Genomic DNA, 52,894 nt, shown 5'->3' with positions numbered 1-52,894 from the left:
TCGCCGCCGTTTTCCGACGCACTCGAAATCACGGCCGTTCGGCCAATCGTCAAGACCTCGATGGCGGACTACGAGGGCGCAGACACCATCAAAGAGCGCCTGCTCGAACGCCAGCGCGGCGTGCTCATCTCCGGGTCCCCCGGCGCCGGGAAGTCCACCTTCGGCCAGGCCGTCGCCGAGTTCCTGAACGACGCCGGATTCTCCGTCAAGACGATGGAGAAACCCCGCGACTTGCAGGTCGGCCCCGAGATTACCCAGTACACGGAACTCGCCGGGTCGATGGAGAAGACCGCAGACTCCCTGCTGATGGTCCGGCCTGACTACACCATCTACGACGAGGTGCGAAAGACGAGCGACTTCTCCGTGTTCGCAGACATGCGCCTCGCCGGTGTCGGGATGGTCGGCGTCGTCCACGCGACCCGCGCCATCGACGCCCTCCAGCGCCTCATCGGACGGGTCGAACTCGGCTTGATTCCGCAGGTCGCAGACACCGTCGTCTACATCGAGGCCGGACAAATCGCCAAGATCTACGACGTGACGACCGAGGTCAAGGTCCCCGAGGGCCTCATGGAAGAGGACCTCGCCCGCCCTGTCATCATGATTCGCGACTACGAGACCGGCCAGCCCGAGTACGAAATTTACACCTTCAACCGGCAGGTCGTCACCGTCCCCGTCGGCGCGACCGGCAGCCGCGACAAGGGCGTGAACAAACTCGCAAAGAAGGAAATCGAACGCGAGATTCGCTCCATCGCCCGCGGCCACGTGGACGTCGAAATCAAGAGCCAATCGAGCGCCGTCGTGTACGTCGAGGACAAGGACATCTCCTACGTCATCGGCAAGGGCGGCGGCCGGATTCAGGACGTCGAAGAACGCCTCGGCATGAGCATCGACGTGCGAACCCTGGACGAACGTCCCGAGGAACGCAAAGAGTCGAAACCGGTGAAGGGGTCGAAATCGTCGGGTGAGGTCGTGACACCAGAGATTTCCTCACGCCACGTCGTCATCTCCATCGGCACCGACCGCGCCGGTAAGACCGTCGAAGTGCAGGCTGACGGCGAGTACCTGTTCACCGCCACCGTCTCGCGGGGTGGCGACATTCAGGTTTCCCGCGGCAGCGCGATTGCCGAGGAACTGGAACGAGCCGTCGACCACGGCAAGCAGATTTCGGTCATCTCGTCCTAGGCCGGTTCTGTCGGTTTCCGAACGCGTTTTCACCCGGTTCGTGTCGCTTCGACCACAACGTTCAGCATCGTCGTTCGCGAGCAACTGGGACGTAGCGAACTGAGCCGTCGCTCACAGCGGGGAGAGAGAAAAAACCGGGGTGCCTCGTTGTGTTCAGTCGTCGCAGACAGCAGGGTCCGCGCCGCCGTCTGCCGCCATCAGCTCGGCCGGAATCTCGTAGAGGTTCTGTCGGGCGTCTGCAAAGTAGACGTCCTCGCTCACTGCGCCAATCTCTTCGAGTCGTTCGAGGGCGTATCGAACGGTGCGCGCGGAGAGCATCGACTCTTGTACGATTCCTTTCTGCGTGAGCGGCCCGTTGTACTCGAGCACTTTGAACACCAGTTTCGCGCTCGGTGGAAGGTCGGAGAGTCCCTCCCCATTAGTTTCAGCCATTACTGTAAATGACTGTGGCGCTGGAAGCATAAAGATTGAGGGCACGCGAACGAACGGCTTTTTACGTTCCATAGCCCAACACACCCGTATGGCAACCGAAACGCTCGACCGCCGTAAGGCCCATATGCGCGGGGTCACGGTCACGTCAATCTCGGCCCTCGCGGGGGTCGCCGGTGCGGTCGTCTCCGCGATGGTAGCGACGGGGCCCCAGGACACCACGGCGGTGTTCGCCCTCGTTGGTGCGATACTGGTGCAGCTGCCGCTGTTGCGCCTGCTCGGCATCGACGTACAGGACTTCTCGACGAAGGACTACCTGTACGTGGGCTTCATGACCTTCTCGCTCTGGTTCGTTTCCTGGACGCTCTTGCTGCAGGGTAGCGTCTTCTAAACATGGCCGAAGACAGTATCGCCGTCGTCGATTTAGACCGGTGTTCACCCGACCGCTGTAACTACGAGTGTGCGAACTACTGCCCACCGAACCGGACGGGCAAAGAGTGCATCACACAGCGCGGTGAGGACACCGTTCAGGGCAAACCCGACCAGATTCGCATCTCTGAAGAGATCTGTCTCGGCGAGACCTGTGGCATCTGCGTCAACAAGTGTCCGTTCGACGCTATCGAAATCATCAACCTCCCACAGGAACTCAATCAGGAGCCGACCCATCGCTACGGTGAGAACGCCTTCGCGCTGTACGGCCTGCCGGTTCCGGAGGAGGGACGCGTCACGGGCATCCTCGGACCGAACGGTATCGGTAAATCGACCGCCGTGAAGATTCTCTCCGGCGAAATCGAACCGAACCTCGGCGACTACGGCAACGCCCCCGGCTGGGACGCCGTCATCGACGAGTACCGCGGGACCGAACTCCAGGACTTCCTCGAAGCCCTGCAGGACGGTGACCTCACGGTGGCCCGCAAGCCCCAGTACGTCGACCAGATTCCGAAGACGTTCGACGGCAACACCCGCGAACTGCTCGAACGAACCGACGAGCGTGGCGTCCTGGACGACCTCGTCGACCGCCTCTCGATTCGCCCGGTGATGGACCAGGACATCGACTCCATCTCCGGCGGCGAACTCCAGCGCGTGGCCCTCGCGGCGACGCTCGCCCGGGACGCCGACTTCTACTTCCTCGACGAAATCACGCCGTATCTGGACATCGGCCAGCGCATGACCGCGGCGCGACTCGTCCGCGAACTCGCAGAGGAGGAAAACCGTTCGATGCTCGTGGTCGAACACGACCTCGCGATTCTCGACATGCTCGCAGACACCCTCCACATCGCCTACGGTGAACCCGGGGCGTTCGGTGTCATCACGAGCAACAAGTCCACTCGGAATGGCATCAACGAGTACCTCCAAGGCTACCTGAACAACGAGAACATGCGGATTCGCCCGAACGCCATCAAGTTCGAAGAACACGCCCCTCGCGAGACGGCGAAGGGCGACCTGCTCGTCGAGTACCCGAACCTCAAGAAGTCCTACGGCGACGGCGAGTTCAGCCTCGAAGTCGAGGCGGGCAGCATCTACAAGAGCGAAGTGCTCGGCATCGTCGGGCCAAACGGGATTGGGAAGTCCACGCTCGCGAAGATTCTCACGGGCGACCTCCAGCCAGACGAGGGCGAACTCGACTGGCGGCTGGACATCTCCTACAAGCCACAGTACATCGAAATCGACCAGCCGATGCGCGTCGACGTGTTCCTCTCCTCGATTACCGACGACTTCGGCTCGTCGTACTGGCAGACGGAGGTCGCCGGACCGCTCCAACTCGACCGCATCATGGAGCAGAACCTCACCGACCTCTCCGGCGGTGAGCGCCAGCGTGTCGCCATCGCCGCCTGTCTGTCGAAGGACGCAGACCTCTACCTGCTCGACGAACCGTCTGCTCACCTCGACGTCGAGCAGCGCGTTCGGGCAACGACGGCGATTCGCCGCTACGCCGAGAACCACGACGCGACGGTCATGGTCATCGACCACGACATCTACATGATCGACCTGCTCGCAGACCGCCTGATGGTGTTCGACGGTGAACCCGCGGTCCACGGGCACGCCGCCCCGCCGATGGAGATGCGCGAGGGGATGAACGAGTTCCTCTCGAATCTCAACATCACCTTCCGGCGCGACGAGCGCGTCGGCCGTCCACGCATCAACAAACTCGACAGCCAACTCGACCGCGAACAGAAAAAAGCAGGCGAGTACTACTACGCGCCCTGAACCTGCGGACTCGTTTTTCGCCAGTGGTCGATGATGAGCATGCCAACCCTGACGAGGGTGTAGAGCGCAACGGTCGCGGTTGCGGCTTGGAGGACGAGCCAGAAGCCGAGGATGCCGCCGATGATGGCTCCCTCGCGGATGGCCCAGCGTGCGCTTGACCGGGCAGATTGTTCAGACATTACAAAGGTCAGGACTTCTCGCAAGGAGATAACCGTCTCGAAAATGTATGCTACGTTACAGTACTTGCCGATTACACGTTCCACAGAGGTTCTGCTCTTTCAAGTCAACCTCGCGCACGGTGGGTGAGAAGTTCATCACACACCGGCTGTTGTCGCAGTGTTCGAGGCCGAGTGTGTGGCCGATTTCGTGGACGACCTCCTTGCGGACGCGGTCTGCGAACACGTCCTCGGAGGAGCGATTCGAGAACCCGCCGTCGGAGGAGGTTTGGAGGCGGTAGGTCGAGATGACGCTGCCGTTGCCCGAGAGGTAGGCGAGTCCGAAGACGTAGTTTCGCCGACGGTAGTAGAGGTCCTGGGCGGTGATGGCGATGTTCTTGTCCCCCGACCCCACCCGGCTGGCGAGTTCGATGAAGTCCTCTGCCCGGTACTGGTTGCGACTCTGGTCGAACGCATCGTCTGGGATGTCGAGTGCGTCGTGGAGGGTGACGTCACAGCCGTAGACTGCCCGAAGTCCGGCCGACGCTTCCCGTTTTACCAGCGCCGGCACCTCGCCCACCGGCACGATGTCGACGTGCATGGCAACACATTTGTCTGCGTCAATGATAAACACACCGACGTGGACAACTCCACCGAGGCACTCGTCTCTCGATTAGCGCGGTACGACCGGTTGGTCGAGGTGGGCATCGGCCGGCGGACCGACGTCGCCGCGGGCCTCGTCGCCGCGGGCAAGGACGTGACAGCGGTCGATATCTACGACGTGCCAGTTCCAGACGGCGTGACGTTCGTGATAGACGACGTCACCGAACCGGGCCTCGGTGTGTACGACCTCGCCGACTGCATCTACGCGCTCAATTGCCCACCGGATTTGCAGGGTGCAGTCGCGGACATCGCCCGCCGCGTGGGCGCTGAGTTCTACTTCACGACGCTCGGGACGGACCCCGCGGTCATTCCCGCGACGCCGGAGATGTTGCCGGGGGACACCCTGTTTCACGCACTCGAACGCGGACGAACCCGTTATCACTGACCGCCCAAACTGTGAGATATGCGCGTAGACACGGTCGTCCTCGACATCGACGGCGTGCTCGTCGACGTGGCCGACTCCTACCGGAGAGCCATCATAGAGAGTGTCGAGTCGGTGTATGGCAACACCATCGAGAAGGCCGACATCCAACTGTTCAAGGACGCGGGCGGGTTCAACAACGACTGGCAACTCACCTACGCGGCGGCGCTCTACATCCTTGCCCGCCGCGAAGGAATCGACCTCACGCTCGAAGAATTTACAGACGCCATCCACCGCGAGGGCGGTGGCCTTGGCGCGGCGAAGCAAGTCGTTCGCGCACTCCTCGACGAACCCGACACTGTGTTCGACGAGTGGGAGCCAGAACGCCTCCACGACGTGTTCCAGCATCTCTACCTCGGAAGTGACCTGTACGAGGAACTCGAAGGTCAGGAGCCGACGATGGAGACCCGCGGGTTCATCCACGACGAACCGGTGATTCTCGAAGCAGAGACCATCGACCGCCTGACCGAGCGATTCGACGTGGCCGTCCTCACCGGGCGACCCGAGGGCGAGGCGAAGATTGCCTTAGAGCGGGTGGGACTGGACATCCCCGACGACCTGCGCTGGACGATGGACGATTGGGAGGAGGGCAAGCCCGACCCACGCGCCCTCATCCGGTTGGCCGACCGGACGCGGGCGGCCCACGTCGCCTTCGTCGGCGACACCTTAGACGACGTGAAGACCGCCCTGAATGCAGACCGCGGCGACGGCGCACGGGTGTACTACGGCATCGGCGTGCTGACCGGCGGCTTGACCGGCGATTCGGGCCGCAAGAAGTTCGCCGACGTGGGTGCGGCGGCAGTGCTCGAATCGGTCAACGACGTGGTCGACTTGCTGGACTAGCAATCACCGCCCCTCTCCAAACGTTTAATCGCCCATCACCCGAGGGTCACGTATGCGAATCGCACTCCTCGGCGGCACCGGCGATATCGGCGAAGGACTGGCCCTGCGGTGGGCGTACGACACGAACCACGAGGTCGTCATCGGGTCGCGCGACCCAGAACGCGCTCGTGGGAAAGCAGAAGAGTACATGACCGAACTCGACAGCCGTGGCCGCGACGTGAAGGTGACGGGCTTCACCAACGAGATGGCCGCAGACCGCGCCGACGTAGTCGTCCTCGCGGTTCCGGCCTACCACCTCGTGGACACCATCGAATCGGTCGCAGACGGGTTAGACGAGAACACCGTCCTCGTCAGCCCCGCCGTGGGCATGAAACGCGACGACAGCGGCTTTCACTACAACGCACCGAGCGCAGGGAGCGTGACCCAACTCGCCGTAAACGCGGCCCCCGAGGGCACGCCCGTCGTCGGTGCATTCCACAACCTTCCGGCGGCTCGTCTCGCAAATCTCGACGCCGACCTCGACATCGACACGCTTCTCGTCGGCGACGACGCGGACGCGAAAGAGACGGTTCGAATGCTCGCGGCGGGTATCGAGGGCCTGCGGCCGCTCGACGCGGGCGGCCTCGGAGCTGCCGCGGAAGTCGAGAGCGTGACGCCGTTGCTCATCAACGTCGCGATGAACAACGACGACATGCACGACCTCGGCGTCACGTTCCACTAATCGGGGGTGAAAACGGAGAAAAACGGGTCGCGCTTACGCGCTCGCTTTTTCGAGGGCCGCTTCGATGTCCTCGCGCTGGGTGACACCGACGAAGCGTTCGACGACGCCGTCGTCGTTCTCGATGATGAGTGTCGGGAGCGAGCGAACCTGGTACTCGTTTGCGATGTCCTGTTCTTCGTCTACGTTCACCTTCTCGAAGCTGACGTCGCCCCAGTCCTCCTCGAGTTCGTCGAGGATTGGGTCCTGCGTCTTGCACGGGCCACACCAGTCTGCGTAGAAATCCTTCAGCGTGACGGTCATGGATATGTCTGCTCAATGCTTACTCAGCCTCGCGCATAAGGGTTTCCACTACGGGCATTTCCGGTGCACAGACGGCTGTCGAAACGTTTAGGGTACTCCTTGCGAGTAGTGACTGTATGAGCAAAGGCCAGAATTCCGGCGGTCTCATGTCAAGCGCCGGTCTCGTGCGCTATTTCGACGCAGAGGACCGCAACGCCATCCGCCTCGACCCGAAGACGGTCGTCGCCTTCGGCATCTTCTTTGGCATCCTGATTCAGGTGCTGAACGCACTGTAGCGCGCCCCGACGCAGAAACCGGGTCTTTTTCGCCGTCTCTTTCCTACCGTCAGTTATGAGTCTGAAAGCCGGCGTCATCGCCGTTCAGGGTGACGTAAGCGAGCACGCGGAGGCCATCGAAAAGGCCGCCGAGTCGCTCGGCGAGCGCGTCACCGCAGTCGAGATTCGCAAATCTGGCATCGTCCCCGACTGCGACATGCTCCTCCTCCCCGGCGGCGAATCGACCGCCATCTCCCGATTGCTCGAAAAGGAGGGCATCGACGAGGAAATCAAAGCCCACGTCGCGGCCGGAAAGCCGATTCTCGCGACCTGTGCGGGCCTCATCGTCGCGTCCGAGGATGCCCACGACGAGCGCGTCCAGACCCTCGACATCATCGACGTGACCGTCGAGCGCAACGCCTTCGGCCGACAGAAAGACAGTTTCGAGGCCCCCCTCGACGTGACTGGTCTCGACGAACCGTTCCCGGCCGTATTCATCCGCGCGCCGCTCATCGGCGAGGTCGGCGACGACGTGGAAGTGCTCGCCGAATGGGACGGGCGCCCCGTCGCCATCAAGGACGGAAACGTCATCGCGACCTCGTTCCACCCCGAACTGACCGCCGACGCCCGCATCCACCGCCTCGCCTTTTTCGACCGGCAGTGACACCCTTTTTACTCGTCCCCCCATGGGGATGGGTATGAACGCCAGTATCGAGGCCGTCCGGGTCGCCAACACGCCCGACGGCCCCGTGCCCGTGGTCTTACTCGCCGTGGAGGACGAGACGGACGTCCTCCCCATCTTCATCGGGTTCGAGGAAGCCGCGAGCATCGCCCGCGGCATGGACGCCATCGACATCGGACGCCCCCTCACCCACGACCTGATGTTGGACCTCGTAGAGGAACTCGGCGGCCGCATCGACCACGTCGAAATTAGCACGCTCGAAGACGAAACGTACATCGCAGACCTCTATCTGAACACGCCCCGCGAGACGACCGTCATCGACGCCCGTCCGAGCGACACCCTCGCCCTCGTCTCCCGCACGAACGCCCCAATCCACATCTCTGAGGACGTGTTCGAAGACGGTCGTCGCCCGCTCGAAGACTTCGACGAACTCAGAGACATCCGGGAGGTCGGGCAACTGTGAGCGACGACGTCATCGACGAGCTGTTCGCCCTCATCGAATCGCGAAAGGAAGAGCTTCCGGAAGGCTCCTACACGACGTCGCTGTTCACCCACGAGAAGGGCGAGAACGCGGTCCTCGAAAAGCTGGGCGAAGAGGTGACCGAACTCATCCTCGCCGCCAAGGACGACGACCACGACGAACTGGCTCACGAAGCAGCAGACATCGTCTACCACATGCTCGTCCTCCTCTCGATGAAAGACATGGACGTCGCGGACCTGCGGGCCGAACTCAACGCTCGACGCTAACCTTTTTACCGGAAGCCGGGGCCAGCCCCGGTATGTCCTGACCCACCGCCGCGACGGGGTTGCAGTCGCACGGTTCGACCCGTCGCGCGTTCGCAGAACCGTCTGTTCGCCAACCCACAGCGTCACACACCTGAGACGGCAACGAACGGGCTTTTATGTCCCCATTGCATAGCGAGGGACATGATTTTCGAGGACCTTCCGACCACACCCCGGTCGGACGAACTCATCGATAAAGCCTTCTCGCGGGCAGCGCGAGCGGGCCGCGCCAAGAAGGGCCTCGACGCCCAGCAGTCGATGCTGATGACGGCCGCCAACATCCTCTCTGACAATCTCCAGAACGTCGGCACGTCGTGGCCCGACTTCGACGAAGTCGACCCCTTCTACTACGAACTCGCAGACGCGCTCGTCGACGTAGACGAGCTTCGAAAGAGCCTCTCCGAGGTGATGTGGGCCGGTCGCAAGTGCGCCGACATCCGCCAAGAGTACCAGCGCCGCGTCAGTGGCGACGTCGACACCGCCCGGAAGGTGCGAAAACAGGCGTTCGCCCGCCTCGCAGACGTCACCGAGGAGGTCGACGACGACCTGAAACGCCTGAACGAGGCGCGCGACATCCTCCGTAAACTGCCGGACATTCGCCCGGAGGAGCCGACCATCGTCGTCGCCGGCTACCCGAACGTCGGCAAATCGTCGTTCGTGAACGCCGTCACGAACGCGCGCAACGCGACGGCGACCTACCCATTCACGACGACGCAGGTCCACGTCGGCCACATCGAGCGTGACCGCATCCGCTATCAAATCGTGGACACCCCGGGCCTGCTCGACCGCCCGGCAGACGAGCGAAACGACATCGAAGCCCAGGCCGTGAGCGCACTGGAACACCTCGCCGACGTCGTTCTCGTCTTCGTGGACGCGAGCGAGTCGTGTGGTTACCCGCTCGCCGACCAACTCGCCCTCCGCGACGCACTCCGCGAGCAGTTCACCGAACAGCCCGTCATCACCGTCGCCAACAAAATCGACCGCTCTGACGACGTCGAAGCCGACTGCTACATGAGCGTCACCGAAAACGAAGGCATCGAAGAGACGCTCGACGCCGCCGTCGAAGCAATCGGCTACGAACACGACTTCACCGTCTAACCGGTCGCGTTGTAAACCACCTGGACCTGTGCGGTGATCATAACCGGACCCGGTCCGATACTCGTCGAACCATCTCCGCCGCGTTCGAACGCGGGGAAGAAGCTCTGTTCTACGGTTTCGACGGAGTGAACGTCCACGATAGTTAGCGCCCCAGCGTCAGCGAGCGTCTCGCCTTGCTCCCGAGCGTTTTCCATGGCAGCGGTAAGCGCGGCTGCCCGCACCTCGCGCTCACGGTCGTCCGAGAGTGTAAACTGAACATTCTGGACGTCCGTCGCACCGTTTTGGATAGCGACGTCGATAATTTCACCCACAGAATCGACGTCAGTGAGCGTAATCCGGAACAGGTGCGTCGCACGGAACCCTCGCACATCGGTTTCGTCGCTCTGTGGATCCTCTCCGATGAAGAACGCCGTCGTTTGAATTTGGTCGTCTGTAACGCCGGCATCACGGAGTGCAGCCCGCATCGACGACACGTTCGTCGCGACGCGGTTTCGCGCGGCATCTGCCGATTGTGCGACAGCGGTCACGCCGATGGTAAGCACCGCTTCGTCGGGTTCGCCGCTCGCCGTACCGATGGCGGTAACCTGAATCGTTCGTGGTCCGACGCCGTCTGCCGACCCTGGAGTGTCGATACTACCCAGACAGCCAGCGAGAACGACCAATGCGGCGAGGACAAGTGCTCGCGTCATGAATCGCGACTCCATAGCGTGACTACGGCTTGATTGGAGAAAGCGCGAGCGTCTATCAGGCAGATTGGAGTTCGACGAATCGAACCTGCAAATCGACGTCGTATCCGAAATTCTCTGTGATAGCCGCATCGAGTTCAGCCGCGAGCGGCGGCTTCTCCACGTCCGGCGGTAAACCCACCGTGACGACGACTTCGGAGGGAGAGCGTGTGAGTGCGCTTTCGGTGAATTCTACCTCCACGTCCAACAGGGTCACCTCGTCGTACGCCGGTCGGTCGAGCGTGGTCTCGATTTGGGTCTGGATGTTCTCTTCTGCGTTGGCACTCGAGAACGACGCGAGCGTTACGCCCCCGAGGAAAAGCGAGAGTACGAGGATGGCGGCGATGAGGACGCCAGCCCGCTTGAGCGTTCGCGACCGCGCGGAGTCGAGTTTGAACCAGCGGTCGGGACGGTAGCCGGTGTACCAGAGCGTCGTGATTGCGGCGAGATTGATAGAGAGGGCGTTGACGAGCGCGAGCACTCCCGAACCGAGTACGACCATCGGGAGTCCCCAGGCGATGCCGATGCCTACGGCAGCCGCCGGCGGGACGAGCGCCACGGCAATCATGACGCCGACGAGCGAGGCAGAAACGCCGGCAGAGAGGCTGAACGCGCCGGCAACGCCAGCACCGAGAGCGACCATCAGCGAGAGGAAGTCGGGTGAGAGTCGCTCTCTCACCTGCCCGATTTCGGTTGGGTCGATGCCCGGCGGAATTAAGTGAATCGTCTTGACGAGCCACGAAAAGAGCGCGGCCGCAGCGATCGCAGCCGCGAAGCCGATGAGCTGGAGCTTGACGCCCCGGAGGAACAGGTCACGGTCGTCGATGACCGTGCCGACGCTCGCCGCCATCGCCGGACCGATGAGCGGCGCGATGACCATCGACCCGACGACGACGGCCGGCGAGTCGAGGAGGAGCCCTGCCGTGGCGATGACGCCGCTCACGACCGTCATGGTGAGGTAGGTCACCATCGACGGGGCGAGGTTCGTCGCCGTCGTCACCAACTCTTCGCGAGCGATGCGTTCGTCGCTTTGGTCGCTCTCGTCGTACTTCTCCTGTAATGCCTCGAAGCGCCGCGAGATGACGGTCTCTGCGTCGATGACGACGGTGTAGGCCTCGTCTTCGACGCCGACCTCGCGGAGGCGTCCGAGTACGTGTTCGACGGCGTTCGTCGGGAGCGGGAACGACACGACGCCCGTAAACTCGCGTCCGCTCGTCTCGTCGGTGAGGACGTAGTCGATACCCTCGTCGTCTAAGGTATCGAGAATCGCCTCCCGTTTGCCCGCTGGAATGGTAACCTGTACGAGTCGCACACCGGAACCGATGCAGGCGGGCGAAAAATAACCCGCGGTGGTTTTGAGGGCGGAGCGAAAAGGAAGGGTATGTTCGAAAATCGCCCCGACCGGGACACGGAAATCGTACTCGTCGGGCGGTCAAACGTCGGCAAATCCACGCTCATGCGCCTGCTCACCGGCCACAAGAAGTTCAACACGGGCAAGAAACCCGGCGTCACCCGCCAGCCGAACCACTTCGACTGGGCACCAGAGAGTTTCATGCTAACCGACCTCCCCGGGTTCGGGTTCATGTCCGGCGTCGAGGAGGACCACCGTGAGGCAATCAAGACCAACATCGTCCAGTACATCGAGGAGTACGCCGACAACATCACGCTCGGCATCCTCGTGGTCGACGGAAAGAGCGTCATCGACATCATCGACCGTCACACGACGGAGGATTCTATTCCCCACGACGTGGAGATGTTCTACTTCCTCCAGGAACTCGACATTCCCGTCATCGTCGCGGTCAACAAGATGGACAAGGTGGACGACAAAGACGAACGGCTCAACGACCTCTGTGACCGCCTCGGCCTCGCCCCGCCGTGGCAGCAGTGGCAAGACGTCATTTGCCCCATCATCGCCAAGCGCGGGAATATCGACACGCTGAACGAGGCAATCCGAGAGCACTTGCACGCCGAGAAACGGGACGATTTGCTCAAATTCTTCTAGAGCAACTTTTTACGCTTCGGGTGCGCTCCGCGCACCGCTCAGCGCAAAAACTTTCATGAAAAAGGCCGGATGCTCGCTTCGCTCGCATCCGGGTGCCGACAGTACCGCACAGCACCGCTATTAAATACTTGTCAGGAAATAGTTCAATAATGACTGTCAATTTGCTCGATTCGGAGATTTTCTTCAATGCCGGCTGGGCACTGGTTCTCGTCGGCTTCGTCGCCCTCTTTTGTGCGCTTGGGTTCCTCGTCTTTCGCACGTATGGCATCCTCCTCGGTGCGGCAGTAGGATTCGTTGTCTTCGCCTCAATGCACGCCCGGGGCGAGCGTGCGTCACTCAACTAACGTCGAATACGGCGGCGGCAACAGCACGTCGGTGTCGGGGTAGCGCGCTTTCCAGTCACCCCACGTCGTGACTTCTGATGGGCGAATGGTGAGGCGTTCGCCTTCGAGCGGGCCGCAGATGGCACGGCCGAGAATCTGACTCCAGTACGAGCGCGTCGCTTCGTCGTACATCACGAGGTTCGCGTTGTTTCGGACCTGCTCTGAGACGGCGGAACTGTTCTCGTAGGCGACAAACGTTCGGTTGTCGAGTTCGCTCGCGGCGGCGTACACGCCCGGCGCTTGCCAGAGTAGCCCCGAGACGAAGAATCGAGTCGGTTCGCCCGCTACGACGCTGCCACAGAGCGGGCAGTAGGTCACCATCACCGGGCCGCCGAAGTCGTCGTTCACGATTTCGTGCCACCAGAGACTCGTCAGGGGGTAGGCCCGTGCCCGGTTGCCGTCGCGGAGGTCAACGAAGGTCTGGTGGTCGGTAAGGGTCTGCTGGTTTCGACGCAGGTACTTGCGTTCGACAGTGAGGCCGTCCCAGTTCGTGTCGAATCGTGGTTCGATGACGGCGCGAATGGTTTGCTCTTTGATTTCCTCTGTGCAAATCGTGTTTGGGAAGCCCTGTTCTGCGAGCGTCAGTGGTTCGACGGGCGTCCCGGTCGTCGGTTCTGCGTCGCCACTCGTCCTGGCGAGACAGCCGGCGAAACCGCTCACACCAGCGGCTGTCGCGGCGAGAAACCGACGACGGTCCATGCGAGTGGGAGGCACGAGGAGATGTAACTGATTCGCGCGTGGGTGGCCGTCGCTCACAACTGGTCTGAGAGTGGGCGGCTCAGGAATTGAGCGTCGTCACAAGGGGCTCAGTGGGGGTAACTGTCGTCACCGCCGCCCATCGGGACGTACCCGACGGAGGGATTTGACGCTTACCAATCGGCGAGTCCACCGAGTTCGAGCGCGACGGTGGCCACGTCCTGGGTGTCGAACGGGCCGGCTTCGGTGACGATGTACCGCACGAGTTGGGGTGGCGTCCGGTCGAACGTCGGGTTCGACACGTCGATAGCTTTCTCGCCGTCGTACAGTTCAGTGGCGGCTCTCGGTTCCGGGTCGTACTGGTTTCGCGGACTCACCTTGTCGAGCGAGCACACCGCGTAGAAGGGGATACCGAGGGAGACGGCGGTGCTCGCGGCGGTTCGCGTCCCCACCTTGTTCACGATGCTGCCGTCGGGGAGCACTGTGTCCGCTCCGACGAGGACGGCGGAGGCGTCGAACTCCGCGAGTGCCTGGGCGATTCCAGCATCGGAAACGAGCGTGACCGCCGTTTCGTCGGCCAGTTTTTCGGCCACTCCAACGCCCTCGCGTCCGGGCCGCGACTCGGCGACGACGACTCGCTCGGGAGCCGTCTGTTCCAGCGTCCGGGCGACCGTGCTGGACCGCGAGAGGGTGCATATCGTCCCGCCATCGAGGAGCGTCGCGGCTTCGGCGGCGGCCTGTACGTCGGCGGCCGTGGCCCGGTCACGAACCTGCTTGGCGTGGTCTGCGACGGAGTCCGGGGTGTGGTCGGCGGCGTGCATCACGCGGTTTACGCGGTTTTCGATGACCACCATGCTCGGGCGGGCGGCGACGAGTTCGCGTGCGGTTTCGGCCACCGAGTCCCACGCGGTGGCGTGCGCTGCGGCGTCTCGCAGAACGTCGAGCGCCCACAGCGAGAGCTGCGCAGAACCGTGGTCGCGGTCCTCGCGAATGGTTTCGACCGTCAGGTCGGGAGCCATACCTGTCTCTTCGACCGGCGAACATTTAGATGGGCGGGCGGCGAACCACCGCCCATGCCACGTGTGGCACTCATCAGCGACACGCACATTCCCTCCCGAAAAGAGACCATCCCGGGGTGGGTGGTCGAAGCCGTCGAAGCCGCCGACTACACCATCCACGCCGGCGACTTCGACTCCGACGCGGCGTTCGAGCGCGTTCGGGAAATTGCCGGCGAGACGCTAACCGCCTGTGCCGGCAACACGGACCCGCCCACGCTCGGACTGCCTGACGTTGCGACCCTCGACGTGGAGGGCGTCCGCTTCGTCGTCACCCACGGGACGGGCGACCCGGACACCTACAAGGAGCGCGTCGCGGGAATCGCCGCAGAACACGGGGAGGAGACCGTCATCGGCGTCTCGGGACATACCCACCACGTCCACGACGAGGTGGTGGACGGCGTGCGGTTGCTGAACCCCGGCAGCGCGACGGGGGCCGCACCCGCCCTCACGACGACGATGCTGGTCGTCGATGTCGAAGGCGACTACATCGCGGTCTCTCGGGTCGAAGGCTAGTTTGCACCTATCGGGTCGCTTTTTACGGGACGCGGGCGAGCAACAGGTATGGAACTGTTCGCGGTGCCCGACATCCCCGAGGTGCGTCCGGGCGACGACATCGCCGCGCTCGTAGCCGAGCGCGTCTCGCTCGAACCGGACGACGTCGTGGTGGTCGCGAGCACCATCGTCTCGAAAGCTGAGGGGAGGCAGGCGAACCTGTCTGACTTCCCCGCCGGGCCGCGTGCCCGGGAAATCGCGGCGAATCTGGCGTCGATTACGGGCGACGAGAAGGACCCACGGTTCGCCCAGGCCGTCCTCGAAGAATCGACGGACATCGTGATGGACGCCCCGTTTTTGCTCACCGAAACGCGCTGTGGACACGTCGGCGTGAACGCCGGCATCGACCGGTCGAACGTCCCCGACGCGGACCTGCTCTTGCTCCCAAAGCGGCCGAGCGAGAGCGCCGCGCGAATCCACGACGAACTCGGCGTTCCCGTCGTCGTGACAGATACCTGCGGACGACCGTTCCGCCATGGCCAGCGTGCCGTCGCCATCGGATGGGCCGGCATGCCCGCGAGTCGAGACTGGCGCGGCGAGACCGACCGAGACGGCCGGGAACTCGGCGTCACGGTGCAGTGTGTCGTGGACGAACTGGCCGGCGCGGCGAACCTCGTCTCCGGCGAGGGCGACGACGGCACGCCCGTGACCGTCGTCCAGGGCTGGGAGTTCGGCGACCACGGCGGTAGCGACAACCTCTTTCGGTCGGTAGAGTCGGATTTCGTCCGCCAGGCACTGCGGGGGTGGTCGTATGAAGGGCATTGAACTGACGCCAGAACATTCGGTTTCGACCCTCGCCGAATACGGCGAACGCGCCGAAGTCGCCGGGTTCGACACCATCTTCGCCTCCGCACACTACAACAATCGCGACCCCTTCGTCGCCCTCGACCGAATTGGGCGGGCGACCGAGGAGATTCGCGTCGGGCCGGGCGTCGTCAACCCGTACGAAACCCATCCCGTGTCGCTCGCCTCCCGCGTCGCGACGCTCGACGAAGCGACCGGCGGCCGGGCGGTATTCGGCCTCGGCGCGGGCGACCGTTCGACGCTCACGAATCTGGGGTACGACCGCGACCGCCCACTCCGGCGAGTGCTCGAAGCGATGAAGGTCTCCAAGCAGCTGTGGGCCGGCGAGCGAGTGACCCACGACGGGACGTTCGTTGCACGGGACGCGGGTCTCAACTACGACGTGGGTGAGATTCCGGTGTACGTCGGCGCACAGGGACCCCACATGCTCAAGATGAGCGCGAAACACGCAGATGGCGTGCTCATCAACGCGTCACATCCGGCGGACATCGAGTGGGCGGCAGGGCAGATTGCAGAGGGGTTGGAAGCGCGCCCCGACGACCGCGGAGCGTTCGACGCCGCGGCCTACGCCAGCGTGAGTGTAGCCGAAGACCGTGAGGCGGCACGAGAGGCGGCGCGGCCACCGGTCGCGTTCATCGCCGGGGGCGCAGCGCCGCCGGTGCTCGAACGCCACGGCATCGACCCCGAAGCTGCTGAACGAATCGGGGAGCGAATCGGTGCGGGCGCGTTCAGCGAGGCGTTCGGCGCGGTCACCGAGGAGATGATAGATGCCTTCTGTATCGCCGGAACGCCGGACGAGGTCGAGAAGAAGGTCGCGGCGGTCCTCACGCACGTCGACAGCATCGTGTTGGGGTCGCCGCTCGGGCCAGACGTGGAGACGGCTATCGACCTTGCTGGGGCGGTCCCTGCGTGAGGTCGCCAACGAGCGCGTCGCCGACGGCACCGAGGGCGAGATAGCCTATCACGAGGACCGAAAAGCCCGTCAGAAGCGCGCCCATCGTGAGCAGGAGTGCAGAGAGTGGGTCACTCAGCGCGACGTCGGTGAACCGCATCGTGAGTTCGACGACGTTGTTCAGCAGTTCGAGAGCGATGTTTGCCATACCCGAGGGATTGTACTGCGGGTATTTGATTGCTACTGTCCGCCACGGCTAAGACCGGGCGGAGGCAATCGGACATTATGGAGAAGGATTCGACGCTCGATTCGTTTCTCGGTGGGTCGGCGGAAGCTGACGAGACGGACGAGGAGACGTCGTCCCCGGCATCGGTTTCGCCGCAGGCCGAGGGGACCCCCACCTCAGCGTCGGTCTCACCGGCCACGTCCACCTACGCGTGGTCGCCCGAAGGCGTCGCCTGCGCCGTCTGCGGCGACGTAGTCACCCGCCGCTGGCGAGACGGTGACGAGTTAGTCTGTGAATCCTGTAAGTCCTGGTAGCGTACGTGTCGAACCAGCCAGTAAGGTTAGATGCGTCGGGCCGCTATAAGGGGCGAAGAGGAACGATTCGGGTTGGCCACATGACAGAAAGCATTTGTAAGCGGCCTCCCGAGTGTCAGACAACCTCATTGTAGAGTTTGAGCACCCCTCCCATGACTGACGCCGAAATCACTAGCGCCGAACCGAGTACCCCCGAAACAGCCCTCTCTATCGAGGAAGCGGGGAATCTCGCACAGGACATCATCGACAACGTAGAACAGGTAATCGTCGGGAACCACGGCACCGTAGAGCAGATCGTGACGGCCATCCTGGCCCGTGGGCACGTCCTGCTCGAAGACGTTCCCGGCGTCGGGAAGACGATGCTCTCTCGCGCCGTCGCCCGCTCTGTAGACTGTTCGTTCAAGCGCGTCCAATTCACCCCCGACCTGTTGCCCTCCGACGTGACCGGCGTCAACGTCTTCAACCAACAGACCCGGGAGTTCGAATTCCGTCCCGGCCCGATTTTCGCGAACTTCGTCCTCGGCGACGAGATAAACCGCGCCCCGCCGAAGACCCAGAGTTCGCTGCTCGAAGCGATGGAAGAAGAGCAGGTGACCGTAGACGGCGAAACCCACCGCGTCCCCCGCCCGTTCACCATCATCGCGACGCAGAACTCCGTCGAGCGAAATCGCACCTACGAACTGCCGATGGCAGAGATCGACCGGTTCATGAAGAAACTCCACCTCGGCTACCCCGACGAGGACGCAGAGAGCGAGATGCTCCACCGGGTTGTCGGCCACCACCCAATCGAGAAACTCGAACCTGTGGCGACGGGCGAGGACCTCCAGTCGGCCCGCGAAACCGTCGCAGGCGTGTCCATCGAGGAGCCGATTCGCCGCTACGTCACGCAAATCGCGGGCTACACCCGCGACAACGCCGTCCTCGGCGTGAGTCCCCGTGGTTCGATTTCCCTCCTGCGGGCCGCCCAGGCCCGGGCGGTCATCGACGGGCGTGACTACGTCATCCCCGACGACGTGCAGTCAGAAGCTGTCTCCGTGCTCGCCCACCGTATCCAACTCGGGGCGGACGCTGCGGGCACGACCCGGCGCGAGCTCGTCGAGGCGGCCCTTGAGCACGTCTCCGTGCCATGAGCCTGACGCGTCGGGGCTACGTGGTGGTGGGCGTGTGCGCCCTGTCGCTCGCGATGGCGTTCATGTTCGGGAGTCGGGCGCTCAACGCCGTCGTCGTCCCGGCAGCCGTCGCGCTGGTCGCCGGTGCGATTCAGAGTATGCGACTGCCGAAACCGGACGTCACCCGCAGCCAGCCCGCCCCGGGGTTTCCGGGCGAAACGCGCTCGGTGACCCTCTCGTTCGAGGGAACCCACACCGCGAGCGCGAGCGTCGAGGAAGGCGTCGGCGAGGGCCTCGCCACCGACCACACTCGATTCGAAACCTCGGTTCCCGGCACGCTCACCTACGACGTCGAATACACCCGGCGCGGGGAGCATGAACTCGGACCCGTCACCGTGGCCGTCCGAGATATGTTCGGCCTTTTCGAGCGAACGTTCGAGTATCCACTCACGACGAAGGCGCTCGTCTACCCGCGCTTAGAGGACCTCTCCGACGACGCCCGCCACGCGCTCAACCTCCTGTTCGACGAGATGGCGGTCGTCACCCGCCAGGAGTTCGACAACCTGCGTGAGTACGTCCCCGGCGACCCGCTTCGTGACATCCACTGGAAGACGAGCGCCAAGCGCGACGGCGACCTGCTGGTCGCAGAATTCATCGGCGAAGCGGAAGAAGACGGGCTCTCTATCGTCGCGGAGGGCGACGCCGGCAAGGCAGACGAGATGGCCTGCGCCGCCGCGAGCGTGGCCACCTACATCATCGACGCGGGCCTCGCCTGCGACGTGACCGCACCCGGGGGTCGAGTTTCCCGCGCTCGTGGCGACACACAGCGAAACCGCGTGCTCACCCTGTTCGCCCAGACCCCCGCCGGTCGGGTCGCGACGACGCGCCGCGAGATGGCAGACGTACACATTTTCGTCCCGAGTGAGGGTGAAACGACCGTTCGGCTTCGTGACCGCGAGGTCACATTTACCGACCTGACTCGTGGGACTGCCGTCGCCGCAGACGGCGGGCGGGTGGAGCCATGAGCACCCAGACCCGAACCATCGTCGAGCGCACGGAACTCGGCCTGCGCGACCCGCTGCGCCTGCTCTCGTTGGTCACCGCCGCGCTCCTCACGATTTCCTACGTGAGCGTCCTGCTTTCGGTGACGAACGTGGTCGGCGGGTCGAGTGACCTGCTGGTCATCGTCGGCGTGACGCTCGTCGTGAGCACGCTGCTCGCCCGATATCTCTCCTCGTGGGTTGCGCTCGTACTCGCCGGCGTCCTGCTCGTGGGTGGGATGGCGTTCTACCTGACTTCGATTCCCGACGGCTTCGCGCTGTTGTGGCAGACCGAACGCATCACGAGCGACGTGACCGCGCTGCTGACGGGCCTCTCCATCCTGCGCGTGACCAAGGCGAGCGTGTGGGCGATGGCTATCGCGCCCGGCCCCGTGTTCCTGTCGTGGTACTTCGTCATGCAGCGACGCTACGCACTCGGGGCCATCGTCGGGGCGGCCCCGCTCGGGCTGTTCGTCCTCACGGGCGACGCGGACCTGCTCATCACCGCGATGGGCGTCACCGCGGCCGCCGCGCTCGTTGGGTTCGGTGAACTCGAACGCCACAACGCCTCGCTTGGGCAGGCAGACCTGCTGACGGTCGTTCTCGCGACGATGGTCGTGCTCTCGCTCACCCTCAGCGTGGTTCCCGGCGGCGCGTCGAACCCCCTATTCTCCGGCCACAGCGGCGGGGAGACAATCGAGTCGAATCTCCTGACCGCAGACGAGGAGGTTGCCATCCTCGGCAGCATCAACCTCTCGCCGGAAGTGCGCTTCAGCGTGGAATCCGAGAGCGCGCAGTACTGGAAAGTCGGGAGCTACGACCGCTACACCGGCGGCGGCTGGGTCCGGACGGGCGAGAGCGAACTGTACACCTCCTCGCTTCCGCGACCGGAGGGTGACTCCCGACGGCTTGTCCAGAACTTCGAGATAGAGACCGCCCGGATGGCGACCATGCCCGCTGCGTGGAAGCCAGTCGCCGTCCGAGGGGCGCAGGCAGACCGAACGCGCGTGACCCAGCACGACGGCATCCAGCCGCTCGGCGCGCTGCGCGCGGGTGACGAGTACACCATCGTAAGTCAGGTTCCGCGGACGCATCCCGACCAGTTGCGTGCCGCGGGGACGGAGTATCCGGACCACATCAAAGACCGGTACCTCCAGCTGCCCGAATCGACGCCCAACCAGGTCGGTGAGTACACGAGCCAGCTGACCGCGAACGCCGAGAATCCGTACGACACGGCGCGTGTCATCGAAACCTGGCTCGAAGACAACCGCCAGTACTCCCTCGACGTTGAGCGACCAGAGGGCGACATCGCCTACGCCTTCCTCTTCCAGATGGACAGCGGCTACTGCACCTACTACGCGACGACCATGGTGACGATGCTGCGCACGCAGGGCATCCCGGCTCGCCTCGCTGTGGGCTACACGCCCGGCGAACAGGTCGCAGAGGACAAGTGGGTCGTCCGCGGGCTGGACGCCCACGCCTGGGTAGAAGTCTACTTCCCCGGCACTGGCTGGGTAGAGTTCGACCCGACCCCGGCCGACCCCCGGGAGAACGCAGAGACCCAGCGTCTGAACCAGGCGCGCGCCGCTGACGAGCCGAACGTGGACACCAACGAGACGGGCGAGAACGCCCAGACCCAGACGACGCAGACGCCCGACACGGCGACGACCACCGCGACCAACAACTCGACCTCCACCGGACCGTCCGACGACCGCCTCTCCGAGATTCTCGGCGGCGACCCCGGCGTTCAGACGACCGTTGGACCGAGCACGCCGCCCGGCGGCCCCGAGGGAACCGACCCGAACACCGACGAAGACGAGAACGGGGGCATCCCGATGCCGACTCGTGAGCAGGCCGCCGTTGGCCTGATTGCGCTCGTCGGTATGGCCGCGGGGGCCCACCGAACCGGCGCGTCGAGACGCGCCTATCGCGCCCTCTGGTTGCGCTGGCCGCAGTCTGGAACCCCGAGCGAGGACGCCGCCCGGGCGTTCGCCAGACTCGAATACCTGCTCTCGCGTCACCACGGGCCCCGACGCCCCGGCGAGACGCCGCGCCAGTTCCTCTCCCGCGTCGAGGCTGACGAGGCCGCCCGTCGGGTCGGAACCATCTACGAACGGGCGACCTACGCGGGTCGAGTGACCCGTGCGGAAGCAGACGAGGCACTCGCCATCGTGAGCGACAAAGTCCGCGAACGAACGCCGGTGCTCAAGCGATTGAGCCGGTAGGACGACAGCGACGAACCGGAAACACCCGTCGGGTGGCCCGGCAGGCGGCGGCGCTCGATTTTTGCCCTCTACTACCCGACAGCGTTTTGTAGAACCCTTTCGTAATTCGGGACGTAATGAGTGAGGTATGCTCGACATGCGGGCTGCCTGAGGAACTCTGCGTCTGCGAAGACGTCGCACGAGAGTCTCAGCAAATCAACATCCGCATCGACGAGCGTCGCTATGGGAAGGAGGTAACGATCATCGAAGGTCTCGACCCGAAAGACGTCGACATGGACAGTCTTTCCTCGGACCTGAAGTCGAAGTTCGCCTGCGGTGGCACCGTCGAAGACGGCTCCATCGAGTTACAGGGGAACCACACGGGCCGCGTAGAGGACTTCCTGCGCGATAAGGGCTTCAACGTCGCCTAACCTTCGACCGAATCGTTATCCGGCCCCGGCTGGGCCCAACCATCCACGTTCTATTTTATTCAGAGCGACCGCGTTTTCGAGAAGGAGCGCGACGCGGCAGGTAGCAGAGCGGCGAGGCAGGAATTAGAACGGCGAGTCAGGCCCCTCGTTGGCCTGTGCTGAGTCGGTTTCGTTCCCGGAGACGATGTCGTACTTCCACGCATCGAGGCCGCCAGCCATGCTCTCGACGCTGGCATGGGCAGTGCCCTCGTACGAGGCGATGAGTCGCGCCGCCTGCACGCTCGAAATCCCGTGTGGGCAGACGGTCACGATGTGGTCTGCGTCGGCGAGCGTCGGAATCTTGCTCACGAGGCTGTGAAACGGGATGTTCTCGCTGCCGGGGATGTGTTCCCGGGCGAACGCACCGGGCGAGCGGATGTCCACGACGCGCACGTCTGCGCCCTCGTCGAGGAGCGATTTGACCTCGTCCGGCGCAATCTCGTCGTCGCTGAGGTCGGTCATATAGGGTTGGTACTAGTTCAGATAGGATAAGCGTCTGGGTTCATACGGAGCTGAATATTTGTGAGTCAAAACAGTTGTTTCGAACACCTCGAAAGCCCCCGAGTGCTCGGCTCCCGCGACCACAGCTGCGCTCCTCACTCGCTTCGCTCGTTGCGGTGCTTGCTGGGTCGGGGTTCGCCGACCCCTCGGCCCCTTTCAGTCCCGCCCCGTAGTCCCGCCTCAGCAGACCTGCCCTTCCCCGGGTCGCGCGACGAGACGCGCGTCCCGGCCCTCGTGGTTGAGGCTGGTGATTGTGGCTGGTGATTGGGGCTGGTGGTTAGTGCTGGTGATTGAATTTAGATGAGCCCTTCTTCTTTCGCGAGCAGAATCCCCTCGATAGTCGCGTCGTTTGCGGGTTCCTGTCGGGCGACGTCGAGGGCGTCTTCGACGGGAACCGAAGTCACGGTGATGAACTCGTTGCCGTCCAGTTTGCGTTCGACGGGCCGCAGACCCTCCGCGAACACGATACCTCGGCGGTGGCGAAGCACCCCGGTCGAACACCAGAACTCTTCGAGCAGGGCGAGGCTGTCGGGGGCGAAGCCGGTTTCCTCTTGCAGTTCCCGCGCTCCGGCCTGCGTGTAGGATTCGCCCTGCTCGACGATACCGGCGGGGAGTTCGAGACACTGCTCGCCGATGGCCGGACGATACTGGTCGACGAGGATGACTTCGTCGTCTGCGACGGCGACGACCACCACGGCGGCGGGCAACTCCGCCCAGTAGTACTTCTTCTCCGTGCCGTTCGGTTGAGAGACGAGATCGTAGCCGCCGGTGTACCAGCCGGTTTCGTACTCGGCTTTCGATTCGAGGACGGGCCAGTCGTGGTCGCGAGAATCTGTCATACGTCCTGTGTGATAGCCACCCGATAAAGTGTGCCGTTCTGGGTGACGTACACGGTGTCTCCCTCGACGGCCGCAGGGTTGCGATTCCCGAGGGCGGAGCGTTCGTCGAACGGCGAGTGGGTGAAGGCTTCTTTGAAGCCAACCGGGCCGTCCCAGTAGGGTTCAGACTGGCCGTCTGCGAGCGCGGCCGCAGTGAACGGATAACGGTGGCTCGGCAGTTCGGAACCGTTTACCGCCTCGTGGTCGCCCTCTGCGGGCGTCGCGGTCAGGTAGTAGGGGTCGCCGCTCTTGAGCAGGCTCGGAACCGCGCCGAGCGCGAGCAGGAGGACGATGAGTGCGCCGATTGCGAGCAGCGCGTTGCGGGTGACCGTGCGCATGGTCGTCCTTCGAGCCGGACGCGAAAAAGCACCTCGTTAGTCGAGCAGCACGTCGCGGTAGATGCGACCGAACGCCTGGCGACGGAGCGTAGCGATGGCCGCCTCGGGTTCGTTCTGGAAGGTCGCCGCGACGACGGTGTCGGCGAAGGGCGCGACGTGCCAGACGACGTTGTCCACCGTCTCGCTCCCGGCTTCGATGACCTCGTAGCTCTGGTGGGCCGCACACCACTCGTCGAATTCCTCGCGGGTGCCCACGGTGACGGTAAGCAGCGACGAAAAGAGGGCGTTTCGCGCGGTCGTAACCACGTCGCCGGTGACGCGGTCGTGGTACTCCGTGCGGTCGAAGTCCATCGCTTTCGCCGTCTCGCGGACGACGAGTTGGGCGGCCGGGCCGACCTGTTCGAACTGCTCGCGGGCGTCGGCTACCGTTTCGGGTGCGAAGAGGCCGTCTTCGTGCATGGGTGGTGAACGTGGGCGGGGCAGTTACGCGTTTTCGTCTTCGTCGGCCTCGCGGTGGGCCTTCGCCATGCGTTTTGCCTCCTCGATTGCTTCCTGCGTTTTTGCGTCGAGTTGTGGCGACTGCTCCGGCGGTTCGATGTCGTGGGGGAGGTTCTCGGTATCGTCCTCGAACAGGTCGCCCGGGCGCACGTCGTCGTCGTGTTCGTGGTCGTGTTGGTCCGTCGTGTCCTCGAACACCTGCGGATACTCGCGTTCCTCAGCGAACTCGGTGACGCGGGCGGCGAGTTCGCGATGTCCCTCGTCGGACCAGCCCGGCGCGTGCTCGTCGAGCCACGTTTCGTGGTCGGCGTTGCCGAGCATCGCGGTGAACGCGAGGTGGTTGGCGAGGTGTTTTCCGTCCATCTGTGGCGCGTCACAGACCGGGCAGGCGTATCCCATGTCCGGCTAGACGGGGGCCGTCGAAAAAAGGGACTCGTCTCAGTTGTCGGACTTGACGAACACGAGCGCGTCCTCGCCATCCTCGTAGTAGCGAGGAATCCGGTGGTGGGGCATAAAGCCGTACCGCCGGTAGAGCGACTGGGCCGCCTCGTTCGACTCCCGGACTTCGAGTTTCACCGTCTCGACAGCGTTGGTTGCGAGGACGACCAGTGCCCGCTCAAGGAGGCGTGCGCCGATGCCCTGGCCGCGATGGTCGGGCGCGACGGCGAAATCTTTGATGTGGCCGATTGGCCGCCCGTGGTTCGGCACGATGTCTGCGACGACGTAGCCGACGACCTCGCCCGCCTCGGCGACGAGGAAGCCCGGTTCGTCGACGAAAAACTCGAAGGCAGCGTAGGGCCACGGCTGGGGGAACGACTGGCGTTCGATGCGAAATACGGCGAGCAGGTCTGCGAGGGTCGCTTCCCGAATCTCGACCGGTCCGCCCGCACCCTCGGCCGTCGTGGTCACGAGAGAGGGTACGCACTGGACGCTATATATCACGTTTGGACGAAAGTTTTTTTAACTTACAAATACAGTGTAATAATTGCACCCAAGTGAGGGTGTTCCCCCAACCCCAACCTCAGTATCCTTTTCGGGACACCGCAGAACATGTTAGCAGACGCTCAGGTTCGTAAAAATCGAAAACGTGAGAGGTTCGTTAGTCGTCCGCCGGTGCGGCGCCGCCTTCGGTCTGCATCTTCGTGTGTGGCAGTTTGCCACCGTCTGCGAGGATGCGGCGTTCGCGCTCGGAGGCTTCGAGTTCGGCGGTGAACTCCCAGTCGTCGTTGACGCGGACCGTGAACTCTTCTTTGCCCTCACGGACACCTTCTGCGACGTCGTCGACGATTTCGATGTCGTCGCCCTGTTCGAGCGTGGTGTACGTCTCCTCGTCGATGACGAGCGGGACGAGTCCGAAGTTGAACAGGTTCGCCTTGTGGATGCGGGCGAACGACTGTGCGAAGACGCCCTTGATGCCGAGGTACATCGGACAGAGGGCGGCGTGTTCGCGGGAGGAACCCTGCCCGTAGTTCTCGCCGGCGACGAGGAAGCCGCCGTCGGAGTCGAGGGAACGCTGGGCGAAGCTCTGGTCGACACGCGAGAGCGTGAACTCGGAGAGCTTCGGGATGTTAGACCGGTACATCAGGATGTCCTGGGTTGCAGGGATGATGTGGTCGGTCGTGATGTTGTCCTCCATCTTGAGGAGTGCCGAGCCTTCGAGGTGGGCGTCGAGTGGGTCCTTCAGCGGGACGTCGCCGATGTTCGGGCCCTTCACGAGGCTGTCGTCGACGGCCTCGTCCGGCGTGATGATGTCGGCCTTCGAACCGTCGTACTTCTCGGGCAGTTCTGCGCCGGGTGCTTCGAGGTCACCGAGTTCCTCGGCGAAGTCTCGTGGGTCGACGATTTCGCCCTTGAGACCGGCGGCGGCGGCGACTTCCGGCGAGCAGAGGTAGACGTTGTCGTCCTCGATGCCGGAGCGGCCTTCGAAGTTGCGGTTGAACGTCCGCAGGGAGACGGAGTCGGAGGCTGGCACGTGACCGATACCGATACACGCACCACAGGTTGCCTCGGAGAAGTTGACGCCAGCGGCCATCATCTCTGCGACCCAGCCCTCACGGGCGAGGAGTTCCGCAGACTGCTTGGAACCGGGAGCGACGATGAACTCCGTCTTCTTGTTGACTTCGCGGCCTTTGACCATCTTCGCGGCCGGGAGCATGTCGGTGTAGCCACCGTTGGTACAGGAGCCAACCATGACCTGGTCGACTGCGGTGCCAGCGACTTCGCGGACTGGCACGACCTTGTCCGGCATGGACGGGCACGCGATGAGCGGTTCGATGTCGGAGAGGTCGATGACGATTTCGTCGTCGTACTCCGCGTCCTCGTCCGGCTGGAGGTCCACGTATTCGTCCTCGCGGTTGACCTTCGAGAGGAAGTCCTTCGTCTTCTCGTCGGTTGGGAAGATAGAGGACGTCGCGCCGAGTTCCGTACCCATGTTGGTGATGGTCGTACGCTCGGGGACGGTGAGCGTCTCGACGCCGGGGCCGGTGTACTCGAAGATTTTGCCGACGCCGCCCTTGACCGAGAGGCGACGGAGCATCTCGAGGATGACGTCCTTCGCGGTAGACCACTCTGGAAGCTCGCCTTCGAGGCGAACGTTCACGACTTCAGGCATCTCGACGTAGTACGGGCCACCGCCCATGGCGACGGCGATGTCGAGGCCACCCGCGCCGATGGCGAGCTGGCCGAGGCCGCCGGGCGTTGGCGTGTGCGAGTCAGAGCCGAGGAGCGTCTTGCCGGGTGCGGCGAAGTTCTCCTTGTGGACGTTGTGACAGATACCGTTGCCGGGGCGAGAGAAATATGCGCCGAAAGTCCCGGCCGCAGAGCGCAGGAAGCGGTGGTCGTCGGAGTTCTTAAAGTCGAACTGGTAGGTCTGGTGGTCGCAGTACTGGGCTGCGAGTTCCGTCTGGACCTCGTCCATTTCCAGGGCTTCGAACTGGAGCCAGACGAGCGTCCCCGTCGTGTCCTGTGCGAGGACCTGGTCGATCTCGATGCCGATTTCCTCACCTGTCTCGAGTTCCCCCTCGACGAGGTGGTCAGCAAGAATTTTTTCCGTAAGCGTCTGTCCCATAACGGCTTGAGATGCAGGCTACACGGTTATAAATCCCGTGAAATTAGCCATGGAAAACCATCATAAACACCGGTTTCGTCGGCAACTTTCTCGAAATTATTGCCATTTTCTTGGAATCTGATAGACACATGGTAACGTACACGGTTTTGAATTTCGGCAGACCTTTGCTATCGGGCCAGTCACCCTCCAGTATGTTCAGAAGCGGGCAATTCGTCGCAGACCACGTGACCCCCGTCACCGCCGACCAGATTCAACCGAACGGCATCGACCTCACGCTCGAAGCGGTGTTCGAACAGCGCGAACCCGGCCGCATCGGCATGGACGGGAAGGAAGTGGGCGACCGCCAGAAACTCGCGGGCGAACAGGTCGTCGAAGTGCCCCCGGAGGACCCCGACCCGAACGACGCTTACTACCTGCCACCAGGCGGGTACATCGTGCGCTACGCCGAAATCGTCTCCATCCCCGAGGACCACGTCGGGTTCATCTACCCGCGCTCGTCGCTCCTTCGTAACTCCTGTATGCTGAACACGGCCGTCTGGGACGCCGGCTACGAGGGCAAAGGCGAAGGCCTCCTGCAGGTCCACCACGACATCGAAATCGAACACGGCGCACGCATCGCCCAGCTCGTCCTCGCCGACGCGGACCACGAGGATGTCTACGAGGGGAGCTACCAGGGCGAAAATATCGACTGAGAGCTTTCAATTTTATTAATTAAATTATAAATTAATTCCGATAGCGACAGATTTTAATTGAGCTTGCCCGTGGAAGGTTCCATGGCACGTCACAACACGCCACGACGGACCTTCCTCAAAGGAATCGGCGCGGCTGGACTCGGAACGACACTCGCCTCCGGCAGTGCAGGAGCCTCCCTCCCGCTCGTCGACGACCTGCTCGACCTCACGAGCGACGACGCACAGGAAGTCCTCGTGGTGTTCGACCAGAGGGAGAACGTCTCACTGCTCTCCCAGCTGGACCTGCTCGACGGGTTCGTCGGGATGAACGTCTTCCCCATCGGGTACACACGACTCACCGGCAGTCAAATCGAAGAAGTCGCCTCCTGGGACAGCGTCCGGCGCATCGAGGCGAACAAGGAACTCGACTATCACAACGCGGACGCCCGCGAGGTGACCGGCGTCTCCACCGTCCAGTCGGACCTCGGTTACAAGGGAGACAACGCCCACACCGCTGTCATCGACTCCGGAATCTCCGCCCTCCACCCCGACCATCAGGAGAACCTCCAGCACAACTACCGCTATCTCAACCCGCTCGGGTCCTCGGGCACGACGTTCTGGGTGGACGTCGGTTCCATCGACACCGACGACAATGGCCACGGCACGCACACGAGTGGCTCCATCGCTGGCGACGGGTCGAACACCGAGGCCAACCGCGGGATGGCTCCGAGCGCGGACCTGACCGTCTACTCGGCGGGCCTGACGCTGCTCGTCATCCACGCCGTCTCGGCGATGGACCATCTCGTTTCCGAAAAACTCGCCGGGAACACCGACGTCCAGGTCGTCTCCAACTCATACGGGAGCGCGAGCGGGAACGACTACGACCCCGACGCCGCGCTCAACGTCGCGACGTGGGAAGCCTTCGAGGCGGGCATCCTCCCCGTCTTCTCCGCGGGCAACAGCGGCCCGGCGAACAGCACCCTCAACGACTACGCGAAAGCGCCCCACGTGCTCAGCGTGGCTGCGACGAACGACCAGAAAGCAGTCACCGACTTCTCCTCGCGCGGGCGGGCGTCCTCGTACGCGGGCGAGACGAACTACGACCGGCAGACGGCACTCGACAACCTCCGCGCCCATCACGACGGCGAGTCGGTGAGTGGACCGGTCGGCCTCTACCGCAACGGCGTCGGCGCACCCGGCAACGCCGTCGTGAGCACGCTCTCACCGCTCGACCCGCTCAACGCGACGGGTGGCGGCAACGACCTGTACTACGGCCCGCTCAGCGGGACGAGCATGTCCTGTCCCGTCACCGCCGGAATTGCCACGCTCGTCGTGGACGCTTACTACGACGCGACTGGGTCCTACCCCGACCCGCTCGACGTGCTGAACACCATCGAAGCCGAGAGCAACGAAGTCCGTGCGGACTACACCCCCGCGAACATCGGTGCCGGGTTCGTCGACGGTGACGCCGCCGTCACCCGGGCCGCGAACGGAAACCTCGCCGACTTCAGCGAAGTCGACATCGTCTCGGAATAATCAGACCACTCTGGTAGACTCCCGGAGGACCGCTCCGGAGTGCCACACCAGATGCTTTTCCTCTGCGTGCAGTTCCGCGTGCTCGAACGCCTCGTACTCGCTGCTCGCCCGGACGCGAAAGCCACAGTCCGGAACCGGACATTCGTACTCGTATGCCATGCTAGAGATACACACTCAAAGAAGAAAGCGTTGTGTTGGGTCAGATTGACGAACTGTTTGCCGAACCAAGCAGACAGTTGGATGGTTTTGTCAGAACACTGTTTTATAGTTACGTGTTGGCTAGTGCCATGCGCTTCAGTAGACGCAGTGTACTCAAAGCGACGGGCGCGGCGGGCGCGGCGACACTCCTTCCATATACGGGAAGCGGCGTCGCACAGACACCGACTATCGACGGGCAGCTCGAGACGGACTCGGCCGACCTCCAGGAGGTGCTGGTCGTCTTCGATTCGAACGACAACGTCGATTTACTCTCGCAGTTCGACCTGGATGCAGGGTACTTCAAATTCGACGTCCTCCCGATTGGCTACGCGAAACTGACCGGCGACCAGATAGCGACGGTCGCCGAGATTCCAGCCGTTCGCTACGTTCAGGCCAACCGTGAACTCGACTATCACAACGAGGACTCCCGCGAGGCGACGGGCGCGGACATCGTCCAGAACAACCTGTTCTACACCGGCGAGACAGCCCACTCGGTCGTCATCGACTCCGGTATCGACGGCGACCACCCCGACCACGAGACGAACCTCCAGCACAACTGGCGGTACGTAGACCCCCTCGACGAAGGCACGATGTGGGTGGACGCCGGCCCCGCGGACACCGACGACAACGGTCACGGCACCCACACCTCGGGGTCGGTGGCCGGCGACGGCACCGCGAGCGACGGGAAGTACAAGGGGATGGCTCCGGACGCCGAGTTGACCGTCTACTCTTCGGGTGCAACCTTGCTCATCCTCCAGGCCGTCGGCGCGTACGACCACCTGCTCTCGCGGGTCGAACAGGGCAAAACCGAGGTGCAAATCGTCTCCAACTCCTACGGTACGTCCAGTCCGGACGACTTCGTGCCGAGCGACGCGCTCAACGTCGCGACGTGGGAAGCCTTCCAGCGGGACATCCTGTCCGTCTTCTCCGCGGGCAACGCCGGGCCCGGCGAGAACACGCTCAACAACTACACCAAGGCACCGCACGTCCTCGGCGTCGCGGCGACGATGGACGACAAGAGCGTCACCGACTTCTCCTCGCGCGGCCGGTTCGCCGACTACGACGGCGGCGGCGAGGGCGCACAGTACGACCGCGAACTCGCCCTCTCGAATCTGACCGACTACTTCGACGCGAACCTCGCAGACCAGCCAGTGCTCACCGAGGAATCCTACTCCGGAACCGTCGGTCCCGGCTCCAGCGATGCCGGTGTGGGCGACTCAGTGTACCAGGAGTGGACCGCCCCCGAACAGGCGGGCTACGTCGAAGCCGACGTGTCGTGGACGCCACCTGGACAGGACTTGGACATCTACCTCCATCAGGGGGCGAAAGACGGCCCCGTCGTGGCCAGCGGCGCGACGCTCGACAATCCAGAGCACGTCGCAGGTGCGGTCAACGGTGGCCAGACGTACTTCTTCGAAATCGTCCCGTACGCGAACGTCAGCGCGTCCTGGACCATCGACCTCGTCTCACGCGAGGCCCCGCCGAAGGGCCAACAGCCCGAAGGGCCGTTCGGCATCTATCGCAACGGCGTCGGCGCGAACGGCAACCTCGTGATGAGCACGCTGTCGCCGGACGACCCACTCCAGGCATACGCCGGACTGAGCGGTCCAGAAGAACAGGACAGTGAAATCTGGTACGGACGCATCTCCGGGACGAGCATGTCCTGTCCCGTCACGGCGGGCGTCTGCACGCTCGTCGTGGACGCCTACTACCAGAACCACGGCGAATACCCCGACCCGCTCGACGTGCTCCTCATCATGGAGGCGAGCGCGAAGGACGTGCGCGGCGACTACAACCCGGCGAACATGGGTGCCGGATTCGTCGATGCGGTGGCCGCCGTCAAACTCGCAGAAGAGAACAAACCGCATCCGGCGAAGTTCAAGGACGTGGACCTGACGAGTCTCGATTCGACCGCCACGGACACCGTGTTCGAGGCCACGGGGTCCCGGGCCGACGACGGGTCGGTGTTCACCGCGGGCCAGACCAATCGCGTGGACATCACCGTGGACAGTTCCACCGGCTCAGCGTTCGTCCGTGACGCGATTCCGTTCGACTGGACGCTCGTCGGCGGTGACGACGCCACCGTCTACACCGAAGACGGCACGCGCTACGTCGAGTTCACGAACCCGGTCGGCACCGTCGGCGAAGACGACGACCCGGTCACCCGGACGTACTTCCTCGAAGCGCCAGACTCGACGGGCACCTACGAGTTCGGCCCCGCAGAAGCAATCTCGACGTTCGACGAGTCGAAATCCGTCACTCTCACCGGGACGGACAGCAACACCGTCGGCGGCGTCGACACTAGCTAATCGACCTCTCGACTTTTCGAACCATCGGCTTGATTCCCGAACGAACCGTATTCTCTGGTTCTGAAACTCCGCCACGGGAGTTACATACGGCAAATATTGTCAACACGACCCACACCTAACGGCTTTGGTTGTGCCTACTTGTCGGCTGTCCGCTCATCACGTATTGCCTGAATAATCGTGATGATGATGCGTCTTTCCTCCACATGTGTCAGCCGTACAGACTCGAACGACCTCCTCGACCACGAGGGGCGTGCGACCGTCTTCTCCGTCATCCGCGAGTCACCCGGTATCTGCATGTCCGCCGTCGCGGTTCGCGCCGACATTCCGCTTTCGACGACCCGCCACCACATCCGCGTCCTCGAACGCGGAAACCTGGTCGCGGAAACCAAGATTCGTGGCAAACGCCGGGTGTACGCCTCGAACGCGACCAACATCGAACTGGCGGCGGCGCTCGCAGACGAGGCCACCGCGGCTGTCCTCGACGCACTCTCACGACTCGGGCCGGTCTCTGTCTCGGCCCTCGCAGACGACCTGGCACGCGACCCGAGCACGGTCACCCATCACCTCCAGCGCCTCGCCGCCGCTGGCCTCGTTGAGCGCGAGCGACAGGGCCGAGTCGTCATCAACGCCCTCGCCGGAGAGGCAAAAGATGCACTTGCCCCGGCGGTGCGTGAGGAATCGATGCCACAACCCCGCCTCATGGCCGACGGGTCGGGGTTCGGCGAAGACGACTGCTGACCTTCTCAAAAAAGCCGCTGTCGCGGTCTACGTGCTCTGTCCGAGCACCGTGTTGTCGTCGCTCGTGCCAGCCACCGCGACCCAACCGTCGCCAGCGTAGGCGTCGCGGTTGACTGGGAGGACTTCGACGTCGCCGAAGGTGTAGACGTTGCTCTCTTCGAGCGAGGCAGGTGCCTCGGCGAAGTAGCTCGCAGCGAGTGACTCGACGCCGTCGCCCGACGTGCCCGTGAGGTAGACGTACTGGACGCCGTCGCCCTGTTCGACGGACACGACGTCGCCGTATTCGGTGTCCACCGTCCACGCGGCGGGGACCACGTCACGGACGTACATCGGCCCGTCTGCGTCGCTCAGTTCGATGTCCAGCTGATTCGTCTGCCCGCCGGTGAACACCGACCCGTCGTCGCTGCGCGTTCCCGTGACCGAGAACGGGAGTTCCGTCCGGGTGGTGTCGAGGTCGAAGTGCGCCTGCACGTCGTAGCCGTTGACCGCGCCGGGGACGTTCACGAGTTTCGTGACGACGTAGTAGACGCCGGATTCGAGCGTGAAGGAGACCGAAGCGTCTCCCGTGAGTCCCTGTGCCTTCGTCACGACGTTCGGCTCGCCGTTCGCCGCCGGGTTCGCGGCGTCGTAGACGAACAGGTCGAAGTGCGGGTTCTCCTCGGCCATGCCCTTGTTCCCGCCCGCGTAGTGGCTGAACGAGAGGTCGACGGTGTAGACGCCGGGTTCCGTGAGGTGGCCAGCGACCGCTCGGGAGTCCGCGGGGACGTTCAGGCCGACGACTTCCGCGCCCTTGTCGGTGAGCGGGCACGTGACCGCGTCCACCGCGGCGTCCGGGTTCACGCGGCCGAAGCCCTCGTAGGGGTCGCGGCCGCCGAACTCGTAGGTCGGGACGTGCGCCCGGTGGTACGGCGCGGCGGTAAAGGCCGTCTCCGTAGCCGTGGCGAGGAGCACCTGCTTCAGGCGCATCACGTCGTCGAACTTGGTCTGTGCTGGCTCGGGGAGGCGGATTGCGGTGGGTGCCTCTGTGCTCTCCATCGCCTCCGCGACGAGACCCGTCGTGCCCGTGACGTACGGCGCGGCCATCGACGTGCCCGCCTTGCCCGTGTAGTCGCGCACGTCTGCGTCATCGTCCTCGATGTCGGAACTGAGCGCCTCTGCTGCGTTCGCGAGGTCGGTGAGCGACCCGCCGGGCGCGGTGACGTCGGGTTTCATGTAGACGCTGTCGTCGTCTTCGTCGACGCCGCCGACGCCGCCCGAGGAGTAGGCGACCAGACCGTCGCGCGGGCCGGTCGCGGCCACGGAGACGGCCTCGTCTGCGATGCCGGGTGCACCGTTGCCGTTGGCTGGCGTCGCTGCGTTACCCGCCGCGGCGAGCGTGAGAATGCCGCCCTCTGCAATCTGTTTGATGCTCGCCGGGATGTCGTCGAGGAAGCCGCCAGCCGCGCCAAGCGGGAGGCCGCCGACGTAGCCCCACGACATGTTGACCGCGCGCATGTTGAACGTACTCGCGAAGGATTCTGCGTGGGTGCCGAGATCTACCGTCGGGCCGGAGAGTCCCTGAAGGCCGACGAGACTCGCGTTCGGCGCGAGGCCGGCGTGCAACGAGAGGTCGCCTGTTTCGAGGCGGTCTGCGACCGTCTCGTCCGGGGCGAGGAATGCGCCAACGCGGACCGAGTCCACCGTGCCTGTCGAGGCCGCCTCGCCGCCCGCGGGCCGGACGTAGCACGTATAGGTTCCGGACTCGGTGACCGGTGCTTCGGCCACGTTGTTGTCCACGAGGCTCGTGTCGCTGCCGACTTCCGAGCTGTCGAGTTCCTCACCGTTTGGCCCCTCGATGATGAGTTCGATGGCCTCGCCGTAGGCGCTGATGAAGACGCCCGTCCCCGCCTCTGCGGGAACAGAGTATTCGAGGAAATCACCGGCGATGAGGACGGCGTTCGGTTCCTCTTTGACGACGGTGGTCGCGTCTACGGCGCTCGCCCGCCCGGACCCGCCCATGATGGACGAACAGTGCGACCCGTGGCCGTCGGGGTCGCGGGGTTTGTCGAGACTCCCGTAGCGCGTGCCAGCATCGTACCAGCCGATGACTTTCGGCATCGTCGAGGTGACGTCGTCTGCGTCTACGTCCGCGAAGGCGACGCTCGACGACGCCGGATACGTCGTCATTTCGCCCGTCGTGTAGACGTACCCGCCTGCGATGGTGTAGTCCGCGATGACGTTGATGTAGGATTCGACGACGAACCGATAGACTGCCTCGGGTTCGACGATTTCCAGAATCTCCTCCGGTTGTCCGGCGTTCGTAGAGGAGGCGACGCGCTGCCAACTGCCGTCCGCCTGTTGCTTGTCGAGGTAGAGTTCGAGGTCCTCGCCGGCGCTCGTGACGTCTGCGTCCTGGTTCTCCGGTTCCCAGGTCATCGTGGCGTCGATTTCGAGTTCGTTCGCTTCGTCGGGAAGCGCAGGGGTCGTGAACTCGTGGGTGGCCGTCGTCGGCGTGACGAACGTGCCCGTCGCGAGCGTGCCCGTGTACTCGTAGGTTTCGCCGTCGAGGGTGTGCTCCGTCAGGTCGTTTTCGGCCGGTCGCGTGAGTTTGAGTTCGCCGTCGCGGACGAGCGCGAGGACGCCGTTCCACGGCCCGATGTCCGGGTGGCGAGCGTCGATGCCCGAGTCGGTCAGCCCGATAGCCCGGTCGGCTCGGCCGCGATAGCCGCGCGCCCAGACCTTGCTGGCCTCTAAGACGCGGAAGTTCGCATATTCCGGATGAATGTTCGCGTGTGCTCGTACGTTGCCGGTTGCCTGTGTTCCGAGGAGGCCGGCTCCCGCCGCGAGGCCCGTCGCCTGGAGGAGTGCCCGCCGCGAAAGCTCGATGGTGGGTGTGTTTTGTTCTGTCATACGCGTTGCGCATGTCACTCGTAACCACCTGTCTAAAAAGAAATTCTGACAACTCTGTCCAAACGTGGGTCTGAACAATCGTGATAGAACCACAATGTATATCCGGTTGTACAGGAAAATCGGAGTATCAGCGGTGCAGGCAGGTATCCCGTGTCATGAAAATCATTGACAACAGTGGGGGGTTACGGGTGCTGGGAATAATGCTCGTAGTCGCATCACTTCTCGCCGTCCCGGCCACCGTCGCGGCGACGCCTGACGACCCGCTTTCTGACGACGGAACGACGACGAACACGACGACCACCGACACGCTCTCCGACACGCAGACGACCACCGAGACGACGACAACGACCGAAGCACCGACCGCGACTGACACGCTCACAGACAGCACAGAATCCACGAGCACAGCGGTCAAGGACGAGACGAGTGAGACGCTCGACGGAACGGACGAATCCGTCGAAGAAACGAGTGAAACCGTCGAGGACACCGCCACCGCAGTCGAGGAGACGGCAACGGACACGACCGACGACGCCCAGACGACCGTGACCGACACCGTCGATTCGACGCTCAATGACGCGGCATCGACCGCCGAGGACACGGATTCGACCGTCGAAGATGGGGCAAAGACCGTGACCGAGACGGTAGACGACACGCTCTCGGACACCGACGAGACCGTCGAAACGGTCACCGAGAAGATGGACGACGCGACGGAGACCGTCGCCCCCTCGCCAGATGGCACGACCGAGGTCTCACTCGGCGACACCGGAGACGCCGAACTCGACGACGGCACGGAGACGCCAGCATTGGATGCCGGCAATGAAACACCCCAACTCGATTCTGGGACGGAAACCTCACAGCTCGACGGGGACACAGAGAATCTCGAGACGGTAAGCGAACCCGTCACGGACACGGTAGCGACGGCCGGTGAGAGCGTCCCCGGCGCGGACGACGCGACGCTGAGCGAGGACGCGCCGGCCACCACGACGTTTGTCGGTGACGACGAGCAGTCAGGTGACGGTGCGGAAACTCCCGCCCCGGCGAGCGACGACGCGCGTGCGACGGCCGACGAGACTGACGAGCGCAAGGAACCCGACAGAGAGACCCCCGCACCCGCCGGCGGGGCCGCCTTCGACGGTGACTCTGGAGGCGCACAGATCGAAGGCGGCGAAAAAGACGGGCGGACGCCAACGGGCGATTCGACCGGGACCGACGGCGCACTTGCCGCGCTCTCCGCGGTCAACATCCCCGAACCAGTAGACGACGAGACGGGTATCGCCCTCGGTATCGGCGCAATCGTCACCGCCGGCGTCTTCCGCTATGGCTCCGCCGTCGACCTCTCAGGATTCGGACAGGCGGCAGGGCAGGCGACCCACCCGCTAGTGAGGACGCAAGTCAACAGGGTCACCGACGCGATAGAACGCCTGTTCCGCATTGTCGCGCCGTTCCGGTACAGTCGGTTCGATGACTCCGACCCACTCGAACACGACGGCCGCGAAGCCGTCTACGAGGTCATCAACGAGTCGCCCGGGGCGTACCTCTCGGAGGTGGCGACCCGCGCCGACATTCCGCTCTCGACGACCCGCCACCACATCCGCGTCCTCGAACGCGAGAAGTTGGTCTCGGGGGCGAAAGTCCGCGGCAAGCGCCGCTTCTACGTCTCGCAGGCCGCGGACATCGAACTCGCCGCGGCGCTTGCAGACGAGGCCACCGCGGCCGTCCTCGACGCGCTCTCGCGACTCGGCCCCTCGTCTGTCTCCGACCTGGCCGGGGACTTAGAACGCGACCCGAGCACGGTCACCCACCACCTCCAGCGCCTCGAGGAGAACGACATCGTGAAGCGCGAGCGAGAGGGCCGTGCGGTCATCAACCGACTCTCGCCTGCGGCGAAGGCGGCGCTGTCGCCCGACCTCGAACCGACGCCAGGCGAACCACAGCGCGTCATGGCCGACGGGTCGGGGCTAGAAGAACGCTGACTGCAGGAGGGAGAGCTGTTTTTCGAGGTCTTCGGGCGTGTGAACAACCTGTCCGAGGATGACCTCGTCGAACCCGAGGCGTTCGACGGCGGCGAGGTCGGCCCGCATGTCGTCTGGGGTGCCGGTGAGACAGAACTCCTGTGCGTAGTCGAAATCCCGGTCGGCCGCGAGGAAGTCCTCGAAGGCCGCCTTTTGCTCGCGATGGGCCACCTCTCGGTCGTCAGTCTCCACGACGTGGACGTACTGGAGCATCACGCGACGCAGCGAGTCGGGGTCGACGCCCCGGTCGCGGGCGTGGTCCGCGATGATGTTCCACTCGGCTTCGAGTTTTTCGGGGTTGGTCGGCCGGGCCAGCCAGCCGCCGCAGTCGAGGATTCGGTCGAGGATGGGCCGCGGGATGCGTCGGTTTCCGTCTTCGTCGCGAACCGACGACCCGCCCGCGAGCAAGTTCGGCGGCGCGTCCAGTACCGGGTCGATGCGTACGTCCTCGAACTCGTGAAATCGCCCAGAGAAAGACGCCTCTCCGGCGAACAGGCGGTTCAGTACCTCCACGGCCTCGCTGAGACGCGGCCCGCGTTCGTTGTGCGGGACGCCCGTCACCTCGAATTCTTTTGGCACGTACCCCGCGCCGAGGCCGAGGGTGACCTGCCCATCGCTCAAGTGCTGGAGCGAGAGCGCCTGCGAGGCGATGTTCGCGGTGCGCCGCAGCGGCGCGATGAGAATCGAGGTGCCGAGGTTGGCGGCGGGCGCGACGGCCGCGGCGTGCGAAAGTGCGATGAGGGGGTCTAGAAGACTGGTCCGGTACGGTTCTGGCTTCACGACGTGGTCGAGCGCCCAGAGGCCGTGAAAGCCGGCGTCGGTCGCTTCGCGGGCCCACCAGCGAATCGTCTCCGCGGGGACGCGGTACTCGCCGGTACAATGGGTTGGCAGCATACTCCCGAGGTGCATGGGTTCACAATCGGGTGTGTGGATAAGTAGCTAGCCCAGGACGCAACCGTTGCAACTTACGTCTCGAAGTACCGGTCGTGATGAGCGCGACAGCCCGGATTGAACTCCGCCTCACACGCGGGACACTCGTTCGCCGCGTCGAGGTACTCGGTGACCGTGAGTTCCGTCTCGCAGACGCCACACAGCACCGCCGGTTCGTCGAACCGGTCGCGGAGCCAGACCGTCGCCGGGTGGTCGGCCACCGCCTCGTGGCACTCGAAACACGGGTAGTACGTCTCACAGCAGGCGAACTTGAGCGCGACGACGTCGAGCGACGAGTCGTAGTGGGCACACCGCGTCGCTGCGTCCACGGCGACGCCCCTAACATCGGGCATGGGTGAGAGTTCTGCGTGGGGTGGGTTGAAGGTTCTGTCACTGCGGCCAGCTCAACGCTTTTGTCACTCGTCGAAAAATGGGAGCCATGGCCAGCTCGTCTGCATCGCTCTCTGAGCCGTACGTCCTCGCGCACACGAAACGGCGGCTCTTCCCGAACGCGGAGGACCCCCAGAGCTACGCGGTCACGGACACGCAGTTTTCGACCGGAACGTGGCTCGCGGGCGAGCAGATACGACAGGATGTGGTCGCGGAACTCGCCCCCTTCAACCACGTCCAGATTGGGAACGGCTACCCCGACCTCGTCGGCGTCACCCGACTCGACCCCGAGTTGCTCGCCGTCGACCGCCTCGGTGACGACCCGCCGCTCGTCGTGGTCGAATCGAAGGGATACACCGCGAACCGACTGGTGGACACGGAACGGGGCATCGTGCAGGCGTACAACCGCCTCGACGAGGCGAACGCGGCCTTCCTCGCGGCTCCAGCCGACGCAATCACGCAAACCGACGAGACCCTCGCCCGCGAGTTGAACGTCGGCATCCTCGGCGTCGGTCCGGGTGGCACCGTCGAACCGGCCGTCGTCCCGCGGCTGGTCGGGCATCGCGGCGCAGAGGGGGCGAACGCAATCCGCTTTCAGGCGAGCGCACAGGGCGTCGCGAACAAGTCGTTCGGGTTGAATCATCCGAAAAATTATCTCGGCTACGCGCTGGCGATGGCTGAGGCGCAGCACCGAGAGGAGGCAGACCGGCTTCTCGAAACGCACGTCGTCGGGGACACGGCGAGCGCCAGACAGGGGGCCGCGTTTCTCGGCCTCGTTGACACCTCCCTCGGACGCGACCGACTGACGCCGCTTGGCCGAGAAGTTGCCCGATTCGCCCAGGAGCAAGAGGGGTCTGTGCGGGCGGCGCTCGAACGGTTCGCAGACTGGAAGCGGACGCGAAGTCGCTTTTCGACCGAGGCTCCACGGTGGGGACAGCTCGCCCGGCGCGTCGTCTTCGCGTACCCGGCGACCCAGTTGCTCGTCGCGGAACTGGAGGAACTCCACGAGTGGAACGAGCCAAATCCGACGCTCGTCGACCTCGTGACCTCGTTGTTCACGCAGCATCCCTCGTTCACCGTCGAGTTGTTCATCCGCGGAACCGCCGAGGCCCGGCAGGCAGTGCTGGACACGGACGGGAAGCTCCGGCAGGCGGCGCTCGCAGACGGCGACGTGTACCACTCACCCACCGTATTTCAGTTGAAAGCGATGCTCTATCACGTCGGATTGCTCACGGAACGAGGACGCGAACCGAACCGACTGGACCCGGAGACCGACGTCTGGGCGCTTCGTAATCCAGTCAGTCGGTGAAAAATGCCGCGTGGGTCACGCCCGCGAACCGGTGTCGGCGCGTCGATACCGGCCGAGGCGACTGTATCCCTGTATCGACCCGTCACCCGCGATGAGCACCTCGTACTGGCCGAGGATGTCCTGGGTGTCGGGAACCGAATGGCGTTCGACGACTTCGACGACCGCTCGCCAGCCCTCGTCGCCGTCCTGCATCACTTCGGTGACGCCGTCGAGGTCGTGGCCGATGAGGTCGGCTGATGTCGTTTCGACCTTCGAGCGAACGTCGAGGATGGACGAGACTGAGTCGTCTTCCTGCTGGCCACCGTCCGCCTGTCCCGTCTCAGCTTGCTGGGTATCTTCCGTCGATTCCTGCTGGTTGGCGGCGTCCTGGGACTCGTCCGCGTCGTCCACGGTCGGGTCGCTCTCGTCGTGTTGGTAGCAGAACTTCCCGTCTGCGGCCGTCCGGCCACAGCGCTCGCCACCCTCGGTGAGCGCGTGACACTGGGCTGCCTCGGAATCGCTCATGACTCTAGCTCGTCGCCTTGATTTCGAACTCCTGGATGTCCTCTAAGTCACCAGATTGTGTTACCTGCTCTATCCTGCTCATCTCCGCCGCGTACTTGAGGAACGTGTCCACGGAGGCGGCGACGACGCGCGCCTCGACCGTGAGCAGTTCGATGCCCACGACCGACAGGCGGGCGAACACGTCAATGACGACGCCCTTGTCGAGGATGCGGTCGAGCACGTCTGCGAGACTTGAGGTGTCTGGTTGGGAACCTGCCATAGCCTCTACCCATCTCTCGTGAGGCCCTTTATTCGTTGAGGCCAACATTTAAATTTTCCAGAACGTTTGGCCGTCACTATTAGAAGGTGGTACCGCAAACGGTTACGGGAACGATGAACCGCCAGACCGAACACAGCCGGGCAGTGGGGCGATGACGAGCAACTACTACGTCTACGGCGTACTGGAGAAAACGACGCTCGACCTCGAAGTGGCGGGCGTGGAAGGCGCGAGTCACGTCTCCACCGTCGATTACCCGCCGTTCTCCGCCGTCGTCTCGGATATCGACGTGGAGGACCCAGAGGAAACCGACGAGAACGCCCGCGCTCACGACGACGTGTTGCAGGCCGTGATGGAGCACGGTGGCGGACACACCGTCGTCCCGATGCAGTTCGGGATGGTGTTCGACTCCGCACGCGGCGTGAAGAACATCCTGCGCGGGGGCCGCAGAGCCTTCACCAAGGCACTCCGCGACACCGAGGGGATGGTCGAACTCGGCGTCAAACTCGTCGCAGAACAGGACACCGACGTGGACACGGAGACGATTCGCGAGGACGCGGCGGAGCGTCTCGCCACCGTAGCCGACGAAGTCGCAGAAGGCGACCTGTTCAGTGACCTCATCGTGTTGAACCGGTCGTATCTCGTCGCCCGCGAGAAGCGCGAGGCATTCGACGAGGCGGTTGACGAACTCGAAGCCGACTACCCGGACCTCCGGGTCCAGTACACCGGCCCGTGGGCCCCGTACAACTTCGTAGACATCGAAATCAGCGGCTCTCGGAGCAATGTTCCTCATCGATGACCTGCTCTTTCGACCGCTGCTCGCCATCCTCGACGCTATCCACTCGGTCGCGCTCACCGAGCTGTACGACGTCGAGGAGATACGCGACCGTATCAAGGAAAACCGGTTGCTGTACGAACTCGGCGACCTGTCGAAAGCCGAGTACGAGGAACGAAAGGCAGCGCTGGAAGCCGAACTGGAGGCGGCCCGCCGCGCCCACGAACGGGTCGGGAGCAGAATCGAGGTGAAACGCTAACCATGGATTCAAACACCGAAGACAAACTGGACAAGGCAAAAGACGTCGCGGCCGACGTTGCAGAGACCATCTCCGAGGAAGTCGAAGACCGTGCCCCGGAGAAAGTAAACCGTGTGAAGACGGCGAAAGACGAGGCCGAAGCGATGGCCGAGACCATCAACGTGAGCGAACTCGCGCAGGCCATCAATCTGCGCGAAGTTCCCGACGCCATCGACGAGGACGACCTGAAAGAGGCCATCACGGAGCGCGACGTGGCCGAGGCACTCGACGTGGCTGACGTGCCCGACGCCGCAGACGGTGAGGACGCATGGGAGGCGATGGACGTCCGCGAGACGTGGCGACACGGCCGAAAACTGGTCGCGGCGCTCAAAGGCGACGAGGAACTCGACGTGCCGACGCCAGACGTCGAAGACGAGGTAGTGGACTCGCCGGACGATTTAGACGAGTTCAGCCAACTCGCCATCCAGAAGAAGGCGAGCGACGCCGTAGACGAGTTCCGCGAGGAACTGCTGAAGACGCGCGCTCGGCTGAAGGAACTCCACGACAAGAATCGCGAGAAGACGACGCCCGATTCGAGAAAACCGAAGTCGAGAAGTCCAACCGCCGTCTCGACCGTCCCGAACAGCAAGCCGAAATCGACGCCGGGAACGCGCTACTCGACCGTGCCGTCAGAGACGAAGTACTCGACCGCACCGAATCGAAAGCGCATCTACGGCAATCGGTTCGAGGACGACGATGGATAGTAGCCGCCCGACCCGCCAGCAGGGCGACCTCGCAGACATGGTCGAGATGCTCTTGGACAAGGGGGTCGTCATCAACGCCGACATCGCGGTGTCGGTCGGCGACACCGAACTGCTCGACATCCGGATTCGCGCCGCGCTCGCGTCGTTCGAGACGGCCGCCCAGTACGGCCTCGAATTCCCGAGTGGCACCGACATGGAGCGCGTCGAACAGGCGTCCGGCCGGCCCGAACTCGAAGAAGAGCCAATCGACGCAACATCGATGACCGTCGAGTCGGAGCACGATGACGACGATTGACGTAGACGGAGAAGACGGCGGCCTCGTCACACTCGTCGCCACGATTGCGGACGTGTTGCTCGAAGTGATGGAGCGCGAAGCCATCCGTCGAATGGAGTCAGAGACGCTCACCGACGAGGAGATAGAACGCCTCGGCCAGCGACTCGCGACGCTCGAAGACGAACTGGAACAGTTCAAACGCGACCAGGGAATCGAAGACGACGTCGACCGCCTCAGAGGTGACCTGAACGGCCTCATCGAGTCGGCGCTCGAACTCCCCGACGACGCGGCTGGACTGGAACGGAGGGCGCAATGACCGCCGACCGACGGTACGTCTTCTGTGCAGTCTCAGTCGCAGACGGACCGGACACCTACCGCACCGTCGGGCTTGACGGAACCGACGCCTACCTCGTCCGAGAGGGGGCGGTCGGCGCACTCGTCCAGCCACAGGACGCCGCCTTCGAGCGCGACGACGCCGAAGCCGTCCAGCGCCTGCTCGTAGACCACCTCGCCATCGTCGACGAGGTGGGCGAGACGTTTGGCACGCCGCTTCCGCTGCGCTTTAACACGGTGTTCGAAGGCGGTGACGACGGCGTCCGCGAGTGGCTTCGAGACGACAGCGAGCAAATTGCGACCCAGCTCGACCAACTTGCCGGCCACTGGGAGTACCGCATCGAGGTCGTCTGGACTGACGACCGCCCGGCGACCGACGAGAACGACGACCGACTTGCGGAACTCGACGCAAAACTCGAAGATGCGGCTCCCGGCAAACGGTTCCTCCTCGAAAAGCAACGCGACCAGCGGGTCGCCGAATTGGCCCGAGAGCGAAAAGCCGCAGTACAGGACGACCTCGAATCCCGGGTTGCGCCACACGCGAAGGCGGTCGCGGCGCTCGACGACCAGTCGCTCGAAATCGGCGGGCAGGAAACAGAAGGTGAGGTCGTCGCCCGCGTGTCGGTCCTCGCGACGGACGAGGGGGCGAGCGCCATCGGAGACCTGCTCGACGAGGTGGCCGCAGAAGAGGGTGTCGAGGTCCGGTACACCGGCCCGTGGCCCCCCTACACGCACGTCTCGGAGGGCGTGCCGGAATGAAGCCGACCAAGAAAAACGAGGAAGCGCTGGCCGACTTCGTGGACGTCGTTCTCAGAGAGGGCGTCGTCGTGCAGGCCGACCTCGTGATTTCGGTCGCCGACATTCCACTCGTCGGCATTCAGCTCTCGGCGGCGGTCGCCGGCATGCAGGCGATGACCGAGTACGGCCTGCTCACTGAGTGGGACGAGGAGATTCGAGCAAGCACCGAGGAGACGACGGACGAGACGCCCGACGTACCCACTGACCGAACACTTTAATTTCTTGTCACGCCTGAGAGATGGTAATGCGGCCCCCTGAAGAGTTCACAACCGGTGCGCTGATTTCTATCGACTACGTCTCGCCTCGCTCCCACAGACTCCAGACGGTAAGTGGTCGGATTACCGACATCGACCCAGAATGTATCACCATCCGTGAGCTGTGGCTGGGGGAACAAACGCACCCCCACCGACTCGTCCAACTCGACACGGTCGACCGCGACCTGGTCTCGGTGACGACGAACCGGACCACGCTACTCGGCCGCGCACACCGCGTCGCCCTCCAGGCGCTCGCAGACCAGACCGACGACGAGGGGCTGTGCCAGTCGGTCGAGGCGCACTTCGCAGACGAGGTGCACCGGTACTTCGGCGGGTTCTACGAATCGTTCGCCGCGCCGCGCCACCCCACTGAGAGCATCTACTGAGACTGCGCTTAGGCGAGCCTTCGGGAAGTTCAGATAGAAGTGGTCGCACGTCGAATCCCCTCCCGTGACAGAGCACGTAGACGACACCCCGACCGTCACCTGTTCGCGCTGTGACCGGGAGTGGGACCTCTCCTACGAACTCGACCGACTCGGCGTCGGCAACCAGTCGTTCGAGCAGTTCGCGCTCGACCACATGCGCCACACCGGGCACTTCCCCGACGACGTGACGCCGTGGATAGCCGACTGCGAGCAGTGCCCCGACGGCGACCAGTTCCTTTCGGAGGGGCCGGCCCGACGCTGGGCCGAGACGCACGTCCGCCACACTCGCCACGCAGTCGTGCTTGAACACGGCGATGACGACGCGACGCGAATCGACTCAGTGGGCGACGAAGCGTACTGACCAACTGACGTCGGTGTTACTGCCCGTGTTATGGGGCTGTCTCGAGTAGTTTCAGGTACGTTCGGCGTCTCGACGCGCCGACGGCGACACGTGACCATGAGTTCCGAGATACCCGTCACCCACGACCTGCCCGAGAGCCCGATTCACACCACCGGTACCGACCACATGACCATCTGGGGGAGCAACGAGGCCGACACAGTTGCCTTCTACCGTGACCTGCTCGGCATGCCGCTGGTGCTCCGGCAGCCAAATCTCGACGACCCCTCCCAGACGCACCTGTTCTTCGACACGGGCGACGGCCGCATCGTCACGTTCTTCGTGAGCGACGACCGTAAGTCGAATCCTCACGGTCAGCGCGGGGCCGTCGGGTCGGTCCACCACCTCTGTTTCCGCATCGCGCCCGACCGCTTCGAGGAGATGGTCGAAGCCATCGAGGATGACGACCGGCGCTACAATATCTTCGACCGGGGCATCTTCTTCTCGCTCTACACCCACGACAACAACGGCCTGGTCATCGAACTCTCGACCGACAAGTACGACATTCCCGACGACCGTCGCGGTGAGGTGCTGGCGAAGGTCCAAGAACTGCGCGAAGCCGACGGCTCCGATTTCGCCGAAGACCGCCACATGAAAGCCGCACTGGAGGCGTTAGGAATGGACGCGACGGCCCACGACCTGCCCGCCGCGCCGACCGGGACTGGGGTCTGAGGAACGGCTAGCGGGTCGATCTCCAGAGGTGCCACGCGACGGCGACGTTGACAGCGATTGCTCCGAGACCGACGAACGCAATCTGGTCGAGGACCGGAAAGTCGAACTCTGGGCCGAGGCGGTGGAATGTGATTCCTGCTGCCGCAAACAAGGCAGTACCCTGCCACGGTCGCTCGCCGACACCGGTTCGGTACGCAGCCGAAACGAGAACGAGTCCGTACACGATGAACGGGAGCTGGAAGAGGGTGTAGATTATCGGGAACCCACCGCTCCAATAGGTATCGAGTTGGTAGTACTGACCCTCGTAGACGATGGCGTACTGCCCCTGCCCGGGGTGGCTGTAGTCGCTGTAGAAAAACTCGTCTGGCATATCCTCTCGCCCGAAGATGGTGAGGCGGTTGTCCGGTGACTCGATCGTTCGCCGAACCACGGATTGCGCCTGTGACGAGAGATTCTCGTACTGAAGAACCGGCATCTCTGCACGAAGTTCTGAGCCGTTGGTTTCGTCGACCGAAAATGACGCCTGCTCGCCCCAATCGCCCATCGTGACAGGTGCAGCGACGAGGGAAAACCCGACGAGGGCAGCGACGAACGCGAGCACAGCGCGGCGGTCCATATCTCAACAATCAGGGTATTTGATAAGTACTTTCTGTGGAATATTGCCAACACGGTGACGACGACCTTCCCGCGGGCGTGACCCGTCTCGACTCGCAAGTTACGTTTTCACTGCTCACGTTGTTCGCAGGAAAATGGACCCGACGGGACTCACGCGAGCGTCAGCGAGTGTGAGTAAGTCGGGTAGCGAACCATTCCGCAGGAATGGTGAGTGGACCGACAAGACCGAGCAAAACCGAAGGTTTTGCGACGGTCGTCGGGGGAGTGAGACTTCGCGAAGCGAAGTCGAACGGACCCGACGGGATTTGAACCCGCGACATCTTGGTCCGGAACCAAGCACTCTGTCCACTGAGCTACGGGCCCTCACAGGTGAATTCCTCGCAGGGGGGTAAAACCGTTGTGAGTCAGTCCTCACCGTCGGCGGTCCCTCGCGGTTGGTCGATGACCGACCGCTTCCAGGTGCCGCGGGTGAACCACGCGACGGCGGCGATTGCGCCGACGATGTTGCCGAGGGCCATCCCCCACCAGATGCCGGTCGGACCCATACCCTCGACGAAGGCGAGGTAGTAGACCGTCGGCACGCGGCCAATCCAGAGGGCGACCATGGAGAAGACGAGTGCCGTCTTCGTGTTGCCCGCGCCGCGGTAGGCTCCGAGGACGACCTGGAGGACGCCGATGAAGGCGAACTCGACGGAGCGAATCCGGAGGTACTCGCTACCGAGGCGGATGGTTTCTGCGGCTTCGGCCGTTCCGGTGGCCATGAACACCCCGACGATGGGTTCGGGGAACAGCGCGGCGATGACGGCGACGACGAGCATGACGCCCGCGCCGGTGGCGGCGGCGAGTTTGACGGCGCGTTCTGCGCGGGCGGTTTGCTGTGCGCCGAGGTTCTGGCCGACCATCGTGTTGGTCGCCCGGCCGAGGCCCATCGCCGGGAGGAACACGAGCGAGATGAGGCGATTGCCGAGACCGTAGGCGGCGACGACGGGTGGGGAGAACGTGACCACCATCGCGGTGAGGGTAATCATCGCGAGGGCGCTCGCGGACTGTTCGAGCGCGCTCGGCACGCCGATAGAGACGATTTTCTTGATGATGTCGAGGTCGGGTTTCAGGTCGGGGAGGCGGACGTCCGGGCCGGATGGCGTCCGGAAGAGGACGTAGAAGCCGAGGGCGGTTGCGACGGCTCTGGAGACGAGGGTCGCGAGTGCCGCGCCTTCGATTTCGAGGCGCGGGAACCCGAACCAGCCGAAGATGAAGATTGGGTCGAGCACGACGTTGAGCGCGACGCTGATGGCCATGATACGCATCGGGGTCCTGGTGTTGCCGTACCCGCGCATCAGCGCGGAGAAGACGAAAAAGCCGAACAGGAACGGCGTCCCGAGGAAAAACACCTGCATGTAGTCGGCTGCCAGTGGGACGACCACAGCAGCAGTCTCCGGGTCGCTCGGCAGCACGCCGAGCATGGGTTCGGTGGCGAGGAAGCCGAGGATACCGAGAACGATTGCGAGAACCGTGACGAACGAGAGCGTCTGTCCGGCGACCATGCCCGCGGAGCCTTCGCTTTTTGCGCCTGTGTACTGGGCGACGAGGGTGCTTCCGGCGACGGTGAACCCGCCGCCGACCGAGAGCAAGAGGAAGATAAGGGGAAACGCGAGGCTCATCGCGCCGACGGCGGCGGTCGAAAGCCGGCCGAGCCAGATGGTGTCGGCGATGTTGTAGGCGACCTGGAGGAGCTGGGTGATGACGATTGGCCACGCCAGCCGGAACATCGGTCCGGCCAGTCCCCCTTCGGTTATCGAACTCTGCGTGTGGCCACTACTCACTATTGTTACCCACTTGAAGGAAAGATATCAGCGCTGTGGTTCCGGCGCGTTACGGCGTCTCGCCGGTTTCGAGCGTGAACGGCTTCTTCGGGTAGGCGACGCAGGTCAGCATGTAGCCCTTGCCGAGTTCTTCCTCGCCGAGCATCTGCTGGTTGTCGTGAACGACGAAGTCCTCTGCGTTCTCGCCGGAGGCGACCTTGCCTGCACAGGAGATACACTGGCCCTGACGGCAGGCGTAGGGGAGGTCCCAGCCCTCGTCTTCGCCGGCGTCGAGGAGCGTCTCGTTGTTCGCAACTTCGATTGTCTTCCCCTCTTTCGCGTACTCGATTTCGAAGTACTCGATTTCGTCCTCGGGGATGTCAGCCGGGCTCGAAGAGCCAGCGGCCTCGCCGCCTTCTTCGAGTTCGCCGCCAGCCTCGCCCCCGGCGACTGCGCCGACGGCGCCGCCACCAATCGAGCGGTTCATCGGTTCGGGGAAGTCCGTTTCGACGACGGACGCGGCGCGCCGCTCGAGGACCTGTTCGGTGATGTCCTCTGGAAGCGGCTTTGCCGTCCCCGTCGAGTAGTGCAGGGCCACCGCGATGAGCGTTAACAGCAGCCCGAGCGCGACACCCAGTACTTCAACCATGGTCGGCGGTACGGAACCCTAGTTTAACAGCATTTTGATTAGGGCGGACCGATTGGGGGCAAAAATTGGAATTCGCGGCCGTATCAGGGTTCGATTCGCGCGAGCGAATCACCCCGACGGAACTCGTCGCCCTCCGCGACGAGCACCTCTGTGAGCGTCCCCGACTGCGGGGCGGGCACGTCGACGCTCACTTTCTCGATTTGAATCTCGCAGATGGTCTTGCCCGCCTCGACGGTCGCGCCCTCGCGGACGAACCAGTTCGAGACGACCGCTTCGTCTACGTCCATCGCGTCGTCCGGCCAGACCGACGCCGAATCGACGAGGATGGCTGCTTCGCTCATTGGGTGTCACGGACGGCGTCTGCGATTTGCTCGACGCTCGGGTTGACGTGCGTTTCGAGCGGGCGAGCGTACGGAATCGGTACGTCTGGAATCGCGAGTCTGCGAACCTCCTCGAGGTCATCGAGAGCGTGCTCTGCGACGCGGGCGATGACCTCACCCGTCACGCCGAACGACCGATAGTCCTCGTCGACGACGATGAGGCGGCCCGTCTTCTTCACCGAATCCACGATCGTCTTGGTGTCGAGTGGGACGAGCGTCCGGAGGTCTACGATTTCCGCGTCGATGCCCTCGTCTTCGAGTTCGCCGGCGGCTTCGAGAGCGCGGTGGACGTGCAGTCCAAGGGTGACGACGGTCGCATCTGCGCCTTCGCGCTTGATGTCGGCCTGCCCGAACGGAATGGTGTAGGGGTCTTCCGGCACGTCGTTCTTGGGCCCCGCGGGCGCTGGCATCCAGCCAAGACCCATGAGTCGTTTGTGGAACATGTATACGACCGGGTCGTCGTCTCGAATCGCGCTGTGCATCAGCCCCTTCGCGTCGTAGGCCGTCGACGGCACGACGACCTTCATGCCGGGCAGGTGGGCGAAGGTTCCGTACAGCGTCTGCGAGTGCTGAGCCGCGTCGGAATACGTCCCGCCGACGGCGGTCATGAGCACCATCGGGACGCTGACCGCCCCGCCGCTCATGTAGGTGTTCTTCGCCATCTGGTTGTAGATCTGATCCATCGCGACCCCGAAGAAATCGACGAACATGAGTTCGGCAATCGGCCGCATGCCGGCCTGGGCCGCGCCGACGGCCGCACCGATGAACGCCGTCTCGCTGATGGGGACGTCCATCACGCGGTCGCGGCCGAACTCGTCTAACAGGCCCGTCGTGGAGCTGAAGATGCCGCCGTAGTCGGCGATGTCCTCGCCCATGAGGAACACCTCTTCGTTCGCTTCCATCTCCTGTTTGATGGCCTCGACCATCGCACGGCTCATCGTCAGTTCTCGTTCTGCTACTTGCTGGCTCATTAGTCGTCACCTCCCTGTGTGGCGGCCTGTTGTACCGCCTGCTCCCACTCCTCCGGTGGGTTGTGGAACACGTCTTCGAGCGACTCGTGTGGCTCCGGTTCCGGTTGCTGTTTCGCCCATTCGATGGCTTCGTCCACGCGTTCGTGGGCGCGCGTTCGAATCTCGTCCAGTTCCGCTTGCTCGACGCCCTCGGATTTGAGGTCCTTCTCTAAGCGTGGGATTGGGTCGAGTTTCTTTACGCGCTCGACCTCGTCGTCGGGCCGGTAGCCCTCTGCGTCGCCCATGAAGTGGCCCATGTGGCGGTGGACCTGCACTTCGAGCAGGGTCGGACCGTTGCCGTTTCGGGCGCGGTCGACCGCCTTCTTCGCCGCCTCGTAGACGGCGATGGCGTCGTTCGAGTCGATGCGCTCGCCGGGCATGCCGTGGCCCTTCGCGCGAATCGACCCGTCTTTGACGTCAGTGACGCGGTCTTTCGGCATGCTGATGGCCCAGTCGTTGTCCTCGATGACGAAGACGACCGGGAGTTGCTGGACCTGTGCGAGGTTCAGCGACTCGAAGAAGCCACCCTGGTCGATGGCCCCCTCGCCGAGGAACGCGACAGCCACCGAGTCGAGGCCGCGCTTTTTGGCGGCCAGGGCCGCGCCGACGGCGGGCGGACAGCCCTGCGCGATAATGCCGCTGCACGCGAAGTTGACCGACGGGTCGAACAGGTGCATGTGGCCACCTTTCCCCTTGCAGAGACCGGTTTTCCGGCCGAAAATCTCCGCGGTCATCTTCTTCAAGTCGACGCCCTTCGCGATGGCGATGTGGTGCGGTCGGTGCGGGCCGGTGACGGTGTCGTCGTCGCGCAGGTGGATGCAGACGCCTGCACCCGAGGCCTCGTGGCCGGCGGCCAGATGCAATTCGCCTGGTATTGGGCCGGCGGAAATATCGAACGCCGGTTGCTTGCCTTCCAGATACTCCTCTTGAAGCCGTTCTTCGTAGTACCTGGCCAATACCATATTTTCGTACATTTCTTGTAATTCGCTAACACTTGGCATGGATTCCCCTCGCACAGGGAACTTGCACCCAAGGTAAATTAAACGTTCACGTCTGTGGAGAGAACTGACTCAGGAGGGTGAGCGTCCAGAAAAATGGGGGTAAGGGGATTGGGGTAGTGGGGATGCGGTACGGTGGGGGATTAGCACATAGACCGGAGGTCCTCGACGAAGTGGTCTCGCTCGATACGAATCCACTCTGTGTTGCCGAGTACGCGGAGTTTGTCGACAGTAAGTTCGACGTACTCGCCGCGGTACGCGACGTCTAGCGTGCTGTTCTCGTACTCCAGGTCCACCGCACGGGGCGTCCCGTCTTGGTTGGCCTGCATCAATCTGTGCTCAGGAGTAGGAGGTACTTAAGGTAGCGAAACCGGCGAATAACGCAAAAAATGATTATATTCCCAAAAATTGATGCTATGATGAGACATAGCACGATTCCGGCGGTGTCTGTCTGAAATCGACTATTCAATCCCGTAGATAGTCACGCAATCGTAAACGAAGAGACGACCAATCGACCGGCTGTCGTGTCTGCATAGGAACACGATGAGGCGTCGCTTCGCGGCGTTCTACTCTTTGCGCGCGACTTCGTGCCGACCGAATCCGTAGCGAAGGCGGTTCGCAAGGCGACGGGCGAACCGCTCCTCGGTCCGACTCTCGAAGCGTTCTGCGAGCGACTGGTAGATGAGGGGGACGGGAACTTCCTGCTCTAAGGCCTCCTGTACCGTCCACGTGCCCGTCGAACCACCGGCGACGTGGTCTGCGACGTCGCCCAAATCGTTGCCCTCCTCCGCGAACGCTTCCTCACAGAGTTCGAGGAGCCACGAGCGGATGACCGCACCGTTGTTCCACGTGCGGGCGACGGCTTCTAAGTCGAGGTCGTAGCGTCCGTTCGCGAGCAGGTCGAAGCCCTCGCCGTAGGCTTGCATGAGCGCGTACTCGACGCCGTTGTGGACCATCTTCACGTAGTGGCCAGAACCTGCTTCACCCATGCGGTCGTGGCCAGCTGGGCCAGTTGCGACAGCGTCGAAGACCGGCGTCAGCTCGTCGTAGGCCCACTCGGGGCCGCCAATCATGAGCGAGAAGCCGAGTTCCGCGCCCGCGGGGCCGCCCGAGGTCCCGCAGTCGAGGTACGCCGCCGGGCAGTCCTCCGCGCGGCGCGTGGACTCCTTGAAGAACGAATTGCCCCCGTCCACGACGACGTCCGCGTCGGTGAGCGACGGGTTCAGTTCCGCGAGCGTGGCGTCCACGGCGTCGCCCGCCGGAACCATGAGCCAG

67 protein-coding genes and 1 tRNA gene (2 of these 68 running past the window's edge) are annotated in these 52,894 nt (G+C 63.8%); 37 read left to right on the top strand and 31 right to left on the bottom strand.

The window, feature by feature from the left end:
* A protein-coding gene (locus P0648_RS03565; protein ID WP_277505232.1) for a PINc/VapC family ATPase crosses the window boundary here: on the top strand, nt 1–1,182 show its 3' portion. Its footprint begins 666 nt before the window's first position; 1,182 of the gene's 1,848 nt are visible here — the last part of the coding sequence; its start codon lies beyond the left edge, outside the window; it ends in the stop codon at nt 1,180–1,182.
* A gap of 153 nt (nt 1,183–1,335) precedes the next feature.
* Here P0648_RS03565 and P0648_RS03560 read toward each other — a convergent pair whose 3' ends face one another.
* A complete protein-coding gene (locus P0648_RS03560) occupies nt 1,336–1,614 on the bottom strand; it encodes a helix-turn-helix domain-containing protein (protein WP_276245614.1) in 279 nt (92 codons plus the stop codon).
* 88 nt (nt 1,615–1,702) lie between these two features.
* Between P0648_RS03560 and P0648_RS03555 the strand changes: the two genes are divergently transcribed.
* Together P0648_RS03555 and P0648_RS03550 are read left to right on the top strand one after the other, a co-directional pair.
* Nucleotides 1,703–2,002, top strand: coding sequence for a hypothetical protein (locus tag P0648_RS03555; protein WP_276245615.1), 300 nt, complete (start codon nt 1,703–1,705; stop codon nt 2,000–2,002).
* Between the two features lie 2 nt (nt 2,003–2,004).
* Nucleotides 2,005–3,819, top strand: a complete 1,815-nt coding sequence (locus P0648_RS03550) for a ribosome biogenesis/translation initiation ATPase RLI (RefSeq protein WP_277505230.1) — start codon at nt 2,005–2,007, stop codon at nt 3,817–3,819.
* On the opposite strand, the gene P0648_RS03545 is transcribed toward P0648_RS03550, so the two are convergent.
* Both P0648_RS03545 and P0648_RS03540 read right to left on the bottom strand, forming a co-directional pair.
* Nucleotides 3,807–3,998 carry a hypothetical protein gene (locus tag P0648_RS03545; RefSeq protein ID WP_276245617.1) on the bottom strand — a complete coding sequence of 64 codons (192 nt, stop codon included), beginning with the start codon at nt 3,996–3,998 and terminating at the stop codon, nt 3,807–3,809. The genes P0648_RS03550 and P0648_RS03545 overlap by 13 nt on opposite strands.
* A gap of 55 nt (nt 3,999–4,053) precedes the next feature.
* Nucleotides 4,054–4,575 carry an archaemetzincin family Zn-dependent metalloprotease gene (locus P0648_RS03540; RefSeq protein WP_277505228.1) on the bottom strand — a complete coding sequence of 174 codons (522 nt, stop codon included), beginning with the start codon at nt 4,573–4,575 and terminating at the stop codon, nt 4,054–4,056.
* 39 nt (nt 4,576–4,614) lie between these two features.
* On the opposite strand from P0648_RS03540, the gene P0648_RS03535 reads away from it, so the two are divergent.
* The 3 genes from P0648_RS03535 to npdG are packed head-to-tail and all read left to right on the top strand — an operon-like array spanning nt 4,615 to nt 6,622.
* The gene (locus P0648_RS03535) at nt 4,615–5,022 is read left to right on the top strand and encodes a UPF0146 family protein (protein WP_277505227.1); all 408 of its coding nucleotides are present in this window, start codon (nt 4,615–4,617) and stop codon (nt 5,020–5,022) included.
* A gap of 18 nt (nt 5,023–5,040) precedes the next feature.
* On the top strand, nt 5,041–5,901 hold the full coding sequence (locus P0648_RS03530) for a TIGR01548 family HAD-type hydrolase (protein WP_277505226.1): 861 nt from the start codon (nt 5,041–5,043) through the stop codon (nt 5,899–5,901).
* 52 nt (nt 5,902–5,953) lie between these two features.
* Complete coding sequence (gene npdG, locus P0648_RS03525) at nt 5,954–6,622, top strand: NADPH-dependent F420 reductase (RefSeq protein ID WP_277505225.1); 669 nt, start codon at nt 5,954–5,956, stop codon at nt 6,620–6,622.
* A gap of 33 nt (nt 6,623–6,655) precedes the next feature.
* Here the strand turns inward: npdG and P0648_RS03520 are convergent, their stop codons facing one another.
* Complete coding sequence (locus P0648_RS03520) at nt 6,656–6,922, bottom strand: co-chaperone YbbN (protein ID WP_276245622.1); 267 nt, start codon at nt 6,920–6,922, stop codon at nt 6,656–6,658.
* 116 nt (nt 6,923–7,038) lie between these two features.
* Here P0648_RS03520 and P0648_RS03515 point away from each other — a divergent pair, with 116 nt between their 5' ends.
* From P0648_RS03515 to P0648_RS03495, 5 genes are all read left to right on the top strand, one after another.
* Nucleotides 7,039–7,197 (top strand): preprotein translocase subunit Sec61beta, encoded by a 159-nt coding sequence (locus P0648_RS03515; RefSeq protein ID WP_276245623.1) that lies wholly within the window; start codon nt 7,039–7,041, stop codon nt 7,195–7,197.
* 55 nt (nt 7,198–7,252) lie between these two features.
* The gene (pdxT, locus tag P0648_RS03510) at nt 7,253–7,840 is read left to right on the top strand and encodes a pyridoxal 5'-phosphate synthase glutaminase subunit PdxT (protein ID WP_276245624.1); all 588 of its coding nucleotides are present in this window, start codon (nt 7,253–7,255) and stop codon (nt 7,838–7,840) included.
* Nucleotides 7,841–7,874: 34 nt separating this feature from the next.
* A complete protein-coding gene (locus tag P0648_RS03505; RefSeq protein ID WP_276245625.1) occupies nt 7,875–8,321 on the top strand; it encodes a bifunctional nuclease family protein in 447 nt (148 codons plus the stop codon).
* Nucleotides 8,318–8,605, top strand: coding sequence for a phosphoribosyl-ATP diphosphatase (gene hisE / locus P0648_RS03500; protein ID WP_276274578.1), 288 nt, complete (start codon nt 8,318–8,320; stop codon nt 8,603–8,605). The genes P0648_RS03505 and hisE overlap by 4 nt, the downstream gene beginning before the upstream one ends.
* A 180-nt stretch (nt 8,606–8,785) precedes the next feature.
* The gene (locus P0648_RS03495; RefSeq protein WP_277505222.1) at nt 8,786–9,739 is read left to right on the top strand and encodes a GTPase; all 954 of its coding nucleotides are present in this window, start codon (nt 8,786–8,788) and stop codon (nt 9,737–9,739) included.
* On the opposite strand, the gene P0648_RS03490 is transcribed toward P0648_RS03495, so the two are convergent.
* Both P0648_RS03490 and P0648_RS03485 read right to left on the bottom strand, forming a co-directional pair.
* Nucleotides 9,736–10,428, bottom strand: a complete 693-nt coding sequence (locus P0648_RS03490) for an SIMPL domain-containing protein (RefSeq protein WP_277505221.1) — start codon at nt 10,426–10,428, stop codon at nt 9,736–9,738. The genes P0648_RS03495 and P0648_RS03490 overlap by 4 nt on opposite strands.
* Nucleotides 10,429–10,483: 55 nt before the next feature.
* Entirely contained in the window at nt 10,484–11,776 is a 1,293-nt protein-coding gene (locus P0648_RS03485) for a TIGR00341 family protein (RefSeq protein ID WP_276245629.1), read from the bottom strand.
* Between the two features lie 69 nt (nt 11,777–11,845).
* Here P0648_RS03485 and engB point away from each other — a divergent pair, with 69 nt between their 5' ends.
* Complete coding sequence (gene engB, locus P0648_RS03480; protein ID WP_277505220.1) at nt 11,846–12,466, top strand: GTP-binding protein EngB; 621 nt, start codon at nt 11,846–11,848, stop codon at nt 12,464–12,466.
* Between the two features lie 149 nt (nt 12,467–12,615).
* Complete coding sequence (locus P0648_RS03475) at nt 12,616–12,810, top strand: hypothetical protein (protein WP_277505219.1); 195 nt, start codon at nt 12,616–12,618, stop codon at nt 12,808–12,810.
* Here the strand turns inward: P0648_RS03475 and P0648_RS03470 are convergent.
* A complete protein-coding gene (locus tag P0648_RS03470) occupies nt 12,799–13,548 on the bottom strand; it encodes a DUF3179 domain-containing (seleno)protein (protein ID WP_277505217.1) in 750 nt (249 codons plus the stop codon). The two genes, P0648_RS03475 and P0648_RS03470, sit on opposite strands and share 12 nt — an antisense overlap.
* Before the next feature lie 170 nt (nt 13,549–13,718).
* Nucleotides 13,719–14,564, bottom strand: coding sequence for a translation initiation factor eIF-2B (locus tag P0648_RS03465; protein WP_277505215.1), 846 nt, complete (start codon nt 14,562–14,564; stop codon nt 13,719–13,721).
* 54 nt (nt 14,565–14,618) lie between these two features.
* Here P0648_RS03465 and P0648_RS03460 point away from each other — a divergent pair, with 54 nt between their 5' ends.
* From P0648_RS03460 to P0648_RS03450, 3 genes are read left to right on the top strand one after another with little or no spacing between them, the layout of a single operon-like run.
* The gene (locus P0648_RS03460) at nt 14,619–15,116 is read left to right on the top strand and encodes a metallophosphoesterase family protein (protein WP_277505213.1); all 498 of its coding nucleotides are present in this window, start codon (nt 14,619–14,621) and stop codon (nt 15,114–15,116) included.
* A gap of 48 nt (nt 15,117–15,164) precedes the next feature.
* Nucleotides 15,165–15,920 (top strand): coenzyme F420-0:L-glutamate ligase, encoded by a 756-nt coding sequence (locus tag P0648_RS03455; protein ID WP_276245635.1) that lies wholly within the window; start codon nt 15,165–15,167, stop codon nt 15,918–15,920.
* Nucleotides 15,907–16,872, top strand: coding sequence for a 5,10-methylenetetrahydromethanopterin reductase (locus tag P0648_RS03450; RefSeq protein WP_277505212.1), 966 nt, complete (start codon nt 15,907–15,909; stop codon nt 16,870–16,872). Before P0648_RS03455 ends, P0648_RS03450 begins: the two co-directional genes overlap by 14 nt.
* Here the strand turns inward: P0648_RS03450 and P0648_RS03445 are convergent.
* Entirely contained in the window at nt 16,841–17,059 is a 219-nt protein-coding gene (locus P0648_RS03445) for a hypothetical protein (protein WP_276245637.1), read from the bottom strand. The two genes, P0648_RS03450 and P0648_RS03445, sit on opposite strands and share 32 nt — an antisense overlap.
* 77 nt (nt 17,060–17,136) lie before the next feature.
* Here P0648_RS03445 and P0648_RS03440 point away from each other — a divergent pair, with 77 nt between their 5' ends.
* From P0648_RS03440 to yciH, 5 genes are all read left to right on the top strand, one after another.
* Complete coding sequence (locus tag P0648_RS03440) at nt 17,137–17,391, top strand: hypothetical protein (protein ID WP_277505211.1); 255 nt, start codon at nt 17,137–17,139, stop codon at nt 17,389–17,391.
* Between the two features lie 152 nt (nt 17,392–17,543).
* Nucleotides 17,544–18,521: a MoxR family ATPase gene (locus tag P0648_RS03435; RefSeq protein WP_277505210.1), complete on the top strand. Its 978-nt coding sequence runs from the start codon at nt 17,544–17,546 to the stop codon at nt 18,519–18,521.
* Nucleotides 18,518–19,525: a DUF58 domain-containing protein gene (locus P0648_RS03430; protein ID WP_277505209.1), complete on the top strand. Its 1,008-nt coding sequence runs from the start codon at nt 18,518–18,520 to the stop codon at nt 19,523–19,525. The genes P0648_RS03435 and P0648_RS03430 overlap by 4 nt, the downstream gene beginning before the upstream one ends.
* On the top strand, nt 19,522–21,765 hold the full coding sequence (locus tag P0648_RS03425) for a transglutaminase domain-containing protein (protein ID WP_277505208.1): 2,244 nt from the start codon (nt 19,522–19,524) through the stop codon (nt 21,763–21,765). Before P0648_RS03430 ends, P0648_RS03425 begins: the two co-directional genes overlap by 4 nt.
* Before the next feature lie 116 nt (nt 21,766–21,881).
* Entirely contained in the window at nt 21,882–22,175 is a 294-nt protein-coding gene (yciH, locus tag P0648_RS03420; protein ID WP_276245642.1) for a stress response translation initiation inhibitor YciH, read from the top strand.
* Between the two features lie 123 nt (nt 22,176–22,298).
* Here the strand turns inward: yciH and P0648_RS03415 are convergent, their stop codons facing one another.
* The 7 genes from P0648_RS03415 to P0648_RS03385 all read right to left on the bottom strand — a co-directional run bounded on the left by P0648_RS03415 (nt 22,299) and on the right by P0648_RS03385 (nt 27,496).
* Nucleotides 22,299–22,676 (bottom strand): rhodanese-like domain-containing protein, encoded by a 378-nt coding sequence (locus tag P0648_RS03415; RefSeq protein WP_276245643.1) that lies wholly within the window; start codon nt 22,674–22,676, stop codon nt 22,299–22,301.
* Nucleotides 22,677–23,011: 335 nt separating this feature from the next.
* A complete protein-coding gene (locus tag P0648_RS03410) occupies nt 23,012–23,554 on the bottom strand; it encodes an NUDIX hydrolase (protein WP_276245644.1) in 543 nt (180 codons plus the stop codon).
* Nucleotides 23,551–23,931: a hypothetical protein gene (locus P0648_RS03405; RefSeq protein WP_277505207.1), complete on the bottom strand. Its 381-nt coding sequence runs from the start codon at nt 23,929–23,931 to the stop codon at nt 23,551–23,553. The genes P0648_RS03410 and P0648_RS03405 overlap by 4 nt, the downstream gene beginning before the upstream one ends.
* Before the next feature lie 36 nt (nt 23,932–23,967).
* Nucleotides 23,968–24,390, bottom strand: a complete 423-nt coding sequence (locus P0648_RS03400; protein ID WP_277505205.1) for a DUF5809 family protein — start codon at nt 24,388–24,390, stop codon at nt 23,968–23,970.
* Nucleotides 24,391–24,414: 24 nt separating this feature from the next.
* Nucleotides 24,415–24,828, bottom strand: a complete 414-nt coding sequence (locus tag P0648_RS03395) for a DUF5810 domain-containing protein (RefSeq protein WP_277505204.1) — start codon at nt 24,826–24,828, stop codon at nt 24,415–24,417.
* Nucleotides 24,829–24,867: 39 nt separating this feature from the next.
* A complete protein-coding gene (gene rimI, locus P0648_RS03390; RefSeq protein ID WP_276245648.1) occupies nt 24,868–25,338 on the bottom strand; it encodes a ribosomal protein S18-alanine N-acetyltransferase in 471 nt (156 codons plus the stop codon).
* 190 nt (nt 25,339–25,528) lie between these two features.
* Nucleotides 25,529–27,496 (bottom strand): aconitate hydratase, encoded by a 1,968-nt coding sequence (locus P0648_RS03385; RefSeq protein WP_276245649.1) that lies wholly within the window; start codon nt 27,494–27,496, stop codon nt 25,529–25,531.
* A 128-nt stretch (nt 27,497–27,624) separates the two neighbouring features.
* Between P0648_RS03385 and P0648_RS03380 the strand changes: the two genes are divergently transcribed.
* On the top strand, nt 27,625–28,188 hold the full coding sequence (locus tag P0648_RS03380) for a deoxyuridine 5'-triphosphate nucleotidohydrolase (RefSeq protein ID WP_277505203.1): 564 nt from the start codon (nt 27,625–27,627) through the stop codon (nt 28,186–28,188).
* Between the two features lie 81 nt (nt 28,189–28,269).
* Complete coding sequence (locus P0648_RS03375) at nt 28,270–29,703, top strand: S8 family serine peptidase (RefSeq protein ID WP_277505202.1); 1,434 nt, start codon at nt 28,270–28,272, stop codon at nt 29,701–29,703.
* On the opposite strand, the gene P0648_RS03370 is transcribed toward P0648_RS03375, so the two are convergent.
* Nucleotides 29,704–29,862, bottom strand: coding sequence for a DUF1059 domain-containing protein (locus P0648_RS03370; protein WP_276245652.1), 159 nt, complete (start codon nt 29,860–29,862; stop codon nt 29,704–29,706).
* 128 nt (nt 29,863–29,990) lie between these two features.
* Between P0648_RS03370 and P0648_RS03365 the strand changes: the two genes are divergently transcribed.
* Both P0648_RS03365 and P0648_RS03360 read left to right on the top strand, forming a co-directional pair.
* A complete protein-coding gene (locus tag P0648_RS03365) occupies nt 29,991–32,210 on the top strand; it encodes a S8 family serine peptidase (RefSeq protein WP_276274586.1) in 2,220 nt (739 codons plus the stop codon).
* A 180-nt stretch (nt 32,211–32,390) separates the two neighbouring features.
* Nucleotides 32,391–32,948: a helix-turn-helix domain-containing protein gene (locus P0648_RS03360; RefSeq protein WP_277505199.1), complete on the top strand. Its 558-nt coding sequence runs from the start codon at nt 32,391–32,393 to the stop codon at nt 32,946–32,948.
* A gap of 27 nt (nt 32,949–32,975) precedes the next feature.
* Here P0648_RS03360 and P0648_RS03355 read toward each other — a convergent pair whose 3' ends face one another.
* Nucleotides 32,976–35,837, bottom strand: coding sequence for a S8 family serine peptidase (locus P0648_RS03355; RefSeq protein WP_277505197.1), 2,862 nt, complete (start codon nt 35,835–35,837; stop codon nt 32,976–32,978).
* 200 nt (nt 35,838–36,037) lie between these two features.
* Between P0648_RS03355 and P0648_RS03350 the strand changes: the two genes are divergently transcribed.
* Complete coding sequence (locus P0648_RS03350) at nt 36,038–37,807, top strand: helix-turn-helix domain-containing protein (RefSeq protein ID WP_276245656.1); 1,770 nt, start codon at nt 36,038–36,040, stop codon at nt 37,805–37,807.
* Here P0648_RS03350 and P0648_RS03345 read toward each other — a convergent pair.
* Nucleotides 37,793–38,755 (bottom strand): LLM class flavin-dependent oxidoreductase, encoded by a 963-nt coding sequence (locus P0648_RS03345; protein WP_276245657.1) that lies wholly within the window; start codon nt 38,753–38,755, stop codon nt 37,793–37,795. The genes P0648_RS03350 and P0648_RS03345 overlap by 15 nt on opposite strands.
* 56 nt (nt 38,756–38,811) lie before the next feature.
* A complete protein-coding gene (locus P0648_RS03340; protein ID WP_276245658.1) occupies nt 38,812–39,129 on the bottom strand; it encodes a CHY zinc finger protein in 318 nt (105 codons plus the stop codon).
* A gap of 86 nt (nt 39,130–39,215) precedes the next feature.
* Here P0648_RS03340 and P0648_RS03335 point away from each other — a divergent pair, with 86 nt between their 5' ends.
* Complete coding sequence (locus P0648_RS03335) at nt 39,216–40,475, top strand: hypothetical protein (protein ID WP_276245659.1); 1,260 nt, start codon at nt 39,216–39,218, stop codon at nt 40,473–40,475.
* A gap of 15 nt (nt 40,476–40,490) precedes the next feature.
* On the opposite strand, the gene gvpO is transcribed toward P0648_RS03335, so the two are convergent.
* Together gvpO and gvpA are read right to left on the bottom strand one after the other, a co-directional pair.
* A complete protein-coding gene (gvpO, locus tag P0648_RS03330; RefSeq protein ID WP_276245660.1) occupies nt 40,491–40,979 on the bottom strand; it encodes a gas vesicle protein GvpO, halophile-type in 489 nt (162 codons plus the stop codon).
* A gap of 4 nt (nt 40,980–40,983) precedes the next feature.
* Nucleotides 40,984–41,238 carry a gas vesicle protein GvpA gene (gene gvpA / locus P0648_RS03325; protein ID WP_276245661.1) on the bottom strand — a complete coding sequence of 85 codons (255 nt, stop codon included), beginning with the start codon at nt 41,236–41,238 and terminating at the stop codon, nt 40,984–40,986.
* A gap of 151 nt (nt 41,239–41,389) precedes the next feature.
* On the opposite strand from gvpA, the gene P0648_RS03320 reads away from it, so the two are divergent.
* The 10 genes from P0648_RS03320 to P0648_RS03275 all read left to right on the top strand — a co-directional run bounded on the left by P0648_RS03320 (nt 41,390) and on the right by P0648_RS03275 (nt 46,165).
* Nucleotides 41,390–42,034 (top strand): GvpL/GvpF family gas vesicle protein, encoded by a 645-nt coding sequence (locus P0648_RS03320; RefSeq protein WP_276245662.1) that lies wholly within the window; start codon nt 41,390–41,392, stop codon nt 42,032–42,034.
* The gene (gene gvpG / locus P0648_RS03315) at nt 42,018–42,269 is read left to right on the top strand and encodes a gas vesicle protein GvpG (RefSeq protein ID WP_276245663.1); all 252 of its coding nucleotides are present in this window, start codon (nt 42,018–42,020) and stop codon (nt 42,267–42,269) included. Before P0648_RS03320 ends, gvpG begins: the two co-directional genes overlap by 17 nt.
* 2 nt (nt 42,270–42,271) lie before the next feature.
* Entirely contained in the window at nt 42,272–43,012 is a 741-nt protein-coding gene (locus P0648_RS03310) for a hypothetical protein (RefSeq protein WP_277505195.1), read from the top strand.
* Nucleotides 43,005–43,307 (top strand): gas vesicle protein GvpJ, encoded by a 303-nt coding sequence (gvpJ, locus tag P0648_RS03305; RefSeq protein ID WP_369685066.1) that lies wholly within the window; start codon nt 43,005–43,007, stop codon nt 43,305–43,307. The genes P0648_RS03310 and gvpJ overlap by 8 nt, the downstream gene beginning before the upstream one ends.
* Nucleotides 43,294–43,602, top strand: a complete 309-nt coding sequence (locus tag P0648_RS03300; protein WP_276245665.1) for a gas vesicle protein K — start codon at nt 43,294–43,296, stop codon at nt 43,600–43,602. Before gvpJ ends, P0648_RS03300 begins: the two co-directional genes overlap by 14 nt.
* Nucleotides 43,599–44,378: a gas vesicle protein GvpL gene (gene gvpL, locus P0648_RS03295; protein ID WP_277505194.1), complete on the top strand. Its 780-nt coding sequence runs from the start codon at nt 43,599–43,601 to the stop codon at nt 44,376–44,378. Before P0648_RS03300 ends, gvpL begins: the two co-directional genes overlap by 4 nt.
* On the top strand, nt 44,375–44,635 hold the full coding sequence (gene gvpM, locus P0648_RS03290; protein WP_276245667.1) for a gas vesicle protein GvpM: 261 nt from the start codon (nt 44,375–44,377) through the stop codon (nt 44,633–44,635). The genes gvpL and gvpM overlap by 4 nt, the downstream gene beginning before the upstream one ends.
* Nucleotides 44,636–44,661: 26 nt before the next feature.
* A complete protein-coding gene (locus P0648_RS03285; RefSeq protein ID WP_276245668.1) occupies nt 44,662–45,057 on the top strand; it encodes a hypothetical protein in 396 nt (131 codons plus the stop codon).
* Nucleotides 45,058–45,121: 64 nt separating this feature from the next.
* A complete protein-coding gene (locus P0648_RS03280) occupies nt 45,122–45,457 on the top strand; it encodes a hypothetical protein (RefSeq protein ID WP_276245669.1) in 336 nt (111 codons plus the stop codon).
* 96 nt (nt 45,458–45,553) lie between these two features.
* Nucleotides 45,554–46,165 (top strand): VOC family protein, encoded by a 612-nt coding sequence (locus tag P0648_RS03275; protein WP_277505192.1) that lies wholly within the window; start codon nt 45,554–45,556, stop codon nt 46,163–46,165.
* Between the two features lie 7 nt (nt 46,166–46,172).
* Here P0648_RS03275 and P0648_RS03270 read toward each other — a convergent pair whose 3' ends face one another.
* From P0648_RS03270 to gnd, 9 genes are all read right to left on the bottom strand, one after another.
* A complete protein-coding gene (locus tag P0648_RS03270; RefSeq protein ID WP_276245671.1) occupies nt 46,173–46,781 on the bottom strand; it encodes a hypothetical protein in 609 nt (202 codons plus the stop codon).
* A gap of 289 nt (nt 46,782–47,070) precedes the next feature.
* Nucleotides 47,071–47,143: transfer RNA gene (locus P0648_RS03265), tRNA-Arg, on the bottom strand.
* A 41-nt stretch (nt 47,144–47,184) separates the two neighbouring features.
* Nucleotides 47,185–48,549 (bottom strand): MATE family efflux transporter, encoded by a 1,365-nt coding sequence (locus P0648_RS03260; protein WP_277505856.1) that lies wholly within the window; start codon nt 48,547–48,549, stop codon nt 47,185–47,187.
* 103 nt (nt 48,550–48,652) lie between these two features.
* Nucleotides 48,653–49,231 (bottom strand): 2Fe-2S iron-sulfur cluster-binding protein, encoded by a 579-nt coding sequence (locus tag P0648_RS03255; RefSeq protein ID WP_276245672.1) that lies wholly within the window; start codon nt 49,229–49,231, stop codon nt 48,653–48,655.
* 83 nt (nt 49,232–49,314) lie between these two features.
* Nucleotides 49,315–49,572 carry a lipoyl domain-containing protein gene (locus P0648_RS03250; RefSeq protein ID WP_276245673.1) on the bottom strand — a complete coding sequence of 86 codons (258 nt, stop codon included), beginning with the start codon at nt 49,570–49,572 and terminating at the stop codon, nt 49,315–49,317.
* Nucleotides 49,569–50,582, bottom strand: coding sequence for an alpha-ketoacid dehydrogenase subunit beta (locus P0648_RS03245; RefSeq protein WP_276274598.1), 1,014 nt, complete (start codon nt 50,580–50,582; stop codon nt 49,569–49,571). The genes P0648_RS03250 and P0648_RS03245 overlap by 4 nt, the downstream gene beginning before the upstream one ends.
* On the bottom strand, nt 50,582–51,595 hold the full coding sequence (locus P0648_RS03240) for a thiamine pyrophosphate-dependent dehydrogenase E1 component subunit alpha (protein WP_369685315.1): 1,014 nt from the start codon (nt 51,593–51,595) through the stop codon (nt 50,582–50,584). The genes P0648_RS03245 and P0648_RS03240 overlap by 1 nt, the downstream gene beginning before the upstream one ends.
* A gap of 167 nt (nt 51,596–51,762) precedes the next feature.
* A complete protein-coding gene (locus P0648_RS03235; protein ID WP_276245676.1) occupies nt 51,763–51,948 on the bottom strand; it encodes a hypothetical protein in 186 nt (61 codons plus the stop codon).
* Between the two features lie 237 nt (nt 51,949–52,185).
* Nucleotides 52,186–52,894, bottom strand: the 3' portion of a protein-coding gene (gene gnd / locus P0648_RS03230; protein WP_276245677.1) for a phosphogluconate dehydrogenase (NAD(+)-dependent, decarboxylating). Its footprint extends 188 nt past the window's final position; 709 of the gene's 897 nt are visible here — the last part of the coding sequence; its start codon lies beyond the right edge, outside the window — the gene reads right to left on this strand; its stop codon occupies nt 52,186–52,188.

The organism is Haladaptatus sp. DYSN1 (assembly GCF_029489995.1).
GTDB lineage: Archaea > Halobacteriota > Halobacteria > Halobacteriales > Halococcaceae > QDMS2.
The sequence above is the reverse complement of the archived record's forward strand: the minus strand, read 5'-3'. Positions and strand labels throughout refer to the sequence as shown.

What these genes read in the sequence shown, in the direction of transcription:
- P0648_RS03560 (WP_276245614.1), bottom strand. Translation starts at nt 1,614, where the DNA reads ATGGCTGAAACTAATGGGGAGGGACTCTCCGACCTTCCACCGAGCGCG.
- P0648_RS03555 (WP_276245615.1), top strand. Translation starts at nt 1,703, where the DNA reads ATGGCAACCGAAACGCTCGACCGCCGTAAGGCCCATATGCGCGGGGTC.
- P0648_RS03550 (WP_277505230.1), top strand. Translation starts at nt 2,005, where the DNA reads ATGGCCGAAGACAGTATCGCCGTCGTCGATTTAGACCGGTGTTCACCC.
- P0648_RS03545 (WP_276245617.1), bottom strand. Translation starts at nt 3,998, where the DNA reads ATGTCTGAACAATCTGCCCGGTCAAGCGCACGCTGGGCCATCCGCGAG.
- P0648_RS03540 (WP_277505228.1), bottom strand. Translation starts at nt 4,575, where the DNA reads ATGCACGTCGACATCGTGCCGGTGGGCGAGGTGCCGGCGCTGGTAAAA.
- P0648_RS03530 (WP_277505226.1), top strand. Translation starts at nt 5,041, where the DNA reads ATGCGCGTAGACACGGTCGTCCTCGACATCGACGGCGTGCTCGTCGAC.
- npdG (WP_277505225.1), top strand. Translation starts at nt 5,954, where the DNA reads ATGCGAATCGCACTCCTCGGCGGCACCGGCGATATCGGCGAAGGACTG.
- P0648_RS03520 (WP_276245622.1), bottom strand. Translation starts at nt 6,922, where the DNA reads ATGACCGTCACGCTGAAGGATTTCTACGCAGACTGGTGTGGCCCGTGC.
- P0648_RS03515 (WP_276245623.1), top strand. Translation starts at nt 7,039, where the DNA reads ATGAGCAAAGGCCAGAATTCCGGCGGTCTCATGTCAAGCGCCGGTCTC.
- pdxT (WP_276245624.1), top strand. Translation starts at nt 7,253, where the DNA reads ATGAGTCTGAAAGCCGGCGTCATCGCCGTTCAGGGTGACGTAAGCGAG.
- P0648_RS03505 (WP_276245625.1), top strand. Translation starts at nt 7,875, where the DNA reads ATGAACGCCAGTATCGAGGCCGTCCGGGTCGCCAACACGCCCGACGGC.
- P0648_RS03495 (WP_277505222.1), top strand. Translation starts at nt 8,786, where the DNA reads ATGATTTTCGAGGACCTTCCGACCACACCCCGGTCGGACGAACTCATC.
- P0648_RS03490 (WP_277505221.1), bottom strand. Translation starts at nt 10,428, where the DNA reads ATGACGCGAGCACTTGTCCTCGCCGCATTGGTCGTTCTCGCTGGCTGT.
- engB (WP_277505220.1), top strand. Translation starts at nt 11,846, where the DNA reads ATGTTCGAAAATCGCCCCGACCGGGACACGGAAATCGTACTCGTCGGG.
- P0648_RS03475 (WP_277505219.1), top strand. Translation starts at nt 12,616, where the DNA reads ATGACTGTCAATTTGCTCGATTCGGAGATTTTCTTCAATGCCGGCTGG.
- P0648_RS03470 (WP_277505217.1), bottom strand. Translation starts at nt 13,548, where the DNA reads ATGGACCGTCGTCGGTTTCTCGCCGCGACAGCCGCTGGTGTGAGCGGT.
- P0648_RS03465 (WP_277505215.1), bottom strand. Translation starts at nt 14,564, where the DNA reads ATGGCTCCCGACCTGACGGTCGAAACCATTCGCGAGGACCGCGACCAC.
- P0648_RS03460 (WP_277505213.1), top strand. Translation starts at nt 14,619, where the DNA reads ATGCCACGTGTGGCACTCATCAGCGACACGCACATTCCCTCCCGAAAA.
- P0648_RS03455 (WP_276245635.1), top strand. Translation starts at nt 15,165, where the DNA reads ATGGAACTGTTCGCGGTGCCCGACATCCCCGAGGTGCGTCCGGGCGAC.
- P0648_RS03450 (WP_277505212.1), top strand. Translation starts at nt 15,907, where the DNA reads ATGAAGGGCATTGAACTGACGCCAGAACATTCGGTTTCGACCCTCGCC.
- P0648_RS03445 (WP_276245637.1), bottom strand. Translation starts at nt 17,059, where the DNA reads ATGGCAAACATCGCTCTCGAACTGCTGAACAACGTCGTCGAACTCACG.
- P0648_RS03440 (WP_277505211.1), top strand. Translation starts at nt 17,137, where the DNA reads ATGGAGAAGGATTCGACGCTCGATTCGTTTCTCGGTGGGTCGGCGGAA.
- P0648_RS03435 (WP_277505210.1), top strand. Translation starts at nt 17,544, where the DNA reads ATGACTGACGCCGAAATCACTAGCGCCGAACCGAGTACCCCCGAAACA.
- P0648_RS03430 (WP_277505209.1), top strand. Translation starts at nt 18,518, where the DNA reads ATGAGCCTGACGCGTCGGGGCTACGTGGTGGTGGGCGTGTGCGCCCTG.
- P0648_RS03425 (WP_277505208.1), top strand. Translation starts at nt 19,522, where the DNA reads ATGAGCACCCAGACCCGAACCATCGTCGAGCGCACGGAACTCGGCCTG.
- yciH (WP_276245642.1), top strand. Translation starts at nt 21,882, where the DNA reads ATGAGTGAGGTATGCTCGACATGCGGGCTGCCTGAGGAACTCTGCGTC.
- P0648_RS03415 (WP_276245643.1), bottom strand. Translation starts at nt 22,676, where the DNA reads ATGACCGACCTCAGCGACGACGAGATTGCGCCGGACGAGGTCAAATCG.
- P0648_RS03410 (WP_276245644.1), bottom strand. Translation starts at nt 23,554, where the DNA reads ATGACAGATTCTCGCGACCACGACTGGCCCGTCCTCGAATCGAAAGCC.
- P0648_RS03405 (WP_277505207.1), bottom strand. Translation starts at nt 23,931, where the DNA reads ATGCGCACGGTCACCCGCAACGCGCTGCTCGCAATCGGCGCACTCATC.
- P0648_RS03400 (WP_277505205.1), bottom strand. Translation starts at nt 24,390, where the DNA reads ATGCACGAAGACGGCCTCTTCGCACCCGAAACGGTAGCCGACGCCCGC.
- P0648_RS03395 (WP_277505204.1), bottom strand. Translation starts at nt 24,828, where the DNA reads ATGGGATACGCCTGCCCGGTCTGTGACGCGCCACAGATGGACGGAAAA.
- P0648_RS03385 (WP_276245649.1), bottom strand. Translation starts at nt 27,496, where the DNA reads ATGGGACAGACGCTTACGGAAAAAATTCTTGCTGACCACCTCGTCGAG.
- P0648_RS03380 (WP_277505203.1), top strand. Translation starts at nt 27,625, where the DNA reads ATGGTAACGTACACGGTTTTGAATTTCGGCAGACCTTTGCTATCGGGC.
- P0648_RS03375 (WP_277505202.1), top strand. Translation starts at nt 28,270, where the DNA reads ATGGCACGTCACAACACGCCACGACGGACCTTCCTCAAAGGAATCGGC.
- P0648_RS03370 (WP_276245652.1), bottom strand. Translation starts at nt 29,862, where the DNA reads ATGGCATACGAGTACGAATGTCCGGTTCCGGACTGTGGCTTTCGCGTC.
- P0648_RS03365 (WP_276274586.1), top strand. Translation starts at nt 29,991, where the DNA reads ATGCGCTTCAGTAGACGCAGTGTACTCAAAGCGACGGGCGCGGCGGGC.
- P0648_RS03360 (WP_277505199.1), top strand. Translation starts at nt 32,391, where the DNA reads ATGATGATGCGTCTTTCCTCCACATGTGTCAGCCGTACAGACTCGAAC.
- P0648_RS03355 (WP_277505197.1), bottom strand. Translation starts at nt 35,837, where the DNA reads ATGACAGAACAAAACACACCCACCATCGAGCTTTCGCGGCGGGCACTC.
- P0648_RS03350 (WP_276245656.1), top strand. Translation starts at nt 36,038, where the DNA reads ATGCTCGTAGTCGCATCACTTCTCGCCGTCCCGGCCACCGTCGCGGCG.
- P0648_RS03345 (WP_276245657.1), bottom strand. Translation starts at nt 38,755, where the DNA reads ATGCACCTCGGGAGTATGCTGCCAACCCATTGTACCGGCGAGTACCGC.
- P0648_RS03340 (WP_276245658.1), bottom strand. Translation starts at nt 39,129, where the DNA reads ATGCCCGATGTTAGGGGCGTCGCCGTGGACGCAGCGACGCGGTGTGCC.
- P0648_RS03335 (WP_276245659.1), top strand. Translation starts at nt 39,216, where the DNA reads ATGGCCAGCTCGTCTGCATCGCTCTCTGAGCCGTACGTCCTCGCGCAC.
- gvpO (WP_276245660.1), bottom strand. Translation starts at nt 40,979, where the DNA reads ATGAGCGATTCCGAGGCAGCCCAGTGTCACGCGCTCACCGAGGGTGGC.
- gvpA (WP_276245661.1), bottom strand. Translation starts at nt 41,238, where the DNA reads ATGGCAGGTTCCCAACCAGACACCTCAAGTCTCGCAGACGTGCTCGAC.
- P0648_RS03320 (WP_276245662.1), top strand. Translation starts at nt 41,390, where the DNA reads ATGACGAGCAACTACTACGTCTACGGCGTACTGGAGAAAACGACGCTC.
- gvpG (WP_276245663.1), top strand. Translation starts at nt 42,018, where the DNA reads ATGTTCCTCATCGATGACCTGCTCTTTCGACCGCTGCTCGCCATCCTC.
- P0648_RS03310 (WP_277505195.1), top strand. Translation starts at nt 42,272, where the DNA reads ATGGATTCAAACACCGAAGACAAACTGGACAAGGCAAAAGACGTCGCG.
- gvpJ (WP_369685066.1), top strand. Translation starts at nt 43,005, where the DNA reads ATGGATAGTAGCCGCCCGACCCGCCAGCAGGGCGACCTCGCAGACATG.
- P0648_RS03300 (WP_276245665.1), top strand. Translation starts at nt 43,294, where the DNA reads ATGACGACGATTGACGTAGACGGAGAAGACGGCGGCCTCGTCACACTC.
- gvpL (WP_277505194.1), top strand. Translation starts at nt 43,599, where the DNA reads ATGACCGCCGACCGACGGTACGTCTTCTGTGCAGTCTCAGTCGCAGAC.
- gvpM (WP_276245667.1), top strand. Translation starts at nt 44,375, where the DNA reads ATGAAGCCGACCAAGAAAAACGAGGAAGCGCTGGCCGACTTCGTGGAC.
- P0648_RS03285 (WP_276245668.1), top strand. Translation starts at nt 44,662, where the DNA reads ATGCGGCCCCCTGAAGAGTTCACAACCGGTGCGCTGATTTCTATCGAC.
- P0648_RS03275 (WP_277505192.1), top strand. Translation starts at nt 45,554, where the DNA reads ATGAGTTCCGAGATACCCGTCACCCACGACCTGCCCGAGAGCCCGATT.
- P0648_RS03270 (WP_276245671.1), bottom strand. Translation starts at nt 46,781, where the DNA reads ATGGACCGCCGCGCTGTGCTCGCGTTCGTCGCTGCCCTCGTCGGGTTT.
- P0648_RS03260 (WP_277505856.1), bottom strand. Translation starts at nt 48,549, where the DNA reads ATGTTCCGGCTGGCGTGGCCAATCGTCATCACCCAGCTCCTCCAGGTC.
- P0648_RS03255 (WP_276245672.1), bottom strand. Translation starts at nt 49,231, where the DNA reads ATGGTTGAAGTACTGGGTGTCGCGCTCGGGCTGCTGTTAACGCTCATC.
- P0648_RS03250 (WP_276245673.1), bottom strand. Translation starts at nt 49,572, where the DNA reads ATGAGCGAAGCAGCCATCCTCGTCGATTCGGCGTCGGTCTGGCCGGAC.
- P0648_RS03245 (WP_276274598.1), bottom strand. Translation starts at nt 50,582, where the DNA reads ATGAGCCAGCAAGTAGCAGAACGAGAACTGACGATGAGCCGTGCGATG.
- P0648_RS03240 (WP_369685315.1), bottom strand. Translation starts at nt 51,595, where the DNA reads ATGTACGAAAATATGGTATTGGCCAGGTACTACGAAGAACGGCTTCAA.
- P0648_RS03235 (WP_276245676.1), bottom strand. Translation starts at nt 51,948, where the DNA reads ATGCAGGCCAACCAAGACGGGACGCCCCGTGCGGTGGACCTGGAGTAC.